The 57,671-nt window shown below is 55.4% G+C and carries 45 protein-coding genes (1 of these 45 running past the window's edge); 16 read left to right on the top strand and 29 right to left on the bottom strand.

Going from position 1 to position 57,671, the window contains the following annotated elements; translation table 11 throughout:
* The 8 genes from ptsP to J5Y17_RS16720 form a co-directional block, all read right to left on the bottom strand.
* A protein-coding gene (ptsP, locus tag J5Y17_RS16755) for a phosphoenolpyruvate--protein phosphotransferase (RefSeq protein WP_219786790.1) crosses the window boundary here: on the bottom strand, window positions 1-1,668 show its 5' portion. 585 nt of this gene lie to the left of the window's left edge; only the first 1,668 of its 2,253 coding nucleotides appear in the window; its start codon is at window positions 1,666-1,668; its stop codon lies off the left edge, out of view.
* A gap of 195 nt (window positions 1,669-1,863) precedes the next feature.
* Window positions 1,864-2,229, bottom strand: a complete 366-nt coding sequence (locus J5Y17_RS16750) for a DUF4260 domain-containing protein (protein WP_219786788.1) — start codon at window positions 2,227-2,229, stop codon at window positions 1,864-1,866.
* A 78-nt stretch (window positions 2,230-2,307) separates the two neighbouring features.
* Complete coding sequence (locus tag J5Y17_RS16745) at window positions 2,308-3,543, bottom strand: aspartate kinase (protein ID WP_219786785.1); 1,236 nt, start codon at window positions 3,541-3,543, stop codon at window positions 2,308-2,310.
* Between the two features lie 122 nt (window positions 3,544-3,665).
* The gene (locus J5Y17_RS16740; RefSeq protein ID WP_219786784.1) at window positions 3,666-4,313 is read right to left on the bottom strand and encodes an SDR family NAD(P)-dependent oxidoreductase; all 648 of its coding nucleotides are present in this window, start codon (window positions 4,311-4,313) and stop codon (window positions 3,666-3,668) included.
* Window positions 4,314-4,338: 25 nt separating this feature from the next.
* A complete protein-coding gene (locus J5Y17_RS16735; RefSeq protein ID WP_219786783.1) occupies window positions 4,339-4,812 on the bottom strand; it encodes a DUF1178 family protein in 474 nt (157 codons plus the stop codon).
* Window positions 4,813-4,885: 73 nt separating this feature from the next.
* Window positions 4,886-5,365 carry an NUDIX hydrolase gene (locus J5Y17_RS16730; RefSeq protein ID WP_370628989.1) on the bottom strand — a complete coding sequence of 160 codons (480 nt, stop codon included), beginning with the start codon at window positions 5,363-5,365 and terminating at the stop codon, window positions 4,886-4,888.
* 172 nt (window positions 5,366-5,537) lie between these two features.
* Window positions 5,538-6,836 (bottom strand): 3-deoxy-D-manno-octulosonic acid transferase, encoded by a 1,299-nt coding sequence (locus J5Y17_RS16725; RefSeq protein WP_219786753.1) that lies wholly within the window; start codon window positions 6,834-6,836, stop codon window positions 5,538-5,540.
* Between the two features lie 187 nt (window positions 6,837-7,023).
* Window positions 7,024-7,248 (bottom strand): hypothetical protein, encoded by a 225-nt coding sequence (locus J5Y17_RS16720; protein WP_219786752.1) that lies wholly within the window; start codon window positions 7,246-7,248, stop codon window positions 7,024-7,026.
* A gap of 594 nt (window positions 7,249-7,842) precedes the next feature.
* Between J5Y17_RS16720 and katG the strand changes: the two genes are divergently transcribed.
* Together katG and J5Y17_RS16710 are read left to right on the top strand one after the other, a co-directional pair.
* A complete protein-coding gene (katG, locus tag J5Y17_RS16715; protein WP_219786751.1) occupies window positions 7,843-10,017 on the top strand; it encodes a catalase/peroxidase HPI in 2,175 nt (724 codons plus the stop codon).
* Between the two features lie 337 nt (window positions 10,018-10,354).
* Complete coding sequence (locus J5Y17_RS16710) at window positions 10,355-11,728, top strand: integrase family protein (protein WP_219786750.1); 1,374 nt, start codon at window positions 10,355-10,357, stop codon at window positions 11,726-11,728.
* A gap of 102 nt (window positions 11,729-11,830) precedes the next feature.
* On the opposite strand, the gene J5Y17_RS16705 is transcribed toward J5Y17_RS16710, so the two are convergent.
* From J5Y17_RS16705 to J5Y17_RS16665, 9 genes are all read right to left on the bottom strand, one after another.
* The gene (locus J5Y17_RS16705; RefSeq protein WP_219786749.1) at window positions 11,831-14,206 is read right to left on the bottom strand and encodes a hypothetical protein; all 2,376 of its coding nucleotides are present in this window, start codon (window positions 14,204-14,206) and stop codon (window positions 11,831-11,833) included.
* The gene (locus tag J5Y17_RS16700) at window positions 14,203-15,633 is read right to left on the bottom strand and encodes a DUF2357 domain-containing protein (protein ID WP_255572170.1); all 1,431 of its coding nucleotides are present in this window, start codon (window positions 15,631-15,633) and stop codon (window positions 14,203-14,205) included. Before J5Y17_RS16700 ends, J5Y17_RS16705 begins: the two co-directional genes overlap by 4 nt.
* A 74-nt stretch (window positions 15,634-15,707) precedes the next feature.
* Complete coding sequence (locus J5Y17_RS16695) at window positions 15,708-17,735, bottom strand: McrB family protein (RefSeq protein ID WP_219786748.1); 2,028 nt, start codon at window positions 17,733-17,735, stop codon at window positions 15,708-15,710.
* A gap of 12 nt (window positions 17,736-17,747) precedes the next feature.
* On the bottom strand, window positions 17,748-19,253 hold the full coding sequence (locus J5Y17_RS16690) for a hypothetical protein (RefSeq protein ID WP_219786747.1): 1,506 nt from the start codon (window positions 19,251-19,253) through the stop codon (window positions 17,748-17,750).
* Window positions 19,225-21,933, bottom strand: coding sequence for an AAA domain-containing protein (locus J5Y17_RS16685; RefSeq protein WP_255572175.1), 2,709 nt, complete (start codon window positions 21,931-21,933; stop codon window positions 19,225-19,227). The genes J5Y17_RS16690 and J5Y17_RS16685 overlap by 29 nt, the downstream gene beginning before the upstream one ends.
* 769 nt (window positions 21,934-22,702) lie before the next feature.
* The gene (locus J5Y17_RS16680; RefSeq protein WP_219786737.1) at window positions 22,703-25,588 is read right to left on the bottom strand and encodes a type I restriction endonuclease subunit R; all 2,886 of its coding nucleotides are present in this window, start codon (window positions 25,586-25,588) and stop codon (window positions 22,703-22,705) included.
* Between the two features lie 18 nt (window positions 25,589-25,606).
* Window positions 25,607-26,797, bottom strand: a complete 1,191-nt coding sequence (locus J5Y17_RS16675) for a restriction endonuclease subunit S (protein ID WP_219786736.1) — start codon at window positions 26,795-26,797, stop codon at window positions 25,607-25,609.
* A complete protein-coding gene (locus J5Y17_RS16670) occupies window positions 26,794-27,732 on the bottom strand; it encodes an endonuclease NucS domain-containing protein (RefSeq protein ID WP_219786735.1) in 939 nt (312 codons plus the stop codon). The genes J5Y17_RS16675 and J5Y17_RS16670 overlap by 4 nt, the downstream gene beginning before the upstream one ends.
* Complete coding sequence (locus J5Y17_RS16665; protein WP_219786734.1) at window positions 27,729-29,279, bottom strand: type I restriction-modification system subunit M; 1,551 nt, start codon at window positions 29,277-29,279, stop codon at window positions 27,729-27,731. The genes J5Y17_RS16670 and J5Y17_RS16665 overlap by 4 nt, the downstream gene beginning before the upstream one ends.
* Window positions 29,280-29,961: 682 nt before the next feature.
* Between J5Y17_RS16665 and J5Y17_RS16660 the strand changes: the two genes are divergently transcribed.
* Both J5Y17_RS16660 and J5Y17_RS16655 read left to right on the top strand, forming a co-directional pair.
* The gene (locus J5Y17_RS16660; RefSeq protein WP_255572169.1) at window positions 29,962-30,273 is read left to right on the top strand and encodes a helix-turn-helix domain-containing protein; all 312 of its coding nucleotides are present in this window, start codon (window positions 29,962-29,964) and stop codon (window positions 30,271-30,273) included.
* Window positions 30,270-31,508: a type II toxin-antitoxin system HipA family toxin gene (locus J5Y17_RS16655; protein WP_219786731.1), complete on the top strand. Its 1,239-nt coding sequence runs from the start codon at window positions 30,270-30,272 to the stop codon at window positions 31,506-31,508. The genes J5Y17_RS16660 and J5Y17_RS16655 overlap by 4 nt, the downstream gene beginning before the upstream one ends.
* Before the next feature lie 31 nt (window positions 31,509-31,539).
* On the opposite strand, the gene J5Y17_RS16650 is transcribed toward J5Y17_RS16655, so the two are convergent.
* Entirely contained in the window at window positions 31,540-32,406 is an 867-nt protein-coding gene (locus tag J5Y17_RS16650) for a recombinase family protein (RefSeq protein ID WP_219786730.1), read from the bottom strand.
* Between the two features lie 292 nt (window positions 32,407-32,698).
* On the opposite strand from J5Y17_RS16650, the gene J5Y17_RS16645 reads away from it, so the two are divergent.
* Both J5Y17_RS16645 and J5Y17_RS16640 read left to right on the top strand, forming a co-directional pair.
* Entirely contained in the window at window positions 32,699-33,097 is a 399-nt protein-coding gene (locus J5Y17_RS16645; protein ID WP_219786728.1) for a helix-turn-helix transcriptional regulator, read from the top strand.
* Window positions 33,094-33,264, top strand: a complete 171-nt coding sequence (locus J5Y17_RS16640; protein WP_219786726.1) for a hypothetical protein — start codon at window positions 33,094-33,096, stop codon at window positions 33,262-33,264. Before J5Y17_RS16645 ends, J5Y17_RS16640 begins: the two co-directional genes overlap by 4 nt.
* A 42-nt stretch (window positions 33,265-33,306) precedes the next feature.
* Here J5Y17_RS16640 and J5Y17_RS19340 read toward each other — a convergent pair whose 3' ends face one another.
* Entirely contained in the window at window positions 33,307-33,507 is a 201-nt protein-coding gene (locus tag J5Y17_RS19340) for a helix-turn-helix transcriptional regulator (protein WP_370628991.1), read from the bottom strand.
* Window positions 33,508-33,898: 391 nt separating this feature from the next.
* Here J5Y17_RS19340 and J5Y17_RS16630 point away from each other — a divergent pair, with 391 nt between their 5' ends.
* Window positions 33,899-35,257 (top strand): DUF6538 domain-containing protein, encoded by a 1,359-nt coding sequence (locus J5Y17_RS16630; RefSeq protein ID WP_219786722.1) that lies wholly within the window; start codon window positions 33,899-33,901, stop codon window positions 35,255-35,257.
* Here the strand turns inward: J5Y17_RS16630 and J5Y17_RS16625 are convergent.
* Window positions 35,238-35,462, bottom strand: a complete 225-nt coding sequence (locus tag J5Y17_RS16625) for a hypothetical protein (RefSeq protein ID WP_219786720.1) — start codon at window positions 35,460-35,462, stop codon at window positions 35,238-35,240. The genes J5Y17_RS16630 and J5Y17_RS16625 overlap by 20 nt on opposite strands.
* 440 nt (window positions 35,463-35,902) lie before the next feature.
* A complete protein-coding gene (locus tag J5Y17_RS16620) occupies window positions 35,903-41,485 on the bottom strand; it encodes a RecQ family ATP-dependent DNA helicase (protein WP_219786719.1) in 5,583 nt (1,860 codons plus the stop codon).
* A 246-nt stretch (window positions 41,486-41,731) separates the two neighbouring features.
* Here J5Y17_RS16620 and J5Y17_RS16615 point away from each other — a divergent pair, with 246 nt between their 5' ends.
* Complete coding sequence (locus tag J5Y17_RS16615) at window positions 41,732-42,025, top strand: hypothetical protein (RefSeq protein ID WP_219786717.1); 294 nt, start codon at window positions 41,732-41,734, stop codon at window positions 42,023-42,025.
* Window positions 42,026-42,137: 112 nt separating this feature from the next.
* Here J5Y17_RS16615 and J5Y17_RS16610 read toward each other — a convergent pair whose 3' ends face one another.
* From J5Y17_RS16610 to J5Y17_RS16585, 6 genes are all read right to left on the bottom strand, one after another.
* Window positions 42,138-43,448: an MvaI/BcnI family restriction endonuclease gene (locus J5Y17_RS16610; protein ID WP_219786715.1), complete on the bottom strand. Its 1,311-nt coding sequence runs from the start codon at window positions 43,446-43,448 to the stop codon at window positions 42,138-42,140.
* A complete protein-coding gene (locus tag J5Y17_RS16605) occupies window positions 43,433-43,864 on the bottom strand; it encodes a very short patch repair endonuclease (RefSeq protein ID WP_255572167.1) in 432 nt (143 codons plus the stop codon). Before J5Y17_RS16605 ends, J5Y17_RS16610 begins: the two co-directional genes overlap by 16 nt.
* Before the next feature lie 31 nt (window positions 43,865-43,895).
* Complete coding sequence (gene dcm, locus J5Y17_RS16600) at window positions 43,896-44,942, bottom strand: DNA (cytosine-5-)-methyltransferase (RefSeq protein WP_219786713.1); 1,047 nt, start codon at window positions 44,940-44,942, stop codon at window positions 43,896-43,898.
* 496 nt (window positions 44,943-45,438) lie between these two features.
* Window positions 45,439-45,870 (bottom strand): hypothetical protein, encoded by a 432-nt coding sequence (locus tag J5Y17_RS16595; RefSeq protein WP_219786711.1) that lies wholly within the window; start codon window positions 45,868-45,870, stop codon window positions 45,439-45,441.
* 154 nt (window positions 45,871-46,024) lie between these two features.
* Window positions 46,025-48,058, bottom strand: coding sequence for a phage/plasmid primase, P4 family (locus tag J5Y17_RS16590; protein ID WP_219786709.1), 2,034 nt, complete (start codon window positions 48,056-48,058; stop codon window positions 46,025-46,027).
* A 63-nt stretch (window positions 48,059-48,121) separates the two neighbouring features.
* Window positions 48,122-48,409 carry a hypothetical protein gene (locus tag J5Y17_RS16585; protein ID WP_219786707.1) on the bottom strand — a complete coding sequence of 96 codons (288 nt, stop codon included), beginning with the start codon at window positions 48,407-48,409 and terminating at the stop codon, window positions 48,122-48,124.
* Window positions 48,410-49,273: 864 nt separating this feature from the next.
* Between J5Y17_RS16585 and J5Y17_RS16580 the strand changes: the two genes are divergently transcribed.
* Window positions 49,274-49,567 (top strand): aldehyde dehydrogenase family protein, encoded by a 294-nt coding sequence (locus J5Y17_RS16580; RefSeq protein ID WP_370628987.1) that lies wholly within the window; start codon window positions 49,274-49,276, stop codon window positions 49,565-49,567.
* A gap of 398 nt (window positions 49,568-49,965) precedes the next feature.
* On the opposite strand, the gene J5Y17_RS16575 is transcribed toward J5Y17_RS16580, so the two are convergent.
* Complete coding sequence (locus J5Y17_RS16575) at window positions 49,966-50,622, bottom strand: GntR family transcriptional regulator (protein WP_219786703.1); 657 nt, start codon at window positions 50,620-50,622, stop codon at window positions 49,966-49,968.
* A gap of 162 nt (window positions 50,623-50,784) precedes the next feature.
* On the opposite strand from J5Y17_RS16575, the gene J5Y17_RS16570 reads away from it, so the two are divergent.
* The 5 genes from J5Y17_RS16570 to J5Y17_RS16550 all read left to right on the top strand — a co-directional run bounded on the left by J5Y17_RS16570 (window position 50,785) and on the right by J5Y17_RS16550 (window position 55,550).
* Complete coding sequence (locus J5Y17_RS16570; RefSeq protein ID WP_219786702.1) at window positions 50,785-51,753, top strand: tripartite tricarboxylate transporter substrate binding protein; 969 nt, start codon at window positions 50,785-50,787, stop codon at window positions 51,751-51,753.
* Window positions 51,754-51,779: 26 nt separating this feature from the next.
* Window positions 51,780-52,226, top strand: coding sequence for a tripartite tricarboxylate transporter TctB family protein (locus J5Y17_RS16565; RefSeq protein ID WP_219786700.1), 447 nt, complete (start codon window positions 51,780-51,782; stop codon window positions 52,224-52,226).
* Between the two features lie 22 nt (window positions 52,227-52,248).
* On the top strand, window positions 52,249-53,754 hold the full coding sequence (locus J5Y17_RS16560; RefSeq protein ID WP_219786698.1) for a tripartite tricarboxylate transporter permease: 1,506 nt from the start codon (window positions 52,249-52,251) through the stop codon (window positions 53,752-53,754).
* 26 nt (window positions 53,755-53,780) lie between these two features.
* Window positions 53,781-54,149, top strand: coding sequence for a hypothetical protein (locus J5Y17_RS16555; protein ID WP_219786696.1), 369 nt, complete (start codon window positions 53,781-53,783; stop codon window positions 54,147-54,149).
* 81 nt (window positions 54,150-54,230) lie between these two features.
* The gene (locus J5Y17_RS16550; RefSeq protein WP_219786694.1) at window positions 54,231-55,550 is read left to right on the top strand and encodes a hypothetical protein; all 1,320 of its coding nucleotides are present in this window, start codon (window positions 54,231-54,233) and stop codon (window positions 55,548-55,550) included.
* A 505-nt stretch (window positions 55,551-56,055) separates the two neighbouring features.
* Here the strand turns inward: J5Y17_RS16550 and J5Y17_RS16545 are convergent.
* On the bottom strand, window positions 56,056-56,313 hold the full coding sequence (locus J5Y17_RS16545; RefSeq protein ID WP_219786692.1) for a hypothetical protein: 258 nt from the start codon (window positions 56,311-56,313) through the stop codon (window positions 56,056-56,058).
* Window positions 56,314-56,502: 189 nt separating this feature from the next.
* Between J5Y17_RS16545 and J5Y17_RS16540 the strand changes: the two genes are divergently transcribed.
* A complete protein-coding gene (locus J5Y17_RS16540) occupies window positions 56,503-57,168 on the top strand; it encodes a ParA family protein (protein WP_219786690.1) in 666 nt (221 codons plus the stop codon).
* Window positions 57,165-57,431, top strand: a complete 267-nt coding sequence (locus J5Y17_RS16535) for a hypothetical protein (protein ID WP_219786689.1) — start codon at window positions 57,165-57,167, stop codon at window positions 57,429-57,431. Before J5Y17_RS16540 ends, J5Y17_RS16535 begins: the two co-directional genes overlap by 4 nt.
* Window positions 57,432-57,671 lie beyond the last annotated feature (240 nt).

Genomic DNA, 57,671 nt, shown 5'->3' with positions numbered 1-57,671 from the left:
GGCGGCGCGGATGAGCGCCTGAAGCTGCATCCGCATGACGCCGCGCTTATCGAGCCCCACACGGATCGCACGCCAGCCCATTGCGGGGTTCGGCTCGTCTTGGGGTTTCATATAGGGCAGCACCTTGTCGGACCCGATGTCGAGGGTGCGGAACACCACACGTTTGCCACGCGCCGCATCCATGACGCGCGCGTAAAGCGTCGCCAACTCGCCCCGGCGGGGCACTTTGTTGCGGATGAGAAATTGCAATTCGGTGCGGAACAGGCCAACGCCTTCGGCGCCCGACGAGGCCAGAGACGGCAGATCCGCCATCAATCCCGCGTTCATATGCATGGCGATTTTCTTGCCGCAAAGCGTTTCGGCAGGCAGACCCACGAGACCCGCATAGCGTTGCTGGGCCTCGGCCTGCATCGCGATTTTGTCGCGAAAGGCGGCGGCGACCGAGTCCTCCGGGCGCAAATGCACCACGCCTTGATCGCCATCGACCAAAATGGCGTTGCCGTTCAGCGCCTCGGTGGTGATGCCCTCGGCGTGAATCACAAGAGGAATCGCCCAAGCGCGCGCCACCACGGCGGCATGCGAGCCGACGGAACCTTGTTCCAGCACGATGCCTTTGAGGTCCTTGCCGTAATCGAGCAATTCGCCGGGGCCGATGTTGCGGGCGACGAGAATCGGGTTCTCTGGCATTTCCGCGCCTGTTTCGTTGCCTTGCCCGGTGAGAATGCGCAGCAGCCGGTTCGACAGGTCATCAAGATCGTGGAGACGCTCGCGCATGTAAGGGTCCGGCACCTGCGCCAGTCGCGTGCGGGCCGCGCCCTGTTCTTTCTCTACGGCGGCCTCTGCGGAGAGGCCTCGGTCGATGTCCTCTTCCATCCGCCGCATCCAGCCACGGGAATTGGCGAACATGCGGTAGGCTTCAAGCACCTCGCGCTGGTCTTTCTCGCCGGGCTCGACGGCGGCCAGCATGCTGTCCACAGAAATCCGCAACTCATCCACGGCCTTGCGCAGCCGCTCCTTTTCCGCATCCGGGTCGTCGGCCACCGGGTTTGTGACCACGACGCGCGGCTCGTGCAGGTAGACATTGCCCTCGGCCACACCCTCTTGCCCGGTTGCGCCGCGGAACATCACCGGATGCTGGTGAAGCGCGGCCATGCCGCCTTCATCACCGATGAAAGCGCCGAGTTCGGTCATCTCGGCCAGCACCATGGCGACCACCTCGAGGGCATAGACCTCGTCCTCGGTAAAGGCGCGGGCCTCTTTCGACTGGACAACCAAAACCCCAAGAATTTCACCCAGACGTTGGATCGGCAGGCCGAGAAAGCTCGAAAATAATTCCTCGCCGGTCTCAGGCATGTAGCGAAAGCCCCGCTCCGAGGGCGCGTCGGCGGCGTTGACCATGAGGCGCGTGCGGGCGACACGGCCGACAAGACCCTCGCCAATGCGCATGCGCGTCTTGTGGACAGCTTCGGCTTTGAGGCCTTCGGTGGCGCAGAGCTCCAACGTGTCTGCATCGCGGAAGAGATAGATCGAACAGACCTCGGTCTGCATGCTGTCGGCGATCAGATGGGTGATGCGGTCGAGACGTGCCTGACCGGCACTGTCTTCGGCCAGCGTGTCCCTGAGCCGGCCCAAAAGCTTCCGGCTTTCGCTTTCCAGATTATGCACCATGTCCCCGTCGGTCTTGTTTTGCGCCTGTTCTTCTGGGCGTCAAATTCTTTAGAGCACAGATGTGGCTTTTGCCCAGAAAAATCAACCTCGGCACGGCACCTTGTCCAATATTTACGCGCTATTTGCGTGCAAAAAGTGCAGAAAAATCCGCAACTTGTGGATGCAGTTGCAGAAAGAGAGTGCTGCGGCTGCGCACTAGGCCGTGTTTTTGCCGATCCGTCCGAGATGTGTGATCACAAAGCCCTGCGCGGATTTGAGGCCATATCCAAGGGCCCGATCAAACCCAGCATGCGCGATCCACAACAGCCCCAGTGACGTAACGACAGGCGTGCCACTAAGCCATCCGAAGAGCGCTATGAGCGCGCCGGTGGCATAGAGATGCGTCAGGTTGTAGCCAATCGCGCCCATACGCGGGCCGAGAGCATAGCCCGCAAACGACAAGTCGGGGGCGAAGAACAAAAGCACCATGGCCCAAATGGGCAGGGACACGCCCATGGCCCAAAGGGCGGTCATGCAGGTCACGAAAATGAGGGCGCCCTCGAGGCGTTGCCAAAAAATCATAAGCGGACTTTCAAAATGCTTTAAAAAATAAACCCCCGCAGGTGGCGGGGGTCATATGTTTTGCAAAAGGCCTGGGTCTCAGGCGACGTTCAGCTCGAACGCATCATGGAGCGCCTGCACGGCCAGCTCGGTGTATTTGCGGTCGATCAGAACGGAAATCTTGATCTCGGAGGTCGCGATGACCTTGATGTTGATGCCTTCGTCGGAGAGCACTTTGAACATCTTTGCGGCCACACCGGATTGCGAGCGCATGCCGATGCCGACGAGTGAAATCTTCGCCACTTCGGTGTCGGAGATCAGTTCGCCAAAGTTGAAGGCTCCACGGTCCTTCGCCGCGTCCAGCGCCGCTTTGGCGCGGTTCACCTGATCGACGGGGCAGGAGAAGGTCATGTCGGTGCGACCTTCTTCGGAGATGTTCTGAATGATCATATCGACATTCACACCCGCTTCGGCCAGCGGACCGAAAATGGCGGCGGCGATGCCGGGGCGGTCAGCGACCGACACGAGGGTCATTTTGGCTTCTTCGCGGGAGGCGGCAATGCCCGAGACAGGTTTGTTTTCCACGATATCCTCCTCGGCACAGATCAGCGTGCCGGCATTGGGGTCATATTCCTCGAAAGACGACAGGACGCGCAGGCGCACGCCGTAACGCATCGCCAGCTCGACCGAACGGGTCTGAAGCACTTTCGCACCAAGAGACGCGAGTTCCAACATCTCTTCAAAGGCGACTTTCTCAAGTTTGCGCGCCTTGCTCTCGATCCGCGGGTCGGTGGTGTAGACCCCGTCCACGTCGGTGTAGATGTCGCAACGCTCGGCCTCAAAAGCGGCGGCGAAGGCCACGGCGGTGGTGTCGGAACCACCCCGGCCCAGCGTGGTGATGCGGCCTTCGGGCGAAATACCCTGGAAGCCCGCCACGACGGCGACTTTCATGCCTTCGCCGAATTTGGCGAGGATGTTCTCCGGCGGGATCTCTTCGATCCGTGCGGCGCCATGCGCGGAGTTGGTCTTGAGCGGCACTTGCCAGCCCTGCCAGCTGCGCGCAGGCACGTCCATTTCCTGAAGCGTCAGCGCCATGAGGCCCGCGGTCACGTTCTCGCCAGAGGAGACAACGGCGTCATATTCGCGCGCGTCATACATCGGAGAGGTCTCGTTCACGTAACCCACGAGCTTGTTGGTCTCGCCGGACATGGCAGAGACCACGACGATCACGTCGTAGCCATTGGCAACCTCGCGGCCGACGCGTTTCGCGGCGCGTTTGATCTTGTCGAGCGTGGCGACGGATGTGCCGCCGAATTTCATCACGAGAATGGGCATCTCTGGCCTTATCCCCCGTCGTCAGAGTGGTCACGGTTCTCTAAGTGGCTTAAGGCCCAAGCGCAAGAGTGGCGCGCGGTGCCAGCGCATATTTTACTGAGTATTTTTGCTTCAAAGAGGCCTCAATAGGCGTGTGGATGCCCGTCCCAGGTCAGGAAACAACCGGTGGAGGTCAGCGACAGCTCGGCAAAACGATCCGCCAATCCTGTGGCGGCCATGGTCGGCGTGATCTCGGCCGAGGCGCCGCCCATATCGGTCTGGACCCAGCCGGGGTGGTAGATGCCGACCGAAATGCCGTCCGATTTGAGATCGGAGGCAAGGTTGCGGCCCAGGTTCAGAGCCGCGGCTTTCGACGCGCGGTAGATGTAAGAGCCACCGGGCGCGCGGGTGTGGGACGCCATCTGGGACGAAATGATCGCGATCTTGCCGCGCGCGGCGCGCAAGGCGGGGAGAAAGGCCTGCACCGTCAGGAAGACGCCCGTGACATTGACGGCGAATTCTTCGGCCCACATGTCTGCGGGGTAGTCGGTCTCGAGCGCTTGCCCTTTGTCGAGATAAAGCCCGGCGTTACAGACCAACAGGTCCAGCGGGCGATCTTTCAACGTGCTGGCCAGACCCGAAACGCTCTGCGGGTCTTTGACATCAAGCGGCAAAAGGCCGTCTGCGCCGCGCGTCGAGGTGCCGGTGACCTCATAGCCGCGCGTGCCGAGTTCGGATTTCAGAGCCGCGCCAATGCCGCGCGAGGCGCCGGTGATGAGAGCCGTGTCCATGTCGATTGCCTTTGTAGGGGAGGTGTCAGTTCAGTTTGCGCTTGGGCGTGAAGGGCAGCGGAAGGACCGGCACACCCTCTTCCAAAAGGGCCTTGGCGTCGTCCAGTTTCGCCTCGCCGTAGATCGCACGCGCGGGGGCCTCGCCTTCGTGGATTTTGCGCGCCTCCTTGGCGAATTCGACGCCGACGTAATCGGAATTGGCCTCAACCTCTGCTCTGAGTTTGGCGACCGCCTTTTCGACCTCTTCTGCGGAGGGACGTGGCGGCTCCATTGGGGCGTTCTGCGACGGTGGGGTGGATGTGGTCGCCTCGGGGGCGGGGCTCTCGGCCTTGCGCGCCGTGCTGACACGTGGGGCCATCATGGCTTTGAACACCTGAGATTTGCCGCAGGTCGGGCAGCTCAACTGACCGTTTTCGCGCAGTGTCTCAAAGGCTTCGGCGGAACGAAACCAGCTTTCGAACTGATGCTCTTCGGAGCATTTGAGCATGTAGCGGATCATGACCTGCGCATTCCCCAAGACCAGACCCTTAGAATAGGGACTGTGCAGGGGCTTTGCAATGCGGCCCTCCCCCTCAGAGACGATAGAGGCGCGGGTTGAAATGGCGGATGATCTGGGCCAGCTCGGGCTCATCCACAAGGTTTGCCGCTTTTTTGGCGGAGACCCATTTGCGTTTGCGTTCATTGGCCTCGGGGTATCTGTCAAAGACCCAGCGCGCCTTGAGTGGAAACACCGCGACAACGCAGGGCATCGGCAAATTGCCGTCGCGCGGGTATTTGAGATAGGAATAAAGCCCGATGCAGATTGGGGTAGGGCGGCCTTTGATCCCGGCCTCTTCCCAAGCCTCGGTGGCGGCGGCTTGTACGGGCGTTTGCCCGTCCATCGGCCAGCCTTTCGGGATGATCCAGCGTTTCCGGCGCCGCGATTTGACCAGAAGGATTTGTAGTTTGTCTTTGCGCCAACGCCAGATCAACGCACCGAACTGCGTGCGCACGCCGTCTTTGCCGCCTCGCCCGAGTTTCACCGGATGTTGTCTGGGTCGGATCAATGACACCTGCTCTTCCCTCAATGTCTGAGTGCGGCGGGTCCTCCTCAGTGGCGCGAAAAAATCGCGCCAGCACCCGGTTTGTCGCATCAGAGTGACACAGGAGTATCAAAGCCCTGTGACGGCTGGGAAGAAAAATCGTTTCAGGAGCCGTTTATGGGCGGAAACGGCGAGCGTGAGGCTATTTCAATGCCTGTAATTTGGGCAGATCGGCCAAGGCGGTCCAAAATGCCTCTTGTCGAAGCTGGGTCTCACGCAGCGGGATCAGCGCCACATGGGCCTGTGCGGCCATCTCTTTCGCGCGCTCTGGCTCCGACATGAGCGCGCTCACGGCCTCCGCCAAAGCGGCGGCATCGGCCAATGCAAGCGCGCCGTTGCCTCGGTCAAGCGCGTCATAGGCCGCAGCATGGTTGGAGACATGCGGACCGTGCAGGATGGCGGTGTCGAATTGCACTGGCTCATAGGGCGTGTGCCCGCCGTGATCCGTCAGAGAGCCGCCAACGAAAGTGATGCCCGCGAGGCGATACCAAAGCGCCATTTCGCCCAGCGTATCGGCGAGGTAGATCGGCGCGCTTTCGGGGGCGTCACCTTTTGAGCGACGCGCAAAACTCAAACCCGCGCGGGTCAACTCTGTCGCGATGGTCTCGGCGCGTGAAGGATGGCGCGGGGCGAGGATCAACCTGGCGTCGGGGTGGCTTTTTTGCAGGCTTTGAAAGGCCTCAACGATCGGGCGCTCCTCGCCCGCATGGGTCGAGGCGGCGAGCAGGGTCTTGTCGCGGGAAAAGATGTTTTGCAGATCTGTCAGCTCCGCTTCCGGTGCGGTGGCCAGCTCGACCGTGCTTTTAAGGTTCATCCGCGGCAACAGCGCGTTTGCAGGCAAGCCCAGTTGCAAAAGCCGCTGTTCAGAGGCGGTGTCCTGTGCTGCGAGTTTGGTAATCGCGGCGATGGTCTGACGGATTGTGCCGCCGAGCAGCGCGCCCATTTGACCCCAACGCCGCGCCGTGCGTTCCGACATGCGCGCGCCTGCGACGATCACGGGGATGTCGTGGCGAGCGAGCATGACAAATCGGTTGGGCCAAATCTCATTTTCCAGAGAGACCAGCGCGCTGGGGCGGGTGGCTGCCAAGAAACGCTTGAGCACAGGCTGCAAATCCATCGGTGCGAGCCGGGTTTGGACGCGGGGCAGGGCCCAGCCTGCAACCATTTTGCGTGCACTAACCGTGTTGACGGTGACGAGGATGTCTAGGCAGGGCGCGCGGTCCAGCGCCTCTTCGATCAGGCCGCGTGCGGCGGTCAGCTCGCCATTCGAGGCGCCGTGAATCCATAGAAGCGGCGTGCTTGAGCGGGATGTCGCCTTTAGGTCTGCGCCGAAGCGTTCCACGAGATCAGATAGGCGTTCCCTACCGCGCAACAGTTGCCGCAACAACACGAGCGCAAACAGCGGGCTCAGCAGGGTCAGAAGGAAACGATAGAGAAACAAGACAGCCGCCCAGATCAATCAAAAGTGCCCATTCGCTTACGCTCTGTAGCCCTGTCTTGGCAAGAGGGGCGGTGCGTTGTGTGACAGGCAAGATGATGATCGAGGTGGGCGCTCAAATTAGCCGTCTCGGACTGAGAGCACGCTGTAGTCTCTTTCGGGGGCTTTCGATCTTTGGAGGGCTTTTAGCTCAGCTGTCGTCCGATTTTTCACTATTTCGGGCGATGAAAGCCTGCATCATGTTCATCCCAATCCGATCAACAAGCTCAGAGTTCAGGTCTTCACCGTTGTGCTGATATTCGCTGCAGGCGGTGAGAAGCCGGTCGATCACCTCGGCCTCATGTGTCGTGAGATGCGGATGGCTGTGTTCATGTGACATCCCCGGCGGATAGGGTGAATTGCTGACCCGTGCCATGCGAATTTCTGCTGACAAAGCCAGACAGGGCTGCCTTGGGGGCAGGGCGATCAAAAGTCGCCGACGCTGATGAAGTGGTTGAGCGGACATGGTTTTAGACTCGAAGTGATCCGCCGACGGCGGAGAGGGGCAGGGCGAGGGGTGATCAGATGTGGCGGAGCTCAGGGCGTGAACAATTCCAAGATGTGAGCGCGCAAGCGATGGTCGTTGCGGCCAAGAGTGCGGTGGTTGATGGAGTTTCAATCTGCCACTTTCGCATATTTACGCCATCTAGGGCGGATTTGAAAGCAATCAAACACAGTATGCCTTTCGATGTGATGTGTCCGGCTCTGAGGCTGCCTGCGCTGAGATCGCCTGTCCGGGATGCTTTTCGGATGCGTCGGGCGCTATGTTTTACGGGAAGGATCCTTTACCAGTTTGGTAGATAATTGTATTAGAATAAATTATCGTAGCATATATTTAATACAATTATTATTTATCCTTTAGGCTTGTTACCTCTAGTTTTAACGGGACCGGCGACGACGGTTTGAAGACCTGTTCATTTGATGAGTCGTCCGATCCCCGCTCAGTTACACGTTGCATCTGGAGGAACACATGGACGGCAATGATACGAAAATGTCGGGCAAATGCCCGGTCATGCATGGCAGCAACACCGAGTCCGGCAAAAGCGTCATGGATTGGTGGCCGAATGCGCTCAATCTCGACATTCTGCACCAGCACGACACCAAGACGAACCCGATGGGCGAGGCCTTCGATTATGCCGAAGAGGTCAAGTCGCTGGATTTTGACGCGCTGAAGGCGGACATGCATGCGCTGATGACCGAAAGTCAGGAGTGGTGGCCGGCCGACTGGGGGCATTATGGCGGTCTCATGATCCGCATGTCCTGGCACGCCGCCGGATCCTATCGTTTGGCCGATGGACGCGGCGGTGGTGGCACCGGCAACCAGCGTTTTGCACCTCTGAACTCTTGGCCCGACAACGTCAGCCTCGATAAGGCGCGGCGCCTTCTGTGGCCGATCAAAAAGAAATACGGCAACAAAGTGAGCTGGGCCGATCTGATCGTTCTGGCCGGGACCATCGCCTATGAGAACATGGGCCTGAAGACCTTTGGCTTCGGCTTTGGCCGCGAAGACATCTGGCACCCGGAGAAAGACACCTATTGGGGTGCCGAGAAGGAATGGCTGGCGCCGTCGGACGGGCGCTATGAGGACGTCGACAAGCCGGACACAATGGAAAACCCGCTGGCCGCCGTGCAGATGGGCCTCATCTACGTGAACCCTGAGGGTGTGAACGGCAAACCGGACCCGATGAAAACCGCAGCCCAAGTGCGTGAAACCTTTGCCCGTATGGCGATGAACGATGAGGAAACCGCCGCGCTGACGGCTGGCGGCCATACGGTCGGCAAGACCCACGGCAATGGCGACGCCTCGGTTCTGGGCGCGGACCCTGAAGGCGCGGGCCCAGAAATGCAGGGCCTCGGCTGGTCGAACCCGAACCAGCACGGCAAGGCGGCAAATGCGGTGACCTCTGGTCTTGAGGGGGCATGGACGTCTGAGCCGACGAAGTTCGACATGGGCTTTTTCGAGATGCTCTTTGGTCACGAATGGGAGTTGCGCAAATCCCCCGCAGGCGCGTGGCAATGGGAGCCGGTGGACATCAAGGAAGAGGACAAGCCTTTGGACGCGTCCGATCCGTCGAAGCGTCACAACCCGATGATGACCGACGCCGATATGGCGATGAAAGTCGATCCGATCTACAACGCGATCTGCCAGAAGTTCATGGCCGATCCTGCCTATTTCGCCGACACGTTTGCCCGCGCCTGGTTCAAACTGACCCACCGCGACATGGGGCCGAAAGTTCGCTACATCGGCCCGGATGTGCCTTCTGAGGACCTGATCTGGCAGGACCCGGTGCCCGCCGGTTCGACCTCCTACGATGTCGATGCGGTAAAGGCTGAGATCGCGGCCTCCGGCCTGTCGATTTCCGAGATGGTTGCGACTGCTTGGGACAGCGCGCGGACCTTCCGTGGCTCCGATATGCGCGGTGGCGCCAATGGCGCGCGCATCCGTCTGGCGCCGCAAAAGGACTGGGAAGGCAATGAACCGGAACGTCTGGCGAAAGTGCTCGCCGTGTTGGAACCCATTGCCTCCGAGACCGGCGCCTCCGTGGCCGATGTGATCGTGCTGGCCGGTGGCGTCGGTGTCGAGCAGGCGGCGAAAGCGGCAGGATTTGACATCACCGTTCCCTTCGCGCCGGGGCGAGGTGACGCCACCGACGAGATAACCGATGCGGCCTCTTTCGACGTGCTGGAACCGATCGCCGATGGCTATCGCAACTGGCTCAAGAAAGACTATGTGGTCGCCCCCGAAGAGCTGATGCTCGACCGCACCCAACTCATGGGCCTCACCGCGCATGAAATGACGGTTCTTGTAGGCGGCATGCGGGCTATGGGCACCAACTATGGGGGCACCGTGCATGGTGTCCTAACGGACCGCCCAGGCGCTCTCACGCCGGATTTCTTCGTGACCCTGACAGACATGGCCTACACGTGGACTCCTGCGAAAGGCGGCATCTACGAGATCACGGATCGCAAGACGGGTGCGGTGAAATACACCGCCACGCGGATGGATCTTGTGTTTGGCTCCAACTCGATCCTGCGCTCTTACGCGGAAGTCTATGCGCAGGACGACAATGCGGAGAAATTCGTGAATGATTTTGTCAAAGCCTGGGTCAAAGTCATGAACGCCGACCGGTTCGATCTGGCCTAATCTTTGGTAGACATGAAAAGAAAACGCCCTCGCATTGCGGGGGCGCTTTTTTTAGAGCCACAAAACATCCCAAGCGATAAGACCGAGATACTATTCGGAATTGTGAGGGTGTTTAAAACGGAGCCCCCGGGGGCGGAATCGAAACACCGACACGAGGATTTTCAATCTCTGTATCGGCCTGTTGTTTTGCTCTTTCATGTCTGGGCGACTTCATGTAAAAGTCATTTATAAACAGATATTTGATATAATTTTCTCGTCGCATGGTGTTGCACTGCGTCGCAGTGGATTTCAATGAATATCACTCAAAATGTAGCCTATATGTAGCCTAGAAAAGCGAATGACCAAGACTGCCCTTACCGATGCCTACCTTCGAAAACTGAAACCCACTGGAAAGTCCCAGACAATCAGCGATGCCGCGATGACCGGCCTCCGCGCGAGAATTTCAGCAAAGGGCAAAATCTCTTTCGCTCTCCAAGCACGAGACGCCAGCAACGAACTGAAAACCGTTACCCTCGGTCAATATCCAGAGATGTCTCTCAAGCAGGCGCGAGATGAGGCGGCGCGGAGGCGTCTTGAGTTGAAGGCGGGCGTGGACGTTACTGCAGAGAAGCGACGTAAGCGCGCTGCAGTGCAAGGTGCGAAGGATGCGCCGACACTTCGAGAGTTGCTTCGCGAATATGAAGCCGCCTTTGGTGAAAAGAAGGTTTGGGCTCCAGCTGGGCCGAAGACTGAGCGGACACAAGCGGGACGAGTTGTGGAACGCGTCTTCGAACCGCTGCTTGATAAGCCTGTTTTGACAATCAAAGTGGAAGCGTTCGCGAAGTGTGTGAACAATTACAAGCCGGTTCGCCTGACCGAAGAGAAGAAATCCGCAAATGGACAAGCGTCGAAAGCCCGTGCTTATCTTGCGCCTTTGCTCGATTGGGCGGCTGGACGGAAGTCATATGCAAAGCTTGGGGCTGGTCGAGTTCCCAAGCTGGAGGTTGCGAGCCTTGATGCCGTGCATGACCCCGCCACGACTGATCCGTCGATCACCGGAATGCGGAAGCGCGTTCTGACCCAAGTCGAGTTGGAAAAAATTCTACCTCTGCTGAAATATCCCGCGCCACAAATCGGAGGAATGAAGATCGACGCTGCCCAAGATTTTCGCCCGATCGCTTTGCGCTTCATGCTCTACACTGCTGCGCGTCGCGAGGAGGTCGTTGCCATGCGTTGGCGTGATCTAGATCGGAAAAACTGTGTTTGGCGAAAGCCCAGCGTGAAATCGACGAAAGGAGGTGCGCGAGGCCAAGATCTTCCACTGTCGGGCGCAGCCATTGATATCTTGCGTTCGCTGCCAGGTTGGGATCAGGGGAAACCCGAAGAGCTGGTCTTTCCAAACAGTGTGGGCGGTAAACTCGGGAACTGGACGCGTATTCAGACAGCGATTTACGAAGAGACTGGAACGAGCGACTGGAATAGGCATGACCTGAGACGGACTGCAGCAACTTTGATGAAAGAACTCCACGTCCCGCTGTCAGAGGTCGAACGCATTCTTGCTCACAAAGAACCTCTGCAGGCTGAGAACCTCGGCGGCGCGGCTTCTCACTATCTTCATGTCACGAAGATCATGACAAATTCGAGAGATCCTCAAGAAGAAGCGCTTTCACGTCTGGCCGACGCTTTCGAGCTGATCGAAGCAGGCGCTGAGACCGCTTCAGATGTTCCTTGACGAGCACTTGGCTCCTTCGGCTTGCTTTTTCATGTCTTTACCTGTCACTGGGTCTACTTCCATCTGGCGATGCTAATTCACCTGTGATCCGCTCAGGAGGCTTTATGTTGAATGGAAAAGATCCAGCAGCAAATCAGGGTTGGTGCCGCTTCCTTCAAGCTCTTCGAGAACTTGGGAAAGTTGAGAAGCGCGTTTCTCGTAGGTTCGCTTGATCTTCTCGTTGCGTCGTGCGCGGCGTTCCAGATCCTTTAGAACGGCTTTCACATCTTCTGCCAGGACTGCGGCTTTCTGATCTCGTCCGAGCACCAGTGCCCAAGGCTCTTTCATTCTGTATCTTAGCAGACCAACGAGCAGGAAAGGGGTGTAGGAGAACTTTGTGTAAGCGGAGCCGATTGCCTCTTTCAGTTCGTGTCTAAGGCGCAGAAAAGCAATCTCTACCCGCTCAGGGGTCAGAAATAGGGGCGCGCTGTCGGAACGAGACAGAAGCACTGCAAGAGCCGCAACCTCAACCCTCCAGTTCCATTCCTGCCATGGCCGAGAATAGATTGCATCCATGAGTTTGCGCTCGCGATCCGGGTCACTAATGATCCGCCCCGCGCCGTAATACACCAGAACCCAGCTCATATGATTCATTACAAACGGGTGCTTGAACATCCTCAGATCTCGGGCGGAAATACACTCCAGCAGATAGTCTGCAACTTCATCAGGAGCTCGCTTGAATTGCCAAGTCAGGAACTTGAGAGCTTCATTGTCGTCGTCCCTGCGGCCTGAAAGCCGTTCGCGTGTTTCGGCGATCGCCCGTTCGGTGAGCCGATTGAGCTGCATTTCTGCCTCGTCGCTCACTTCGGTTGGGAGCGCGCCCTCACTCGAAATGCAATAGGTTTGGTTCGGCCGAGAGGCCAGCTTTACAGCCAAAGATGCCCAGTCCACTCTATGCCGATCAACGTTCTGCTCCAGAAGCTCATAGAGAGATGGTCCTCGATTACTTTCATCCCATGCAAGTGAAGAGCATGGGAGCACCAGTTTGTTCGGGATGGACGGTTTTTGAACCTCCAGGGAGGCGATAAGCGCATCCCAGTCCATCTTAATTTCCTCTGCTAGATCCCAGTCGACGACGAACTGGTGGCTGATAGTGTCAGCGTGCATCACGATACGTGCACGTCCAGCCGCAGGCTTCTGTTCGACATAGAGAGAAACGGGCGTGTCGTCCTTCAAGGAAGCGCCAATGCTGACGGTCGCCTTACGCGGCCAAGTTTGCGCCTCTTTGCGAAGGTAGATGGAAATTTCGGACTGTCCTCCAGGCAGGCCGAGACGTGCGGGCTTGGGACTGCGGTAGAGCTGACCTGCCACAAGTGTCTCGCTGTCTTCAATAAGATCGTAACTGGCCGCCTCGCCGTCAGCATATACGATGGTTGAAATTTTGGGCAAGAAGTCGAAAAAGACCGGGTCGCCCTCTGAGACGCGTTTGGCCGCCTCTAACGCGCCAAGCGCGACAGCTTCCTGTGGTAATGCCGTGATTTTTCGGCCTATCGCGTGTTCGCAAGCCGAGAGAACAGTCCGACGCACATCTCCCGTCGTGAGGCTTTCGAACAGAATTTCGTCACAGTCAGATAGCCAGTCGAATTCCTTGTGCGGTAATTTCGGTATTTCCAAGTCCAGCGGTGCCTGCGCTCGAAGAACATCCCAATCACCGTTGCTCTTTCTAAGAACCTCCGCTTCGCAGGTCTCGCCAAGCGCAAGATTTGCAGCAGATCGCGCCTGGGCCATATGCGCGTTGCGGGCTGACAGTGCCTCGCCACCAAGAAGGCGCTCCCGCGCGCTAGACACGAGCTGCCTGTAGCTCAGAGTGAACGGCACATGAATAGCTGTGCGGCGTCGTTCGGGTGCAAGCACCTCTTTCGCGTTTCCGGCCTGTTTGAGAATCCGTAGCTTTTGCAGTCGGAGCCCATCGAACCCGTGAGACACTACGCCAATAACAGACCTTTCTCGGACCTGGGTGTTTCGCATATGGTGTAGGACTGCGAGAACCGAGCGCCAGACTAGCATCGGATTGGAGATTCGTTCGGCGCTCAGAGCGGCGAGCAGGCGCTCTTGATATATCTCTACATCCTCGGCGATCTCGTCAATCGCTACAGCGTTAAAGCGTGCGCCACTTACAAGCCCAGTGAAGGCACTTCCGAGGGCGATGGCATCGTCTGTTCGCCCATGTAAGAGATCAAGAATAGGAACGCGAAGCCCTTCCGCCCCGACCTTCCCCCATCCGTTACCTCTTCCATGAGGGGCAAGCGCGGCCTGACGACCGCCAATCCAATTCACCCCTGCTTCAGCGCCAACGCGCACGACGCCACCAAATCGATCCCCGTGACTCAGAAAGCTGGAGTCGAAGACCTCCTCATCTCCTGGAAGGATCATCCAGTTGCGCGCGGACATGTCGCGCACGCCGTTAACGTCATAGCCGCAAAGACGGATTCTTCTCATTGCGCCTCCCGATAGATCTCGCTGCGGGCAAATGACCGTATTGCTTCCATTCCTCGGGCCAGACTTTCGCCCGAGGCGCCGAGGGCAATCCCGTCGACACGCATTCCTCCGCTGTTTCTACTTTCGCTTCCGGCTCGCGCATGGGCGGGTGCGATGATCACTCCGTGGCGAAGCACCTCGCCAATTCGCACCTGCTGAATCTGGTTTACTAGACCGAAGCATTCGTCGACAGCTTCGGTTAGATTGATCTCCTCCATTGCATGAGGTGTCCAGACGGCTACGCGGCGAGAGACATCTTCTCGCTGTGGGTCGGTAATACGTAGAGCCACATGGGCGCGAGCTGCGGTTAAAAGTGAGCCCGGAGTTTCTGGACGCGATTGGACCTCCACAATTCTGCCCGTCTGTTTGAGCCAAAAGACGGCGAGTGGTCTGTCTTGATGAAACCAACGTCCGGTTACAGCCTCTTCGTTCCAGACGACAGGGGACTGTGCGATGAGTTCAGACTCATCAAGCTCGTCAAGCGCGAGAACGATGGCTAGGACTGCAAAATCGGTCCAAGCCTGAGCTTGCCAGGCCCAAAGCTCATCGAGGGTCTTTTCGCGCCTCAGAAGTCGTTCCCAAGCCTTGAAAGTTTGCCTGTAGCCTCTGTCCTGCATCAAAACATAGTTGGGTGTGACGGGAGGAGCAGCAATACCGACATCAATTTCAGCGAGCATCCGAGAGAAAGCTCGTAGGAGTTTGCGATAGGTATGGACGGATTTGTAGCGGGCACTCTCACGGGCTCTGGGGTGCTCGCGGAGCCATTCCCGTGCCACAGCCTCTGCGAGCTTTGTGTATGCGTGAAGGACGCGGTTCTCAAGAGTGTCAAAGTTCTCACGACGGACTGTGGAAAGAATACGCTGCGATGCTCCAGCCCGCTCCACAACGGTCCGTCCAGGCTGACGGGAGAGCCAAACCATAGAGGCTCGATCCATTTCCTGCACCCGGTCAATCGGGGTAAGTTCTCGATTGCGGCGCAGCACTCGACGGATGCGCGCTTCAAGGCTCTTCAACACAGGTGTGAGATCACGCGCCTGTTTGACGATTTCGGCCATACGAGGGTCTTCCTCGTTTTCAGCTCTCCGCCACGCCTCGCGTAACCGCGACCAGACGTTTTCAGGGTCATCAAGCGCTTCCTCAAGCTCCTGAATACGTGCGAGCACCTCGTTCATCCGCGTCAGCGAGGCATGAGCGAAGCGCTCCTCATCATCGCGAGGTTCGTTTCCGAGCTTTGGCCGCACAGGAAACCCCATTCGAATAGGAGCAGCTGCATCAGCGCGTTTCGGGTAGGGATGTAGGTAGAGAGAGCGGTCCTGACGAAGGAATTCGCCCTTCATCAGGAGGACCCGTTCTTCGCGGTCTAGAGGCGCGGGCGCGTATTCACTCAACAGGCAGTCTTTGCGTGAAAAACCTTGCGTGTCAGGAATGTAAGAGCCGGACCATGGTCGCCCGAGTTTCGACATCAGCGTGTGACCCCGGTCCAGACGAACTGGCCAGTCGAGTCCTCCGCTTCCATGCGAGCATGAGCGATTGCTTCGGCCAGCGCATGATCGCCGAGCTCTTGTTCTACAAAACTCCGCAGCTTCGAGAACTGCGGGTCGGTGTTATCGACCTCGACACCGCGAAGTTTCGGCAAAAGGCGCATCTCAACCTGATCAGCCAATGCGTCACGAATGCCGTTGGAGCCTTCCAGTTCTGGATAATTTGCAGCGTAGGCCATGATGGCACGGCCGAGACGGTGACCGAAGGGACGTTTGAACTCTTTCATAATATCGACCATGGTCTCCAGCCCTGATTGCAGTGTGCGATCGCTTTCGACTTGGGACACAGGGCGAAGCCAACGCTGCCAATCGGTCTGCGACAGCGCCGCAGGTTCGGGCGCAGTGCCTTCCGCCTTACCGCTCTTGATCTTTTGAGGGGCGGAGAAGCGCAGGATATTAGCGCGGTCCACTACCTTGTCAGATAGCGATTGGGTGCTCTCGTCTTCATTCATTGTTCCGGCGAACAACAGGTTATAGCCTGGGAAAATACGGGGAGGGTTGAGGAGTTTAGGGATCTCCAGCTCAATCTCGGCGTCCTTACGCAGGGTTTCGTCCGAGACGTTGGATGGGCTAGGGCGGCTTTCGAGGCGACTAAGGAAATCGGAGAAATAATACTCGACTCGAGCGAGGTTCATTTCATCGAGAAGGACCATCATCATGCGATCCTCAAGCGCCTCGTCATTGTTGAGCGGATCAAGCGCCCAGAGAGCTCGTGCCATATCCGTCGGACGAAATTTGCCCTCGATGTAGTTGTAGAAGCCCATGAGGTCCTGCGGGCTGTCCCAACGCGGCTGAACGGGAACCTGTAGAAAGCCGATCCCCATCGCTTTGGCATATTGCCGCGGCAATTGGCTCTTTCCCGTGCCGGAAATCCCGGCCAGCACGGCCATTTGTGTGCTTTCATTCACTTTCATCGCCGTATGGAAAGCGCGAATGATGCGGCGCGGATATTCGAGCCCGCTAGCTTTGAGCTGTCGCTGAACGTTTAGAATGGCCTCAGCCTCTGGCAATTGAGAAGGGCGTTCGGGTAGCTTACGGAGTTCTGTGATGACTTTCGGTGCTTCTTTGAGTTCTTTGAGCGGATCAACTGCCTCAGCACCGCCCGTGCCCGACACGGCACCTTCGGCCCTTTGAATCTCTCCTTCGAGATAGGTTAGGCGTGCTTGCATTGTCTCACGTTTTTCCGAAAGGCTGTTGATTTCTCCTTGCATACTTGCAGCTTCAAGTTCAGATGCGGCGAGAGTGGACTGAACGCGTGACAGTTCTACTTGGCCCGCGACCAAGGCCTCGCGCTCAGTTACAATGCGGGCTTTGCTTTCTTCTAGCTCGGCCTCTTTGGCTGCGATACGACCGTCCAGTCGTGCAGATTCTGCTTCGAGCCCTGCAGTTTTCGCGTCGAGATCTGCAACGCGTTTCTCGGCATCTTCGAGGCGTCTCACCTCATTCCGCATCTCTTCGGTGCGATGTGCCAGTTCCTCATGTTCGGACTTGAGAGCTTCGATGCGTGAGACCAGTCCTTCTGCCTTGTCCAGCCGCTCCTTAACTGCCAGATACTCTTCGCGCCTTTGTGCAAGCTCTGCGTCGAGGTTCTGACGCTCGATCATCGCTTCCTCCATCTCTGAGCGCACCGCTTGCACCTCGGAACGACGCTCCTCGAGTGTTGCCCATTCCGAGAGAAGTTCATCCTTCTGACGCACTAGTGCATCGACCTCGGCCTGGATATTGCCGACATTGGCAAGCGCCTCACGCCGCTTTTCCAACTCACCCTCGAGATCCGCCTTAAGTTCCTCTTTCTGCGAGATTTGCTGCATGAGTGCTTCAAGCGTGGCAAGAGGGCCTTGAGCTGTCACCACTTTGTCGTGATTGAGTGCGAGCACGAAGAGAACGATGGTAAACAGAGCAAGAGCGGCGGCAACGATCAGCACGATCAAAGTTAGATTGGTCAACATGGTCTATGATCCTCACTCTGCCGCAGCTTCGACGGGCGTCTCTTGGGTTGGTTGGATGGCCGAAGGTTGCTGTGCGGAGGCTAAAGCGTCGGGCTCGGCTTGAACTTGGCTCTGGAGCGATTCCAGTATGCTGCGCAGCGCAGAAATCTCTCTCTCCAATGTCACCTGTTTTGATCGCAAGTCTTCAAGTTCAGTTTGGCGTGCCGCAGACTCGCTTTGTGCTTGTTCTGCAGTCGCACGGGCGTCTGTTTCACGCGCCTCGAGGTCCTCAATGGATTGTGTCAGAGTGCCACGCCGCCCGTTGAGCGCCTGTAGCGTCTCTCGCAACTTCTGCAAGTCTGCTTCGGCATCGGCCTGCTCAGAGCGGAGCGTCGCGTTCTGCTGTTCTAGGTCGGTTAGGACGGGCGTGAGCCGTTCCTGTTCTTGTGTCAGAGTCGTTACGCGTTCGGAAAGCGCAGCCTCCTGACGGAGTAAGGCATCCAAACGCTGCTTCGTCTCATTGAAGCCCTCGACCTCCACGGCAAGCGCCGCGCGACGGCTGTTGAGATCTGCGACTTCGCGTTCAAGGCCTGATTTCCGGGCTTCCAAATCTGTAATCTGGCGCGTCATTTCAGCGGTGCGAGCTTCGGCATCAGCCCGCGCACGCACTGCAAGTTCACGCTCGGCTCGCACGCGCTCCGCCTCGCTTCGCACGTCGGATAAGGCGTCCTCCGCGCTCTTCAGCTCTGCGCTGGCGACGGTCAGTGCACTCTGCGTCTGTCCGAGTTTCTCTTCCGCAGCGATTTGACGCGCTACCAAGTTTTCCGTGTCGTTGAGGAGGTTGTCACGATCAAGTTTCAAGGCCACCAGTTCGTCCTGGAGCCTATTCTTTTCCGTGCGGTCTGCCTCCAAGCCACGCACTTGTGTCAGTAGGGCTTCAAGCTTGTCGCTCTCGTTTGAGATATCAGATCGCAGGGTAGCTAGCCTCTGCTCGGCGGTTTGAGCGGCAGACTCGGCATCCGAGAGGGCTACACGGGCGTCGCTGAGCTTACTGTTCAGATCATCGAGTTCTTGCGTCTTTTTGATTACGCTACCTAAGAGCTCGTCGAGCGCTTCACGGCGGTCCGCAACGAGAGCTTCCAGCTGAGCGGCCTCTTTCAATGTCTCATTCGCTTCGGCCAAATCCGTTTTCATGCCGTCGATGCGCGAAAGTAGATTGTCCCGATCGGACACCAAGTCGTCAACGTCCTGCTGGATATCCGCCTTTTGCGATATCAGCGACGTGATTTCCGAATTGATATTTTGGCGTTCTTGCCATGCGGCCTCACGGCGGGTTTCCTGATCGTCGACTTCTGTCGTTATCTCGGAGAGGCGCTTTTCATAGCTCGCACGATCGCGAATAATGTTCCCGAATTCACGGTCAAGCTTGCTCACACTGAAGCCCAGAATCCCGACACTGACGAGTGCGGTCGTGGCAAGGATGCCAGCGATCAGGGAGTGTTTGTTTGACTTAGGAAAGGTCTTGTTCGACGAGGTCAAGGCAGGCATCCATATCTTGAGAAAGTTCGTCCACCCAGAACCGGCGCACCCGCCAGCCGAGTGATTTTAATTGTTCATCGCGCCAGAGATCTGAGGTCTTCCGTCGCCCGTCAGCGGTCTGATGCCAGCGGCGTCCGTCCACCTCGAGATCGAGTTTGACCCCGTTCTTACCGAAAAGCGCAAAATCAAGGTAGCGACCGGCAATCTCGTGTTGAGGGAAAGGCTCCATGCCACGGTCTTTCAGCGCATAAAACACGCGGCTCTCCCATTCGCTGTCAAAGCGACCTTCGCCGCTGCGCTTTCGGGGCTCGGTGGCGGTTGCAGCGAGGCGGGCCAATGCACGCACCTTACCGCTACGGGCAAAGTCGAGATCCCCGAAAACGTGGGCAACAGCTCGAGCACGGGAGATCGCCACATTCAAGCGGCGTGGGTCTTTCTGGACAAAAGATAGGCTCGTCACTGCGCTGCTGGCTCCTAGCACAGGCGAAAAGAGGATCAGGTCCCGTTCTTGTCCCTGAAAGCCATCCACCGTTCCTATCCGGAACTCGGCTTTTTCCAAGAGGCGCTGCGGGATGTTGCCCTCGACAGCAGCGCTGATTGCCTCGATCTGCGCACGGAATGGCGTGATTACTCCTATGGAACCATCATATCCTTGATCCACCAGCAGCGTTTTGACTTCGCGCGCGATGGCTTGCGCCTCAGCCTTGTTGATGTTGCCTTTCGACGGAATGGCGGGAGCGGGCACATGGGTCCAGGCGATTCCGGGTTTCGCATTATTTGGCACTTTGACGCCGACGGGTGGTTGGGCGACGATTAGCTCCCCGCCGTAGAATTCACCGCTGATGTAATCCACAATCTGGCCTGCGGACCGATATTGATGGCGCAGTGTGACACGCGGCACATCAGGCACACGGAGGGCGAAATCGAAGAGGGACCGGCGGCTCTGAGAAAACCTTGCCATACCTTTGGACGGTAGACCCTGCGCTTGCATCAGATTGCGATCCTGTGCGCGTCCCAATTGTGGGATGAACGACAATTGGCGGTCATCGCCCACTACGACAGCCCGCTTGGCTCGTGCGAACAGCGGCATTGCTGAGGCGATGTCGCATTGGCTGGCCTCGTCGAAGATCACCAGATCGAACATACCATCGTCGAGTGGAATTCTCTTGGGGGCGCCGAGCACCGACACGAGCCAAAGCGGACGATGCTCAAGTATCTTGTGCGCGATTTCGGAAGGAAGTGGCCCTTTCCCCTGAAAATCGCTTTCGTCCTTTGCATCAGTCAGAGCAAGACGACGATCTTCACTTAACTTGACACGGCGCTTCATCTCTTCAGGTAGATATTTTACGACGAGTGCTTGGATTTCTGCTGCCAGCGCGATGGTGTCTGTCTCGAGAACAAGCGCGCGGCTCTTCGCTCTGAGTTGTTCAAGATAGACTTTCAGCTCAGAAAGCGACATTTCGGATAGCGTCGTGGGCGACACTTCCTCGCTAGGAGACGCATCACTGCGTTTGCCGAAGAGCGCGGTGACCATTTCCAGAACGCGCTCCCAGAAGTTCGATTGCTTTGCCCTTTTTGTAACAGAAGCCTCTTCCGAGTTCGCGGCTCTGTGTTGTTCTCTAGCTTCGATCCTATCAAGGATATCTGCTATCTCGCACTCTAGGCGTGCTTTTTCTAACGACGCATCAAGCGCCCCTGCGCGTTCAGCGGCCAGAGCACGAATTTTGTCACGGATCAGCCCATCTGGGAGTAGCTGTGATACAGCAGATTCAGCGACAATCAATTCGCCAAGGATATCCGCGAAAGATCTGTCTATTTCCCGCGCTGGGTCAAGGGTTCTCACCACAAAAGGCACGTCAGGCGCCATGCTTCCGAGACGTTCCTCCACCGCGTCGAGTGCCTGATGGTTCTTGGATGCGACCATTACGCTGCCACCGTTCAGTATTACTGAGGCAGCCATGGAGACAATTGCCTGGCTTTTGCCCGTGCCGGGTGGCCCCGTTACAACTGATAAAGGTGCCTCGACGGCATTACGAACGGCCTGAAGCTGCTCACCGTTTAGCGGCCCGAGGTTTATCGCTGCAGTAGTGTTGAGCTCTAGATCCGGTTTCAGGCCAAGCACAGGCGCGAGTGCTGACCGCGCAAGCCTCTCCTCCGGCCAGGTTGCAAGCCTATCTAGATCCTTGCTCGCTCCCGCGGTAAAGCTCGACTCTCCCGGCAGGAAAAGCGCGGCCACATCGTATACGCCGTGAGCGTTCATATCTACTTGTGTGACTAGCGCTTCGCCAGTCACTTTACCACGGATCTGAGTGCTGACCGCTTCGCGGAGTTTCAACAAGAAATCTTCGGCGCGATGTCCGACCGTGTCGCCGTCTGAAAAGAGTTCCCCGAGCTCGGTTCTGGACCAAGAGGTGGCGCGGGCTGCTCCGTGGATCCAGTCAGAGTTAACGAGCACGTCATCGGCTTCGATATGGATTTCAAGATGGGTTTCGGTTCTGCGCCACGATGCGGACAGCAGACCGACAGGCCAGACGACAGGCACGCCGCCACGCCGCCCCACAGCAAGCGGCCAACCGAGCGCAAGTGCATTCTCATTTGCCTCTCGACGCAAAAGCGCCTGGCGGAACTCGCCGTTCAATTGATCCAGATCGATCAACAGCCGGACAACGCCGTCCTCCATCGGCACAACGGGCCCTTTGCCCGAGACAAGATGCCAGTCCACGCCATGTTGGTCTGCGATAGCTGTCGTAGCGCCGCGCGGATCAGATCGAAGCGCTGACTGCCAATACCGCAAAAGGGCACTGGGCTTGATGCTGTGATCTCCACGCTCGGGTTGTTCATCCTCACTTATCTTCGAAAGGAAGAATTCCGCTCGTGCGGCGTGAAGCAAGTTTTCATCTGCGCTATCCGTGCTCGCTCTGTTGCGACTGGAAGAGTTCTTCTCATTCGAGAAGTATGTTTTCGTGGATCGCCACTTCCCATCATGGCCACGCACTGCTCGCCCCGAGCGCACGAGCTCATCTAATTCCGCCAAGCATTGCATGCGTTTCGAGTGGCTGAATGCTGCCCCCATCAAGACAAGAAGCTCTTCCGTTGTGCGACCACGGGGAAATGCTTCCAATGTTCTTACTAGTGCGGACATTCTAACTCGAAATTTTCAAAAATGTTTAGTTCCGCAGAGAATGGTTCGGAATCTGATTTTTGGTCTGTCTAGAAGAGAGGCTTTCAAATTGCTGACTTCAATACAAGCTGAATGTGAATAATGTCGTCATGATATCAAAGAGTGTGGCCGCGGAAAGGAAATGCGACGATTGTTGAAGGAGACTCCTTCAGTTCGCGATCCGCTATCGTCACCGTAAATGAATTTCGTTTGGAAGCCTCCTCGGCTTGTTCTGGCATCGCCCCGCCTTCGCAAACTGAAATACGAGAAGATCGCGTTGACCAATTCTTTATAACCCCTCCACATCCCCCATATTCTCATCGAATGTCTCGATGAAACCCTTCAGCCGTTCCACAATTCGAGAGATCACGGACTTCCGCTGTAGAATGCCGACAGGCTTCTTCAGGACAGGCAGAACGTCGTCGGCAAGCGGTTCTTTCTGGGTGAACTGGTAAGATTGCATCAGTTTCGCAAACCCGTCAGGATCGAGACCTTCTTCTGCGCAAAGGTCTTTGAAGGCCTGCTCGCGTTTCTCGTCCCAGAATTCGTTGAACGCGTCTCGCGTCTCATCACCTCCGCGGCGCGTCGTCAGATACGAAGCAATGAACTCTTCGATCAGCTCCCGCTTGCTGCGAAGGCGCGCCTCCGATCCGAGAAGATCGAGCACCGCTTTCTTCTTCGCATCCGCTGTGGCTCGCCCGGCCTCATCGTCCTCTTCGTCGCCAATGGAGGCGAGTAGGGCGAGGATATAAGCCACGTTGATCTTGTCGCGCCGGATCAGTTCGAGTTCGAAATCCACCTCGTCTATGATCGAGGCTTTCGGTTGACCGTCGCGGTCTGATTTTAGCTGGTCATAGATGTCGAGATACTTGCTCTTGTATTTCTCGAACCTCTGCTCCTCCATCGAGAGATCATCATCGCTGAACTCGGCGAACGTCGTCAGCACATTGCGGATGCGCATGAGCTCTCTGAACGCCTGGACGAACGCCAGAGTGTATTCTTCGCTTTCCAGTCGGTCTACTGCTCCGGGCGTCTCCGCGACGTCCAGAAGCGCTCTCACGGCCTCGTTGAAGTGGTCCACATAGACTTGATAGGGCTCGATCAGGATCTTATCATTCGCGTCCTTGTTCGAGAACAGCGCGATCGCCTCGTCGACCTTCGTCTTCAGGTTCCGGAAGCAGACAATATTCCCCTGCGACTTCTTCTGTCCGAGGATGCGATTGGTCCGTGAGAATGCCTGGATCAGCCCGTGGTATTTGAGGTTCTTGTCGACGTAGAGCGTGTTGCAGGTCTTCGCGTCGAACCCCGTCAGGAACATGTTAACGACGAGCAGGATATCGATGCCTTTCTCCGGCACGAAGTCCTTCTTGTCACGCCATTTCATCCGCTTCGCCACGGCCTTGTAGTAGGCGTAGAAGGCCTTTCCGTCTTTCACCGACTGGTTGGTGCCAAACATCGTGTTGTAGTCGTCTACGAAGCCTCCCAGCTTGTCTCTGCTATGCATCGTTTGCGCATTCACAGGTCCGCCCGTCACATCCGGCTCACCGATCAGGCCATCCGCGTCCTGATCCTCCTCATTGGCCTGAAACGTGAAAATCGTCGCCACTCTGAGATCGTGCGCACCCTCGGCCTTGCGTTTCGCGAACGCCTCATACGTCTTCGTCAACGCATCGACAGAGCTGCAGCACATGATCGCCGAAAAGTCCCGATCATGCGTCTTCGACTTGTGGTTCTCGATCACCCAATCGACGACGCCTTCGACACGTTGATCACTCTCGAAGAACTCCTTGAGATCGATCCCGCCGACTTCCTCGTCGGTCAAAAGCGACCCGTCTTTTTTCTTCAGACGACCCCAATACTCGACGGAGAACCGGAGCACGTTCTCATCGCGGATTGCATCCGTGATGACGTATTTATGCAGGCACTCGCCGAACAGATCGGTCGTCGTCTTCTTACCCACCGCGTTCTCTGCCAGGATCGGCGTGCCGGTGAACCCTAACATCTGCGCCTTTGAGAACGCGTTCACGATATTCTTGTGCGTCTCGCCAAACTGGCTGCGGTGGCATTCGTCGAACACGAACACCACGCGCTCGTCCTTGATCAACGCCATCGCCGCGTCGTGACGTTCGCGGGTGATCGCGGTGTTCAGCTTCTGGATCGTCGTCACGACCAACTTCACCTTCGGTTCGGCGAGCTGCTTCACAAGATTGTTCGTGTTGTCCGTGCCGTCCACCGACCCTTCGGAGAAGGCGTTGAACTCTTTCGTGGTCTGGTAATCGAGATCGGCGCGGTCCACGACAAAGACCACCTTTGCCACCTTCGGGTTCTCGACAATGATCTGGCTCGCCTTGAACGAGGTCAGCGTCTTCCCCGATCCGGTCGTGTGCCAGATATAGCCGTTCTTTCGACCCTTCTGCACGCGGTCCACAATCGCCTCCACCGCGTAATACTGATACGGGCGCAAGATCATCGGGATCTTGTCGCCCTCATGCAGCACGATGTATTTCGCGATCATCTTGGAGACGAAACACTTCTCCAGAAACGCGTCCGCGAATTTCTCGAGCGGCTGGATCGTGTCGTTGTTCTCTTTTGCCCAGTAGAACGTCTGCTTGAAACTCTGATTGCGGTTGTTCGCGTAGTATTTCGTGTTCTCGCCGTTCGAGATCACGAAAATCTGGACGTATTGAAACAGCGCCGATCCCGCCCAGAAGCTGTGCCGCTGATAGCGGTTGATCTGGTTGAATGCTTCCTTGAGGCCGAGGCCTCGGCGCTTCAACTCAATCTGAATAAGTGGCAACCCGTTCACGAGCAGCGTCACGTCGTAGCGGGTCTTGTAGCTCCCTTCGACCGTCACCTGGCTCGTGACCTGATAGCGGTTCTTGCACCACTCCTCTTTGTTGAAAAACTCGATATGCGTGACCGTCCCGTCATCACGGTGAAGCACCATGCGGTCGCGCAGTGCCTTGGCCTTGTCGAACACAGAGCCTTTTTCGAGACGGTTCAGGATGCGCTTGAACTCTTCATCGGAGAAGGTCAGCCCGTTATGCGCCTCCAACTGCGCCTTGAGATTGGAGTGGAGCGTCGCGACATCCGGCACCGACACCTCGACCCAGCCAAGCCCCGTGAGCCGCTGGATCAGTTCTTTCTCAAGCTGCGCTTCGGACTGAATGGACATGGACTTCCTTTAGAACTCTTAAACGAACATCTTTTGCAGGAGGCCTTTCTTGAAGGTCTCCATCTGGGAATTTTCGGCGCTCACCGCGTCGATTTTGGCGTCGAGAGCGGAAAGGGCTTCGGCAATTTTGGTTTGTTCGTCGGGGTGTGGGATCGGAATCCTCTTATACAACTTTCTTATTACACTCGGGTGAGCTTTGAGCTGGTAATCAAAGACAAGACGTTGATGAAGAAATGAAAGTGCTGAGTATAGGTATCCATAGTTTGGCTCCGAGTTTAATATCCGAAGAAAACCTGAGACGTTTGTTATTGAAAATTTCCCACACTTTCGATGGAAAAAACGACCGCCACCGTCAATGGACCAAGTGATGAGCTCTTCATCAAACATCCACTTTCCATAGCGTCCGAATTCTCCATCATCGACGCCAGAAGATGAATATACGGGATAGTTTCCTGGATGTGCGCGCAGGTCCGCCTTTGAGATAACTTGACCGCGACCAAGCTCGACATTTCCTTGGGCTTCAAGATCGTCTAAGCTGAAATATTCCCAATCCGGAAAAGCAGAGCCGTCGGGGCGGGTGAAGCGCAGCGCGCCGGAGAACAGCCGCTGCATCACCCCGCGCTTATACGCCACAAGCCCGTCCCGCTTCTCTGTCAACAGCGCGATCTTCTTCGACGCCGCATCGAGAAAGGCGGCGATTTTTTGTTGTTCTGGAATAGTTTTCGGAACGTGAGTGCGAATTGCGTTCAGATCCGGACGATTAATCTTTGGAAGGCCCGTTCTCATCGAAACGGCTATGGCATCGGAGACAAATTTCTCGCCAAGCATAAGATGAAACAAGAAGCCGGTGTCTGATCTGTCTGCCTTCGCCCAAATCGGATACATGTCAGCACTGCAGATTCCGCGGTAGCCAGGTTTGGCGACCTTGCTGAGGTTCGGGCGGATTTTTGAATAAACCAAAGCTTTTTCGTCGAACTCATATTTTCCGGAGATTACGCCATCTTCGCAAGCCGACCGCACATTTTTCAGTTTGCCTGTCCGACTTTCAATGTTGTCTGGCGCAATGTGTGGCATGGACGCATAGGGTTCGACTTTCGGATCAACCTGTCCATTTGCTATGTCGATTAATTCGCCAAATTTTGTTGCTTCCCAATTTCCCTCAAACTCCGGAAATCGTAGCTTCGGCTCCAAAGCCTTTCCTCCGCTCATGCGCCTGTCACCTTCTCAAGATCGAACCGGATCTGGTAGCGATAGAAGTCAATGTTGGGGGCGACGCGGAGCGCGTGTTCGATCCGTTTGTCATTGTCGAGCGCGATAATCGCGCCGCGCACGGTCTGGGTGTTTTCCGCGAGCTCCGAGAGGACGTAACCCATGTAACGTTGGATTTGTCCAACAACGCTATCGCTCGCACGGCCTTTCTTGAGCTCGACGATAAGCAGTTCGCTCCCGTCTTTGCTAATCGCCAGAATGTCGATGGGACCGGTGTCAGAGGGAAACTGCTGTCCGACGATTTCACCGTCCACAGTATAAATGTCATGCGTCCGCCCGAGCGGTGTATTCGGCCAGTTGGCGACGAGGAAGTCTTCGAGGTGCTTCTCGAGCGCGAAGACCGACGGGTCCTCAATCGTCTCATCCGCAACCATCAAAACCGGAGCTTTCCGGTTCCCGATGATTGCCTCGATTTCGTCTTGGTGCTTCTCGACCGAGCTGACCGTGCCGATTGAACCAATCGAGTATTGGAGTGGGTCACTCAGGTCATTGCGATGCACCACCGTGTCGAACCAATGGACCGGACGTTTATGAGGGAGTGGTGCGCCTGAGTCGTAGTAGTAATCACCTGTAATCTCACCAAAGTGGTAATTCCCGTCCTGATCCGGCGTCATCACCACGTCGCCCTTTTTCATCCCCTTGCAGATCGTATGCAACATGCCACAGGCGAGACCGGCCGCGACTTTGGATTTGCCTGGGTTTTCTGCGAGAAAGACGGGGATCATAGCTTTGTTGAAGACGCGCCATTCGTCCGGGAGTTTGTCGCTCAGATCGATCTCAGGCAGAAAGCCCGCACCGATGTAATTACCAGCAATGCCTTCAGCAGCATGAACCGATTTGCGTCCCAACATGATGCGTTTGTATTGCTTGCTCATACCGGAGCCTCCAGGCCGAGTTCCGCGCAGAACCCGCGAATAACCTCGTCGATGTCGCCCATCTCTGTCTCGATCCGTTTGAGGTTGGCCGTGACCACAGACAGGTCAACTTCCGGCTCTGGCTCGAACGTGTCGACGTAGCGCGGAATGTTGAGATTGTGATCGTTCTCAGCGATCTCCGCGCGCGTGGCTTTGTGCGAGAACCGCTCTTCCTCGGTCCGCGTGCGGTAGGTGGTGACGATGCGGTCCACGTCCTCGTCCCGCAGGTTGTTCTGGTTCTTTCCCTTCTCGAAACAGCTTGATGCATCGATGAACAACACGTCATCGGCCTCACGGCATTTCTTGAACACGAGGATACAGGTCGGAATGGACGTGCCGTAGAAGATGTTGGCCGGAAGGCCGATGATCGCATCGAGCCAGTTCTTGCTCTCGACAATGAACTGCCGGATCGCGCCCTCCGCCCCGCCACGGAACAGAACGCCATGCGGCAGCACCACAGCCATTGTGCCGTCCTCGTCGAGGTGATGCAGCATGTGCTGCACGAAAGCGAAGTCGGCCTTGGAGCTCGGTGCGAGTTTCCCGAATTCTGAAAAACGGTCATCCGACTCGAACAGCTTGTTCGCGGACCATTTCGCCGAGAAGGGCGGGTTGGCGACGATGGCCTCGAACTTTTGCCCGTCGTGTTGCGGATGTTCGAGCGTGTCGTCCTGTTTGATGTCGAAGTTGCGGTAGTGGACCCCGTGCAGAATCATGTTCATCCGCGCGAGGTTGTAAGTCGTGCGGTTCATCTCCTGTCCAAAGAAGTCGCCAACGTGCGAGACCTCGCGAGAGACGCGCAGCAACAAAGAGCCGGAGCCACAGGTGGGATCATAGACAGAGCGCAGGCGGTCTCTGCCGGTGGTCACGATGCGCGCGAGAATGGTCGAGACCTGCTGCGGCGTGTAAAACTCGCCAGCCTTTTTACCCGCGCCAGAGGCGAACTGCCCGATCAGATATTCATAGGCATCGCCGAGCACGTCGGAGTTGGAATTCGAAATCTCGAAGTCGATGCTATCGAGGTGACCGAGCACCTTGCCAATGAGTGTATTGCGCGCCTCGACCGTGCGCCCGAGTTTGGTGGAGGTGAGGTCGAGGTCTTCGAACAGGTTGTCGAAATCGTCCTCGGACTCGGTGCCCATCGTCGATTTCTGGATGTTGTTCAGAATCTGGGTGAGGTCTTCGAGGATGAACTGACCAGGCTGCGCGCCTTTGGTGGCGATGGCGGAGAAAAGCTCGGACGGTTTGAGGAAGTAGCCGAGCGCCTCGAGACAGGCGTCTTCGACGGCAGCGAGAATTTCAGCGTCTTTGGTGTCGTCCAATGCGGCGAACTTCAGCCCGTCGTGCTTGAGCGCGTCGTCGGCATAGAGGTTCAGACGCTCGGAGAGGTATTTGTAGAAGATGAAGCCGAGGATGTAGTCGCGAAACTCATCCGCATCCATCCGCCCACGCAACTCATTCGCAATGCTCCAGAGTTTGCGCTCCAGAGATTTCTTCTGCTCTTCCGTCATGTCTTCCAAATGCCTGTTTTGAGCGCCGTAATGCGCCTTTGGTGATTTGTATGAAATACGATGTCGCGGCCAAAGTATCGGTCAGTGGCGCCTCGATGCAACAGATCATCTGCAGATTGTGGGAAGAGGTGGAGGGTTGTGCCGGAGAATGGATCGAAGAATGATCGCCAGCCGCTCCTTTTTGCTCCACCCTTTCGATCTTGGAGCGGTCGTTTCGCTCTCGCTCATCCGTCACCACTTGCCCTTAGGAGTTCATCTTCGAAGGATCGAAATGCGCAATGTAGAAACCAAATGGAGCCTGTGAGGTCATCCAGCGTTGACAGCAACCGGTTCGCGAGCAACCGAATTTCGTTTCGCTCGTTATACCCCCGTCGTGCGAAAAACTCGCAAAACAGCCCTTTCTGTCAACGTCATGTAAACGTCGGTCTCCAAACGTCCATGAAATAAGGGGTTTGGCGCGTTCTCAGATGTTGCATCTGCGTGACGAAGCAAGTGTCTGACCTTTACATTTAGGCCTCGAATGTTTCCGTTCGTGCCTGAAACGTTTACGTCGCGCGCCGCTATGTAAAGGTCTGTCAACGTTCCGCAACGTCGGTTTATACTTTAAGGGTTAATATTTTGTCCTTATGTGTGATTTTCGTAGTATAAGGGGCATTATGTTATCTCTTCGTGGAGATTGGCTTTGATTCCAATTCTAGAGACCGCAACGGAAATTCAAGAGCGAGTGCGAGATGCGGCGCGTGGGCGTCGTATGGCACTTGATCTGACGCAGGCGGAGTTGTCCGAACGCTCTGGTGTGGCGCTTGGGACATTGAAGCGTTTCGAACGGACAGGCGAGATCTCCTTCGCGAGCCTTCTTGCTTTGGCCGAGGCGCTCGATGCGCTGGAAGAGTTTTCGCGCCTGTTTCCGTCCCCAGAGATCGCGTCTCTGGATGAATTAGAAAAACGTTCGAAGCCGAGACAGCGTGCGAGTTCGAAAGGACGCAGATCATGACCGGACGTTTGAATGTCACGCTGGATTTTAGCGGCGTAGGAGAAGGGATTGCTGTCGGTCAGCTCGGATGGGATCGGACGCAGCGCGAAGTCGTGGCAGAATGGGACGCTGACTTTCCGCAGGCGGGTCTGAATGTCAGCCCATTGCTCGTGAAGTCCTATTCCGGCCTCTTGCGTCCGAAAGCACGAGCATTCGGAGAATTGCCAGGTCTATTCGGTGATAGTCTGCCAGATGGTTGGGGGCGTCTCCTGATCGACCGGACATTAACGTCTCGCGGAAAGTCTCGCTCGGAGATCACTGATCTGGATCGTCTTGCGATGGTCGGCTCGCATGGCATGGGTGCACTGTGTTATCGACCGGAGGATGACTATCCCATCGAGGATGACCTGGACCTCGATTGGTTCGATGGATTGGTGCCGGAGATTGGTAACGATGTCGCCGCCGAAGATCTGGAGCGACTTCGTGGAATTGCTGGCGGCTCACAGGGTGCGAGGCCGAAGTTCGTCGCGATCCTTGATGAGGCGAATGAGCGGCTGCATGATCACCGGATGCCGCTCGAAGATGGATGGCGACATGTTCTCGCGAAGAGACGCGCGCAGGGCGACGTAGAGGGCGCTGTGGAGGCCGAAGCGGCTTACTCCGACCTCGCCCGCGCTGCGGGTGTCGAGATGACTCCTGTGGCCGTTCTGCGCGCCTCTGAAGGTGAGCCATATTTCATTACAGATCGGTTTGACCGACAGGAGAATGAGCGGCTGCACATGCAGACCGTCGCAGCTTTGTTGGATGTCGATTTCAGAACGGCGCAGTTAGATTACATCGAGCTCCTTAAGGTCGTGCGAATGATGACGCGTGACTACCGAGAGGTCGAACAGATGTTTCGCCGGATGGTATTCAATGCGCGCGTCATGAACCGCGACGATCACCTCAAGAACCATGCCTTCTTGATGGATGCGTCCGGAGAATGGCGATTGGCGCCTGCCTATGATGTCAGCTTCAGTCTCGGCCCCGGTGGTGAACATACACTTCTCATCGCAGGTGAAGGGCGCAGACCGGGTAGAGAGCATTTCCTTGAGGCCGCGAAGAAAGCGGGTATCAAGGAAAAGCGCGCTGCAGAGATCGTCGAGGAGATTGATGGCGTTGTGCGTGACTGGTCAGGCTACGCGGATGTTCGCGACGTGCCCTCTGTGCTGCGAAAGCAGATCGCCGAGGAGATCAAGATCGCACTGACATGGTGATGCACGCCAGACGTGCGATTGCCTGTTCCGCTCAGAACATGCCGAAATTCGGGTTCTTCTCCAGCTCGGCTTGTTCTGGATTTGCTTCTTCAAGTTTTGGATGTGATTCATCAGGTGGCGATGTCGGTTCTGCCGGGAGAGGCTGCTTCACGGCTTCTTCAGCATCCAGTTCGGCTTCAAGAGCATCGCGCTCGCGAATATGCTCCTCAGCTTTCTTTCTGGTCTTCTTGATGGCATCTCTTGTCCAAGGGCGGTTCCAGCCGGTCAGGATGCCTTCTCTGTTCAGCAGGTCCGCCAGCGCTCGGTTGCTCAGATCCCTGTAAGCTTCATCTCGCTCAAGGACAGCCGCGACAGATTCAACGACATCCTGGGCACGGATCTTTCGTGATTTCAGCGCTGCGACACGCGATCTGTCCAATCCTTTCGGCGAGCCGAGCGATTTCTTCTGGTTGTCTTTCAAATCTTGAAGTGCGTGCTGGGTTCCTGCTGCAATATTCTTGGCAGCTTCAGCTCCTCTGAGGATCGCAGATGTCAGGCCTGGTTTTCCAAGGTAGCGATTGTTCCTGATAGAAAAGACGCCGACCGGAAGATTTTCGAGAAATTCCTGCGCGGCATCGATGTTGCGAAACAGGCGTGTCGGCTCATAGACAACCATGATGGCGTTCTCTCTGAGGGCTTGCCTGTGAGCTTCAGACAGGCCGGAGCGTTTCTCGTAGTTATGTGTATCTACAGCAGAAGCGATGTCCTGATGAATGCTGAGAAGTTGCATGCCTTTCTTCCTGCACCAGTTACGGATTGCCTCGGTTTGCCTCTCCAATCCTGCTCCTTGTTTCCCCTGTTTCTCTGTGGAGACGCGAATGTAGCCGATAGCCTTTGTTTCTTTAGGTATAATCGTCATATCTGATGTGTTTTTAGGGTGGGTCATTTGTATACGATTTTATCAGAATTTGTGGGTCTGAACAAATAGAAATGACCCCGTAATGTATCATTTGTATTGAGGGGGCTTTGTTAGCGCTTAGGGTGGAGGGTTGAATTGTCGGAGGCGCTCGAGCGCATAACGCATCCCCTTTGACCTGAGCGAATTTTTCTAGGACTTCGGTCGTTTCGGATGTTCGTGATTTAGATCCCACCCGCTTCGTCAGGTGCGCACTGGTATCAAGGTGACACAGTGACCATGACCAGGAGCAGAGATGGCTGAACCTCACGCAAACACACCCGCAGCAAAATTTTTGACGGACAGGATCAACACACTTCGTCGGCGTAAGACGCAAAAGCAAATCGCACATGAGGCGGGTTTTCCGAACCCGAACATGCTGAGCTATCTGAAGGCAGGGACCAATAAGATCCCGATTGATCGCGTCCCTGCGCTTGCAAAAGCGCTCGAAGTCGATCCGGCATACTTGATGCGGCTCGCACTTGAACAATCGGTCGGCGCGACCGCGGCGAAAGCGATCATCGATGTCTGCGGCACGCCGGTTACAGAGCGAGAGAAGCAGTGGATCGATGAGATCAGAGATGCATCGGAAGATTCCGACCCGCGTCTCACAACGCGATCCAGAGCGGCACTGAGGAGAATTTTTGGGAAATGACGACATCACTTATTACTTTGCCAACGTCTCCGACCGGCGAATGGGATCAGCTTTCAGAGAACGAGCAGACATGGGTCGAGTTCATCCGTGTGATTTCCGCTGGTCGTGATCCACGTCCGACACCTGACCGCGTTCGTAAGCTGAGAGAGCTGCTTGACGAGGGATGAGGCGTCGATCGCGAAACTTGAGCCATTCCTGCGCGCACTGACTCAATCATTATAGGGTGACGGAAAGGCGGTCATGCTGATGTCGTGAAGGTGCTGCTCGTATTTCTCGAGATCGGCTGTTCTCCAGCGCGTGCAGTTCGGTCCGATCTTCAGAGGTTTGGGAAAGTGCGCGACGGTCTTGCACCAGCGCCAGATTGACGCTTTGCTTGTGCTGTAGCGCTCCGCGACTTCGTCGACGTTCAAGAATTGGTGGGAATGTGGTTCTGCCGTAAACAAGCTGATTATCCTTCTCGGGAATTTTATCGTGCTTAGTTATACAGCGGAGGCAGCTGATCGTCGCATGGGAACGCCGAAAAATTTTCTGAAGCCGCGTTTTCGGAGGGGCGAGTAAATATCGACCGCCTGCGCTATGGGCGCGAAAATGTAGCCTAGGTGTAGCCTGGAAGAGTTACAGCAGAATGCGCTCGAAAGTGCGTTCTGTAAAATATTCAATATCTTGAAGAGTTTAAATGGTGCCCGGGGGCGGAATCTGTTTATTTTTCAAAACCCATTTAACTCTTTGTTTTTGTATGTTTTATGATTTCTACGAGCAAGGCATTGTGTAGCAAAGTGAGTAGCAAACGGAGGAGCGCCATTGGCTGTATCCAAGAAAAAGATTCCGTCGAACATGATCCTCCGAAATGGCATCTGGCACCTTCGAATGAGGGTTCCCGCACGCTATAAGGCTATCGAGACGAAAAACGAAATCCATCGTACCCTTGGGACTGGTGACTTGGATGGAGCCATCGCGCGCATGGGCGCCGTGAAGCAGAAAATTCTTGCCGAACTGGATGCAAAGCTCGCCGGCAGAAACCCAGGGTCTGCAAATCACTTCGAAGCAATGGCTGAATTGGCCACGTCACGGAACTTTTCGTATTGGACAGCCGACGAAATTCAGGCCGCTGGAGCAGACGCAATCATGGATCGCGTGCTCCACTTAATCAGCAATAAGGACACTCATGTTTCTGCGGCGGCAACGGCCCTTTTGGGCGGGGTCGAAAGGCCGAGCCTGACAATCTCAGAAGTCGCGGAGAAGATGCACGAGTGGTATCCGGAAAAGATCAAAAACAAGGCGGCAAAAGCGAAGAAGACCTGGAAAGCACAATGGACAAGGCCAGCATCCAAGGTTGTCAGCCTCTTGGGATACGATCCCGTTTTTCACGAAATCTCGCGTTCAGAAGCTGTTGCTCTCCGCGACGCTTTGAAGGATCGGGTTATTGATGAAGATATGTTGGGGAAGTCTGCGCAAAAAGAGCTGCGACTACTGAATACTCTGTGGGAGAGATTCCATGACCATTTGGGCGTAGATGAGAGAGAAATGCCCCCATCTCCTTTCTATAATTTGGGCAAAGGGTTTGGGGCGCTCGACGATGAAGATGGCAGGAAACTCGAAGTTCCAGTTGAGATTATCATGGATAAGATTGTTGCTCCTGGGGCACTCCACTTCATGAATGATGAATTGCGGGACATAACATACGTCTTGGTCGAAACAGGGGCCCGACAGTCTGAAATCACGGATATTCCGCCCCATTCCATATTCCTCGACGATCCAATCCCCCACATCTGGATCGGTAAGGAGACAGGCGAGTGGGCCCGAGAAGTAAAGAATAAGCCAAGCAAGCGAAAAATCCCGTTGGTTGGAGTCGCGTTAGAAGCCTTTCGACGGCATCCCGAGGGTTTCCCGAGATATCGCTACAAGGGTACTTATTCAGCTGCGGCGAATAAGGTGCTACATGAGAACAACATACTACCGGAAAACGTCACCATTGGTGGTCTCCGACATGCGTTCGAAACCCGGATGGGAAATATCGATCTTCCGAACGATAAGTGCGCAGAGATGATGGGCCATTCGGTTAAAAAAGCTCGGGGCCGCGAGCAGTATGGAGATGATATGCCTTTGGAGAAAAAACTCGCCATTCATGAAAAGATAATGTTTACGCCGCGAGAGGCATAGTTCTCGCGGCAAGACGTTGACGAACACGCTCTTTCACATTGTCTTGGGCGCGCAATCCTTCGAGTTCTGCTTCGAGCGTTTCATATAGGCCGGTATACGTTTCGCCGTCGCTCCGTTCTGTTATCATCGTCCCGATGTAGTCGAGCGCGCGCTCGAGTTCGTCAATTTTTTTGTCACGTGAAAGAGTACGATAAACTCCCGTCATTCCTGACCTCCGGCTTTAGGAGGTCAGGAAGTGGGTTCGTCATAAAAAACGCTGAAACAGGTTTGATTGCGAAATTTCTGCCGCAGTTTTCTATAGGGAGGGGAGTTGAGTCCCCAGTAGAACCATACTTTTCTTAGGTGTGTGAGGCCGGAGGACAGTCGGGAACCATATGGTAGAGTAGGCTACCATACCATATGGAAGAGTTCCGGATGGTAGACGTGATGGTTGTTAATGTTGCCTTGCGTCAGCGTTGCGACCCCGAGAAACTTCCGATTTTTTTGCTGCCAGAATCTTGGCTGTTTGGAGCGAATTTGGGGCAGTTTCCTTCGGCTTTGATGCACCAACGGAGGGAAGAGCTTCGATGACGTCGCAATCTACTTCGTCATTTGTGGCCCGAACTGATGCAGCTGTCCTCGCTTTTCTGTCAAGGTTAAGTTTATTCACTCCTCAATGAGGTCGAAATCGCCTTCATCCCTCAAAGGCTCACGCCCTTTCTTTCTCGAACGCCCCTTTGATCCAGAGGCGGAGCTCCCCTTCTTCGCCAAAGCCATCTCGGTTAAGGAAGGATTTGGGTGATCAGGAAAGCCCACTCCATAGTGTCGGATCATCGCCCTGTATCTCAGCCCCACTGCGGACATCTTGCAGATCTGATTGCCGTCGGATCGATCCTTCAGAACAAGTCCACCTGACTTGGGCACGATTTCGACCCCATGTTCGCTGAAGGCGGTGATCAACTCGTCCCAGGATCGACATGTCGCATAGGCGTCCTTCGCGAACTCGCCAAGCGCTTCCAAATCCCACACCGCTTGGGTAACCGTTGTGTCTGACGACATCGCACCTTTATCTGCCGGAGACATTGTCTCAGGAGCGACCTTTGTTTCAGGCCGCACCGAGTTGTTCTCCGAAACCAACTGGCCGCCTTCAGGCGAGAACACCAATTCAGGCAGGACGGTCTCCCAAGCATCGCGACGCGCGTAGTGGGCATATTTATCGTTACCATCCGACTTGCGCCAATGGACAATGGCGCCAACTGCACCGGAGGTTAAGGCAAATCCGTGAGGATATTGCCAAGACTTCGACATCCGGCCGATGACATGCCCGAACCGATCAATCAGTTCCCAGTGAGGATCACGGAATTCCAGCGTTAAGGGATCTCCGACTTTGCACGCGCGGATCGCGGCATGGGCCTCATTGCGTTCAGTCTGGCGACCCGCAAAAGACAAATCGGAATATTTCAAATCAGGTAACTGGTAGACACTTGGGCGTGGCGTCCCAAGCTCAGGATCCGGCCTGACCAGACGCCGCAGGACCGAAGAAGAGCCTACCTTGAGCAGAGCGTGTTCCCCAGATGTGATAACAACGAGGCTCTGTTGAGCCCGTGTCATCGCCACATAGAACAGGCGTCGCGGTGCATCGCGGTCTTCATTCTTCGACGGTTTATCCCATCCGCCGTTGAGAATAACCACATGGTCGAACTCAAGCCCCTTAGCCCGGTGTGCAGTCAGCAAAAGCAATCCGCGCTGTTCACCACGCGTATCGCGCGACCACTCGGCAAACCACTCAATGATATCCGGCACGGGCATGGTCTTTGCTTTCAACTCGCGCGCCAGCTCCGCTACACCTTCCGCAAGAAGCTCGACCCATTTGTTGACCTCCTGCTCATTCAGAACTGTGAGGATGTCATGTATCCCCAACAACTCTCCTTGGCGCTTCCTGAGACCTGCCATCAACGTCTGGGTCTCCCGAAGCCGCCATATATTTGGCAGGTCCTCGTTGGCCATCTCAACATCAAGGCCTTGTTGTTCGGCATAGGACCGGACCGCCCCCAGTTTTCTCCAATCACGAGAGATGATGGCAGTGCGCGACCAGGACCAGTTCGGGTCGAGCCGTGACAGGCGCATCAACTCGTCGACTGCCGCGACGGCCTGAGGGACATCTCCACCGGGGACGTCCAAAAGCTGCACCCTGCCTTGAGCGACACTATCCTCTTGCTCAAGAATTCCTCCTTGCGGGTTGCGCTTCCGGTCAGTGTTGATCCTGATTTCATGATCAACTTTCATCCGCTCCTGTGCAACGGAGATTACCGAATTCGCAGCTGTGATGATATGACCTGTCGAGCGATAGTTTTCGACCAAGAAAGCTGGCCGCGCCTTGTAGTCCTCTTCGAATTTGCGGATAAACTCGATTGAGGCCCCGTTGAAGGCATAGATATTCTGATCGTCATCGCCGACAGCGAACAGGCTCAGCTTCAGGTCGGCATCCTCCAGAGACCGCCCCGCCACAGCAGAGATAAGCTGATACTCCTCCGGTCCGATATCCTGATATTCATCAACCAAAATCCAACGATAGCCTTGCAACAAAGTGTCCCGCTGCGCCTCGGCCTCAGATTTCGTCAGTCCATCTCCCTCGAGTTGACGCACGGCCTCCATAACGATGTCATCAAAGTCTTCGGTGTCGGCACGCTGCCCGACAAAACTTGCGCCCACCAGCTTCATCGCAAGAGCATGGCAGGTGGAAATCGTAACACCATTGGCGTCATCCCCCACAAGTGCCCGCAGCCGCACGCGAATTTCGGCGGCAGCATGCCTATTGTAGGCGAGAACAAGAATCCCACGTGAATCCTCGCGTTTCATCCTGAGCAGATAGGCAATCCGATGGACCAACACCCGCGTTTTGCCTGACCCCGGCCCGGCCAGAACGAGGACGTTCGTTCGGTCCCGATCATCTGTCACGATCTCCTGCTGGATTTTATTGCCAAGCTTCTCGACAATCGTATCCCAAGATTTGCTGGTGGTCTGACGCCGGACCTCCCGGCCCATGCCCGGCATCCACCGCTTCATGAACTGCTCCTTATTGAGCAGGAAGTAATCCTCTGACAAACGCGCCGCGTCGATCATCGTCCGAAGGCCAGTTTCCGCATAAGTCGCCATGACATGGGTCTGCAACGTCTGTTCACCGTAGTGATCTTCCAACGGTGCGAAATGGGTCTGAGTAAACTGGCCGCCGGCGGGATCGAGATAGACGGTCATCGCCGACCGGAAGACCGTAAGTCCCTTCCCAAGGGTTAGAACGCCCTGTTCGTGCAGCCACATCAAAGCGCGTTCCAGCAGCTTTGTCATGTCTCGTACGCCACTGGTCTTCAGGAAGGCATCCTGCGTTAACTGAGCCAGCAAGTCGCCAACCGTTGTCTCGACCTGAAGGTCCTTGCCCCTTGCGCCTTTGTCCAGACGCCCTGTCAGATAGGTCAGCAGTAATTCTGCTGCCAACCATCGTAGTTTCGCCGTCTCCTGCACCGTTTTCCAGGACCGCACCAAAGTGACCATCAGCGTATTGCGACTGGCTTTGCGCAAAGAGATATTCCCGCGCCCCCCCTCCAGGCTTCGACCATCTTGGGCAATACCGCGCACCAGCTTGTCGATCGCGTCGGGCCGGACATCCGGATGCCCCTTGTCGCGCAGTCGCTGGCACGTCTCGGAGAGGTTCAGCGGGACCGGTGCATTGTCGTCCAAATCCGGAGCCAATTCCTGCATCAGCGTGATCAGGTCGGCTTCCAGTGTAGAGGCCTGAGCCAGACGCTGGGCCGAGGAATGGGCAACCCCTACATGGACGAATACCGTCATCGCCACATCATTGCGTGCGATCCCGAGGTTTTCCAATGTCGCCATGGCCTTCGGCAAGGCCCCAGGCGAGATACCCGACACGCCGCAAAGCTCATCGGTCGACACGCCTTCATCTGCTGGCGTCGTCATTAGATGTTCCACGATGGATAGGAGCTGCTTGCGATGTGCTTGGGTCAGATCCGCATCGGCGAGACGTGTCTTTGCCTCCTCAACCGACCGGACCCGCAAGGAAGATGGAAAGACCTGAACCCGGTTCTCCTCTCGGGACACAAGATGCGCTTCTTCCAACCAGGAAACCGCCGTCTTGACACGGGTATCGTCAGTGGCGCTGTCGCGTTCGAACTCCTGATCTTTCTCGGACCGCACGATTTCGCCGGAGGTTGCAACGACCTTTCCGGTCTTTTTCGTGCGCTCGTCGATCCGTCTCAACGCCTTCAGGATCGCCCCGATTTCGTGCCGCGCCAACCGTGAACTGGCGGTGAGACGGAATTGGCGCTCGACATCATCCGCGGCGAACAGAAGGACACAATGGGCATCCTCCCTGTCACGCCCCGCCCGCCCGGCCTCCTGCAGGTAGTTTTCCAGAGATCCCGGAATATCGGCATGGACAACCAGCCGGATGTCAGGCTTGTCGATTCCCATGCCAAAGGCATTGGTCGCCGCGATGACGCGCAATTCACCCACACGGAAGCGTTCCTGCACGCCCTGTTTGTCGTCAGCGGACATCCCGGCATGGAAATAAGCGGCATCGAGCCCCTGTGACTTCAGGAACTCCGCGACGCGCTCGGTCTCTTTCCGAGAGGAGCAATAAACCACAGCGCCGGAGCGCCCTTCATTGGGCAGGAGTTCCTCAATGACGGTCAGCACATCTGACAACTTGCTATTCTTCGTCGTCGGACGCACATCGAATGCCAAGTTCGACCGTGAAGCGCCGCCATCGAGAGGAAGTAGTTCGACACCCGCTTTCGTCTGAAAATGCTCGATGATATCCGCCACAACCTCCGGCTTTGCTGTCGCGGTCAGACAAATCACTGGCGCGGGCGGCTGATCGCCAGAGAATTCCTTGATGAAACGTCCGAGGTAGCGATAGTCCGGCCGGAAATCGTGCCCCCATTTCGAGACGCAGTGTGCTTCGTCGATTGCCCAAAGCCCGACTTCGCGCTGCACCAATACACGGCGGATCGATGTACTGCGCAACTGTTCGGGAGAAATGATGAGGATTCCGGCATCCCCCATCCGAACCTTATCAAGGGCATCTTGGCGCTCGGGCATGGACATCATACCGTTGATGGTGACCGAGCAGGAAATGCCGGCCCGCTCCATGCCCTGAACTTGGTCCGACATCAGTGCGACCAGAGGCGAAATCACAACGGTCAGCGCCCCGATCTTGTCGAACCGAGACAGTGCGGGCACCTGGTAGCACAGCGACTTCCCCGTGCCTGTCGGCAGAATACCAAGCAGACTATTGCCCGACATGGCCTCGTCGACGATGCGTTCTTGCAAGGGGCGACCATCCGGATCGACCGGCTTAGGGCGGAAGCTTGGGAAACCGAACCATTTTTCCAACGCGCGGACAGGATCATTCTGTTCGGCACACCAAGCGCAAGCAGGGTCATTGCAAGACGTGTCTCGCAAATGCTTCACGATCAGCGATGCTTCGCGAAACTGCGCCCGCACCCAAGGCGGCATGACGGAATCTCCGCCTGCAACCGTGATCCAAGACAGCGCATAGGCCATGGGCCATCCATTCTGCGGGCTGCTCAATCGGCTCAATGTCTGCTCGACGCGCTTCCCGCAGGCGCGTCCTTCCAGCAACCGCCGTATCGCGGCACAGGCCTCCTCGTAGCTTGGGCAGGCCTTGCCACGCACATAGCGAAAGACCGCATCGAAACCAGCAGCCCGCTCCATGCGTGTCGTCAGGTAGTGGTAGGACGAAAGGGCATCTGGCTCTTCAGCCTCCAGTTTTACAAAAGCATCGAGCTGGTTTGCCAAAACCTCAAACACAAGCCGTGCATCCAACTCGGGGTCATTTACATGTCCCGTCGCCAGGCGGCCATCGTGGTAGTGCTTCACCAAGTGATGATAGGGATTCCGCGGGAATGCGAGCGGATTGAGCCACAAGGTGTCGATCGGCGCCTGCATAATCCCCGACAACCGGGGGCGTGCCGCAATGAGATGCTCCAGATCATGCTGCAAGATATTATGCCCAATTGGATGTGCAACATCGCCAATTTGTGCCTCGAGCTGATCAAGAAGCGCAGGACTGATACCTTTGGTCGACTTTAGAGCCGGACGTTCATCGTGGTGCACTGCCGCGAGCGCAAAAACTTTCGCCTCACTCGGGTCCACTTCGAGATCAATCGATAAACATCTGGATAAAATCTGATTGTGACGCATTTCCATAGGCAGATAATTACCGACAAGACTGAACAGAACAAAGCTCTTTGAATTTCAAAAGCGTAAATGTGCGCTCTTACCTCAAATTTCTGTTTCTAAAGATACGAAACAGGTTTGATTGCGAAATTTCTGCCTCAGTTTGCTATAAGGAGAGGAGCTGAGATAGGATGTCTTTTTGATTTTCCTTTTTGGGGGATCAGGTTAGCCAGAAAAGGCCTTACAAGTTAAAGGGAAAAACTCGTATGCTTAAGTATGGTTATTCTTGAATGCGTCATTTTGATTTTTTCTGCTGCGGTTGCTGGTGCGGGCGTCGCGTATGTCATTCACAATTTCAACTTGCCTAAACGTGAGCCTCAGCGAAATGACCGACATACCCAAGGGCTCGATCTCGACGCGTTTGTAACAGCCATGTCCAAGCCTTCGAAACAAGAGGAGGCCTTTTTTGCTGCTCGCCGCCGTTGCAGAGAAGGTGTCGGTCTCAGTAAGTGTGGTAAACTCGTGTACGCAAAAGATGAGACGACTGACAATTTTGAAGGCGGACAATAAACTTCCATCAACTGTGCCTCGGAGGCTGGGAACTGGGTTTGTCTCAAGAAGCGAAGACACAGTTTCGACAGCTGAGGAAAAGCGGTGGTGAGTTTAACTGATCTGATAACGATTAAGCAAACTGTTGGGTTTCGAATGATTGATAGAGATCCGGAAGATTTGAGTGGTTCACACGAAACTGATTTCTCTTCTTCTGCTTGCCATTCTCGACCTTTACGGCGGGATCGAGATAGACACTGCCTTGGCTGATGAGGCGCATAAATTTGAAGAAGTCGGTCCCTTGGCCAAGCTGGACTCTGTCAGCGTATTGATATTGCCTTGGGTTTCCGGATGATATGGAAGGAAGGTAAGCTGCCTGAGCATGCTTCCGGTTCCAGTGATTGAGCAAGTTTTTGAACTCCCACCCCGCAGCTATGCGATCATCACGCGCCACCAGCAAGATGTTTCCCCCCATATCGTCGATCTTGCCTGTTTCTGGGTCGTATCCCTCAACGACCATCCGAACCGAGGTGCGCGCGTGCGCTTTGGCCCCGCATCTGTAAACGCCGCCAAAGTTTCTGCGATGGGGCCGGCCTTGGGTGTCATCGTAACCAAAGTCATTCATAAACAGAGGGAAATCATCGGCATACACTCCTGAAGTTGGTTCAGGAGTCATCAATGTGACTGGAGATGTTGCCCGAAAATTCACGAAGTCTCGGACAGCATATTGCTTGATTTCCCATCCCAGAAAGTCAGGTTCGGCAATCCCATTGGGGATAATTCCCAATTCGGCTTCGAGCGTATATCCACCACCATTCTGTGCAGAATATGCCCTGATTGTTCCGTCAGAATGCAAGCGCTGCCCGGGAATCCAGCCCTTCCCATGAACATTCCGGAGTGTTTCCAAAAGAACCTCGCACGGGTCGCGACTGGCTTTGGTCGCCAGTCGGGTGATGTTAGAGAATACACCTTCCGACGGAAACTCACCCTGAGCTTCCAGCTCGGCGACTACGTCAGAATCATGGGCGCCTACATAGCCCAATACGCGCCCCTCGGAGGATACACCGAAAAACATCACCCTTCCTTCATCGCGGGACGCCATGAGGCCCTTCGGTGCATTCACAGCTTTCTGCAGAAAGCCCGACATCCTGACTTCGGGATATTTGGGGTAAAGAATGAGTTGGGCGTTGGGTGCTCGCCATGTTCCTTGGCTGTCTATCCAATAGAACTCTACAGAAGCTTTGTCGCGCCGCCGGACAGCTCCAGCTTTTTCAGAAAAATCGGTCTCGATATCACCATGCGGGATGATGTTAAGCGCATCAAAGCCGCCGCCCAGGTAAACTTGGTTCTTCGAATTGTCATTTGGGGCAAGACGCTTCGCATAAAATCGCTGCGCCCCTGCCTCCTGCATCGCTGTAATAAGAGTTCTCAGGGAGGTGAACATTGGTAGAGGCCTCTGATTTCAAATATTTTTTCATCAGAGGACAGCCATTGAGTGAGGGAGTCAATAACCGTTTCTAAGTTGATTTTCTTCGGGCCACGTAGAGCGCACTCCCATACAATTGCGACCCGCCAGCCCAATTCGAGTTGCTCACTGGTTATTTTGATGTCTCGCTCTCTGTTTGAGGATATTTTTTCATCCCAGAACTCACGCCGTGTCCGAGGCAGTCGGAAACGGTCGCAATCATGACCATGAAAGAAGCATCCCCTCACATCAATCAGTGCACTATATCGGCGCAGGATAATGTCTGGTGTCCCCGGAAGCACCTTATCATGAAGGCGAAAGCGAAAGCCGCGAGCGTGAAGCCCGCGGCGGATCAGAAGCTCTGGCTTCGTGTTCTTGCTACGAATTGCCGCCATGTTGCGGCTGCGGGTAGCTTGATCGTGAACATCAGACAGAGACGGCCTCCTTTGGGCGGTTGTCCATGACGTGCGCGATGTGAGGTGCCATAATTCGTGCTACCTCTTTGAACACCGGAACTGCAACGCTGTTACCAAACTGGCGATAGGCCTGGGTATCTGACACCGGAATTCTGAAGTCATCAGAATACCCCATGAGGCGAGCGCATTCACGCGGTGTCAGGCGGCGAGGGTTACTACCTTCCCCCTGATCAATCAGGATTTCAGACCCGTCCTTGTGGTAACGCGCAGACAGAGTTCGAGAGACATTCTCGGGTCCGACCAGACCAAAACCAAAGCCGTTACCTGCGGCTTTGTGTTTGGCTGCATAGTTTTGAAGGTATTCCCACAGTTTATCCGTCAGCGTATATTTCGGGTTAACCTTGGCATCCGGGCCCTCAGTAAAAGGCGCTTCGGGTGCCTCAGTTCCATTCTGAGGATGAAGTATCGAACTGAGCTTGATGCTGCCCTTAGGTTTTAATTGAAGGTCTGCAAAAGTGAAGCCGGTGTCCTCTTTGAAGCCTACAATGACGATCCTCTGACGGTGCTGAGGCACAAAGTGCTGAGCGTCGATAACTTGCGCCGTCACGGAGTATCCAAGCTCCCGCAAAGCCCCCATGATCACTTCAAATGTCTTTCCCTTGTCATGGCTTGTCAGGTTTTTGACATTTTCGAGCATGAAGGCTTCAGGACGATGATGTTCGAGGATCCTGACAACATCAAAAAACAGTGTCCCTTGAGCTTCATCACGAAAACCATGTTCTCGACCGAGTGAATTCTTTTTGGACACGCCAGCTAAGGAAAATGGCTGGCAGGGAAAACCTGCGCACAGAACATTGTGCGGAGGGATGTCTTTAGCGTCGACTTCACGGATGTCACCTGCGATAGGGCGGTTATCGCGGTAGTTCGCCTCATATGTCTGTCTTGAGAATTTATCCCATTCACTCGTAAAGACGCAATGCCCGCCGATGCTCTCCATGGCTTGGCGCAAGCCACCAATTCCCGCAAAAAGATCAATAAATGTGAAGCCTTGGCTCATCCAGGTCGCACCTCTCTTTTTTATGCACTGTATATGGGTATGACAGCTTGGTCCAGGCCAGTGATAACAACTTTCAAATCAGTCTGCCACAAATAAGTTCATCCTTTGTTCCCTTCTCGGCTCGACTGAAGGCAACGGGTTCGACTTTCTGCTAAGAGCATCAAAACTCTGAATTCCCGTACAATTTTCAGGAGTTTGAATGCCTTTGGAGACTGAGCAGCGTGTTGCTGTCTGTAACGTGAAAGCAAAAAACGTCGAAAGTTTCGGTGCTCTGGGCCTCTGTCTGTGAGCATTTCGACGGAGTGGAACCCCAAGCCCTTGTTTGCGGTGCCCTCTCCGATGGATTTATTAGATAACTCGGCGTTACATATGGCATCGACGCTATTCCAATCGAAGCCTTTGCCCGCGCTCTCGTAGAGCAGAAGACCTTTCTCGACCGTCGAGGCGACGTGATCCAGCTGATCTGCGAGAACGGCTTCAAGCATCTCGGAACGCGTCATTTCAACATGCGTCGAATAGTCGAAAGCCACCCCCGCTTGGATTTCATCCTCTGTATCTCAGCCTCCGCTACCTCGGCGCGCTGTTCAGCTATTTCAGCACGTTTGCGCAGTTGTTGGAGACAGCTCGCAATGTTTTCTTGGCCGCCAACGGCTTCGGCCAATTCTTGAATGCTCTGATGCACCCAATCTTTCTTGAAACCGGCTTCATTCTTGCGTTTCACGAAATCGCGCTGACGTTGCTTAGGAGTCTTGGCCTGCGCCTTTTCTTCATCAGCTTTGATCTTCTGTGGCAAAAGATCTCGCGCCCTCAGCAATAGAGCACCATTTGAGAGCCTCATGTGTGCCTCGGTAATCTCGATCTCTGACAGCTTTCCGTCTCGGATTGCGGTTTCGATTTCCGGATCAATGTGGATGATTTGTGCGGTCATAAGCTTTTCTCCCGTTAGCATAACGCGTTTGACTAACGGGAGATGGGTCCAAATGACCGACTACAAAGCGGTTTGTTTCAGTCGCACGGTCCCGTTCGGAAGCCCCGGGAAACATGTCGCAGCCCATGATCCTGCCGCAAATCGGTGTCACCAATCAGGCTGTCCGAACGAACTTTCCGAGCGGAGTATCGACGGATGTCCCGACGCTTGGGATCTGACCCATGGTCGAGCCGGCGACGATAGCCCTGATTTCTTTTGGCAGATCATCAACGCAACTTGCCTCAAGTCCAACCCGATCCCCGATCCGGTAATTGAACATTTCTGAGCCCGGGAAAACGCCGCGCTGGTAGCATGTTCCAGCGACGTTCAGAGAGATGCCGGTGCGGTAGATCACGCCGCCTTTGCGCTCGTGCCCGAACCCGCGCTCAGTCATAGCTGCGGAGAAGGCGAGGGACGAGATGACACGCCCGAGAGAGTTTTTCTCCATGAAATTTTTATATGCCGCATAGACATCTCCGGCGCGGACGCGCTTGCCTTCGCTTTTCAGCGTACAACAGGCGAGGAAATCGGCCAGAACGTCAGTCTCGGTTTTGTAGTGCTCTCGCGCTTCGACAATCGCTTTTGGTTCCGCTCCAAGGCCTTTTTGTTCGTAATACTGAACAGCACCTTCGACCGCCCAAGCCAAAATCTGCGGCAGCTCATTTTCGAGTTTCTCGTCAAGAAGTGGGTCTTTGGGTTTGGAGAAACCCTCGATATATCCAGCGTCGCCCGGATCTGCGAAGTGAGCAAGAAAAGGAATCTCAACGATACGCCGCCAGATTGCGTTGTCTTGGCTCAGTACGCGTGGACGGTGGTTCGTTTCGAGCACGATTTTTCCTTCAGGTTGGAATGCGACTGAACTTTTGAACTTCATCGACGCTTCAAGTCTGCCGCCGCCGGAAATCTTCTTCATCGGGGCTTCGTCGAGAACGTCGTCCGCAGAGCTTTCCTCAGCATGAATGAGACGCGCACCACGGAGGTTGGCAATCTCTTCGTTTGTGCCACCCAACTGTTTCGTATTGCCATGCTGCTTCATCATGAACTTTACATCGAGTTCAGAATACTGCTCTGGAACGAGCTTGCGCATGACTTCGCAGAAACGGCCTTTCATGTTCGAACTGGTGCCGTAAAAAAACCAAAACTTCTGTTCCGTGGTTTCTCCGGTGAGCGTGTATCCGACGAAGCGTTGCATATAGTCGATGAGGTCCTGGTCACCGAGGAACGCTTCATTGAGGGCCTTCATCCAAACCGGTGCTTTCGACGGATCAAATTCAATCTTTCTGCGTCTATTGGCGATTTTCACCGGGCTCATTCGCGTGATCAGGTTCTCCGGATTGTTCGCTTCGAGCTTGCCTGTGCGCAGATTGATGGTGCCTTCTGGTGTCGTCAGCAAGTGCTTGTACGTATCGAGCTCGGATGGCTTGATCGTGATATACTTTTTCGCAACTTCGACGCTTGCACTCATGGCACGCGCAGATTTCGCTGATTTAATGCGACTTGTGAGCTCCTGATGGGACATAACCCACGCTTCCGGCATATCCTTGCGCACCTGGTCCGCATCCTTCTTGGAGGTCGTAAAAGTAAGACCTTCGACCAGCCCGGAATCCGCGACGATTTTTGCAACCCGCGGCTCTTTCGCCATACGCTCCGCGATTTCCTGCGCCGCTCGAAGAAGGGCCGCAGTGTCTTCCTCCTCGATCAGCCAACGTGTGCCATTCCACTCAAGCCCACCAAGCGCCTTCGAATAGCCGAGACGGTCGTGCCAGACAGCAAGAAGTCGCTTCGCCATATCGACATCGGAATCGTCGAGGCAGAGCGAGAAAAAGATATCACGGCCGCTCAGAGTGCGCAGGATCGGATCAGCGACATACGCAGAGTTGATTGGCTCAATTCCAGCGCTCTTCATGTGGTCGGAAATAGTGCGCTTCGCCTCTTCTGACACATCTTCTGAATTGAGCGCGTCCTCGAAATATGTGAATTCCGCACCAACAGGCAGGAGATGTTTGACGGTCGAGAAATCGTCACTTCCGCGCGCATTGCGCAAGGCGCAAACTGCCGCGCGTTCGGCGGTTTCCCGGATCTGTGTTGCGGTCAATTCCCAGCTGTCAATCTCTCTCAGAATATCGGCAATGTAATCTCGTGTTTTCATTATGTTAGCCCTGTATCCTCACTGCTCTCCGGCGGTTTTGAGAAAGTTTGTTTTCACAATCCTCTATTCGATTGCGATAACGCCCTCGTCGTCGCAGCTTGTGAGAGTACCGGTTTCGAAGATTTCGTAGGCATTCGAGATGCGATGGGCTTCATGAAGCGGAGCAACGCAGGTCTTGCCGCCGATACGGACGAGAGCGACGGGCTCTCCGACAAGGCTCTTGCCGTTTTTCACGCGCGCCTCTCGCGTCTTCTCCGCGTGACTCTTGCCGCGATTGATGGTGCTCGTAAGCTCGACATCGAGAGCTTGTTGAACGGTCCCGATATAAATGGGCTTTCTCAAAATGTTCATCGACTGATCCTGTTTTGTGTCTCTGGAAAACAGGTATGTCCGGAAGATTCTGCGCAGAAATTTTTTAAAGATTTTTTCGAATAGCAGGACGATAAATCTGAGCAGGATTATCGTCTTGGGTCTCTATTTCGTCTTAATGCATTGAAATAAATTGGTTCTTTCATCATTCCGTTAGAAAAGCAGGACGAAGGACGATAATTTCAATTAGTATAGAGAGGAAAATGCAATTTCTTAAATATTGCACTGACCCTTTTAGGGCTCCTTTAATTTTTGCCCAATCGTCCTGATCCTTCATTGGGTGTCGCTTTGAGCCGGTAAAATAAGGGGTTTGAGAGCAGGATGATTATCCTCTTCGCCCTGATGGTGATTTTCCCGGGCGAAAGGGAGATTGGAGCGCGCCGCGCTCAAAACCCTTCACGTCTGAAAAGGAAAATTTACATCATGGAGCAGGAGTAATCACGAACCGTTGTCTTGTCCTAAATGGATTCGAGAACCGGCGCCGTCTCACGCTAAGCCGCACAGCGTTTGATGTTTACTTCCATCGTCATACTCATCGCTACCTTCTCCTCTGTAGCATGAGCAGAATTTCACTGGGCCGATACAGGCTCAGGAAGATCGGGCGGGAAGCCGTCGTTCGCCGCGGTGGCGAGACGGTCGGGCGGACGTGCAACAAGCGGACACGGGGTTTGATCCAGAACCGTGTTCCGTTATGAGCCCGCAAGACGGTCTTCAATACAGCCGATCTTCGTTTGAGTTGCGAGGCTTGAACTCAGCCAAGAAGCTTCTTTGCGCCAGCTGAAAACAGTCTTTCCGGTGAAGGCTCGTGGCGGTTAGCAAGTCATTTTGAATGAGCCGATATTTACGGTGCTCAGATCATGTTTATGTTTCGATCGCTCGATCTTGCGCTACTTGTCGCGGGCGGCACACATTGAGTGCGAGGGCTTCTGCATCGTTCCGATCGAATTTGCCGATGTTGCAGACGATATGACCATCGCGCGCGAAGAGATATTCAGACCGTTCATGGCGGTTCTTGAATTTGAATATAAGAATGACGTGATCACACGGGCGAATGGCGCGCCTTATGGCCTCTCCGCCGGGGTGTTCACGCAGGACATCATCCGAGCACGCCGGATCATAGCAAATTTTGAAGGCGGGTAGCTGTTTTGTTAACTCCTGAAAGACGCCCCTATCGAAGCGCCTTTAGGGGTTACAGAATAGTCCGGGGTTGGACTGGATAACACCAAGGCCGCCATTTGACACTATAGCCAGTCGAAGGCGGTAATTGTGCCTATGAGCGATCTGAAGACGCCATTCTGACGCACATGCCAAGCAACTGCTCGGCGCGCTTCTAAATCATGTCGCTTCCGGTTGGCGGGAAACAGCGTCGGGCCAAGCGACTGCAGCGTCATTGCTGGAGCTAGACATGACAGGTCCGACCTGCAATTCAGATTCCGCAGGTAAATATGAAGGTTCCGCTAAAGTCGGGTGATTGCTTGCTAGTTCCAGTCTGAAAACGGCTTCCTTCGAAGAAATGGAGCAACTCGACATCCGAGTCTTCAGCTATCAAACGAAATCCTGAGGTGAATTCGGTAGGAGTTATCGATGTGTGCTTTGGCTGCGGCTTCTGCTCCTTCAGGATTTCTTGCGCGGATGGCGTCCACGATCGCCTTGTGCTCCTGATACAGCGCATCCGGCCGATCTTCCGGGATGTACTTTTCACCGCGCATGAAAGCGAGATCATCTTTCAACGCATCGTAAATTTTCAACAGGTAGCGGTTCTTTGCTGCGTAGAAAATCGCTTGATGTAGATCCCAGTTTTTCTGATTGAAAGATCTGAGGTTTGTTTTTTTTGAGTGAGCATTTTCAAGGATCGCCTCCAAGTGCTCGATCTCCAGATCTGACGCATGCTGTGCTGCGAAACGCGCTGCAACTCCTTCGATCTCCTTGCGTAGCGAGTAGAGTTCGGAAATCTCAAGCCGATCCAGTTCGGCAACGACCGCCCCCCGTTGCGGCTCAATGATGACACGCCCCTCGGACTGCAATCGGCGAATAGCCTCGCGCACGGGAGTCCGGCTTAGGCCGAGGGTCTTGGCAACGACAGCCTCCTTGATTCGTTCGCCTGGGCTATAATCGCCGTCCCGGATGTCTTGCAGCAGGTGTCGATACACCTGTTCAGCCAGAGGTAGGTCTGTGTTGTCGTTGATATCATTCACTGTTTGGCCTCCGGTTTGCGGTTTCAAGGGGCTGATAAGGATGGATAAATAGTGCCGTCTCAAAAATGATTCAAGAACAAGCAACTTATTCTTGATGTTTTTTAATGTTTATGTTTGCATGCAATTAGAAACATTATTGAAGCGCAATAGAGGAGATCTGTGATGCGTGCATTCCTGAAATCGTTTGTCCTAGGGGCCGCGGTGACCCTGTCCGGCTCTGCCGCCTTTGCCGCCGATGACGATTTTCCGCGGAAACCTGTCAGCATGATTGTCGCGTATTCGCCGGGGGGTGGCACCGACACTGCAGCGCGCATCCTGGCCAACTACATGGACAAACATCTCGGTCAGAGAATGATCATCCGCAACAAGCCAGGTGCCGGCGGACAGGTCGGCTTCTCGGAGCTGGCCCGTGCGGATAATGACGGGTACACGATTGGTTTCATCAATGTGCCTTCAATCTTTCTCGTGAAGATGATGCGCGACAACGTTCCGTTCGAGATGTCCGATTTCGAGCCGATCGGGAATATTCAGCTGGACCCTGTCGTGCTTACCGTGCCGGCGGACAGCCCCTATAACACGTTTGAAGAGTTCGTCACCGCCGCGAAGGCCGAGCCGGGCGCGCTCACGGTCGGGGGCGATGGTCCGCAATCAAATAACCAGTTGCAACTCGTCGTAGCCGAGGATGCGCTGGAGATGGACGTCAACTTCGTTCCCTTCAGTGGTTCGGGACCTGCGATTACTGCGACTTTGGGTAACCAAGTTGATGCGTCGATCCCTTCGGCAAGTTCGGCGGCGAGCCAAGTCACGGAAGGTAGGCTCAAGGCTCTCGCGGTCTTTGCTTCTCAGCGTTACCCCTATCTGCCGGACGTGCCGACTGTGGCCGAAGCCACCGGGGTGGACGTCAAGAACATCGGCGCGGCGATGCGCGGTGTCGCCGTACCCAAAGGCATAGATCCTGAGCGCAAGGCCGTGCTTGAAGCCGCCTTCCGCGATGTCGTGAACGACCCCGAGTTCATTGCGCATATCGAGCGCCTCGGCCTGCCTCTCGCTTATATGACAGCGGACGAATTCGGCAGCTACCTGTCCGAGGCAGAAGCCGAGATATCCGGCTACATTGAACTCCTGAAATAACTCGAAAAAAGGTGAGGGCCCTAGCGATGTCTGACACTCGCAAACGTGATCTTCTGTTTTGTGCAATGGCAATCGCTGCGGCCCTGATCGTGCTGATCGCCAGTTTTTCCTACCAGAGCGCTTCTGCCTATTTTCCACGATTACTGACGATCTTCGTGGCGCTTCTGGCTCTCGCTCTTGGCGTTGAGCGCTACCGCAGTGAGCCAAACGTCGAAAGGGCGGACGGCACCGGGAATGATGAACTTTGGGCATTTCTCAAGATCGTTGCCAGCATCTTGGCCTATGTTGGCGCAATGCTCCTGATCGGCTTTACCGCGGCCACGGTCCTGTTTCTGACCGCAATGATGACGATGCTCGGCGCACGGAACCTTGTGATACTTGTACCCGTTGCGCTCGGTCTAACTGGCTTGCTGGTGTTTCTATTCTTCTGGTTTCTCGGCGTGTCACCGCCTGAAGCTCTGGTCTCTTTCTGAAAACGCGTCTGAGGAACACGAAATGCTTGAGAATATCCTTCTTGGTCTGGGTGCCCTATTGACGCCCATGTCACTCTTCGCGGTCACGATGGGCGTGATTGGGGGTGTGATCATCGGTTCGCTGCCTGGTCTAACAAGTACCATGGGCGTAGCTCTGTTGATCCCGCTCACGTTTTCGATGCCTCCTGAAGCTGGGCTCGCAATGCTGGGCGGCATCTATCTGGCATCGACCTACAGCGGGGCGATCAGCGCGATCATCCTCAATATCCCGGGAACGCCGGCGGCGGTCGCGACACTGCTTGACGGGCATCCGATGTCCCAGAGGGGTGAGACGACACGCGCCTTGGCCTTGGCCACGTTCGGATCGAGCGTCGGTGGATTGCTGAGCGTAATTGCCCTGTTGCTCTTGGCCCCGCCGCTCGCGGAGTTCGCGCTGCGCTTCGGATCGCCCGAGTACTTCCTGCTCGCCGTGTTTGGCATCACCGTCATTGCATCGCTTTCGGCGGGTGCCATGACCAAAGGTTTGATCGCGGGAGCGTTGGGCCTGTTGCTCAGCACGATTGGCGCGCATCCTCTGACTGGCGAGTTGCGCTTCACCTTCGGCCAAGCATCGCTCTATGACGGCATCCCGATGGTTGTCTCCCTGATCGGCCTCTACTCCATCCCGGAGGTCGTCTCGATGATCTCGAACCGGACGGCAGTCAGCCCACAGGCCGACTTGACGTCAAAACGTGGCCCGTTCTCCTATCTCGGCGAAGTCACAGCGCAACGGCTCAACGTGATCCGTTCGTCTCTTATCGGGATCGTGGTCGGTATCATTCCAGGGGTCGGATGCAGCGTCGGCGGTTTCCTGTCCTATGACGCCGCGAAGCGCGCTTCGAAGAACACGGAGCAGTTCGGCAAAGGATCGCCCGAAGGTATCGTGGCAAGTGAAACGGCCAATAACGCAGTGACCGGCGGCACGTTGATCCCGCTTCTCACGCTAGGCATTCCCGGCAACCCGGTTACGGCCGTATTGCTCGGGGGGCTGATGATCCACGGCTTGCGGCCGGGTGCGGATCTCTTCACGCTGAACGCCGATATCACATATGGCTTCATACTGAGCCTGTTGGTGGCCAACATTCTCTTCGTTCCGGTCGGTTTGATCTTCGCACGCTACTGCGCCCGCGTGATTATGGTTCCCCGCGAAATCCTCGCCCCCTGCATCCTCGCCTTCGCTGTAATCGGCGCTTACTCGATCCGCGGATCCGTCGATGATGTTCTCATCATGCTGGCGGTCGGGGCAATCGGGTTCGGGTTCAACTACTTCGCGGTGCCGCGCGCTCCGCTGGTGCTGGGGCTTGTGCTTGGAACGCTGGCTGAGGGCGAACTCGCGCGCTCGTTGGCACTGGTCCAGGGCGATATAGGCGCCTTCGCGATGCAACTCGTCACACGGCCGATCTGTATTGTGCTTCTGATCCTGTGCGCCTTCGCACTGTATCAAGGCGTGGTTCAGCACCGCCGCAATTCACACATGCTTGACAGCTAACGGATTTAGCAAAAGGGAGAACCCAAATGATCCGCGCATCTCTGACTACAAGTGCCTTCCTGGTATCGTTGACCGGGGCAATCTGGGCGCAAGAGGTGTCCGTGCCAGATAAACTGGCGCTGGATGAGGAAGGAACCGTGGAAATTGCTGGCTCCGGCTTCCCGTCAAACGAACCGGTCTTCCTCCTGTTCACCACCTCCGATGGTGTTACGTCGGATATCGGCTATGCCCTTGATCCCGAGCCGTCCGCAGATGCGGCGGGAAACTGGAAGACCACATGGTCGTATGGGCGCTTCGTCAATCAGGGACTCGTTGAAACCGGTAGTTTCGATCTGGTCGTGACCAACGGTGAATTCAACACCCTTTCCGGGATCAAGATCGACTTCGCGGACTAAACTCCAATCTGGTCCAGAAATCAAACGCGGGCGTGGAACTAGCACGCCCGCCGCACTAAAAAACACAGGTTATCGATGACGATGAGTACTCCGATCCGGCGAGTTGGCGATGCCAGCGAACATCATTTTTTCGGCTACTACAACAAGTCTAACTTCGACCGAAATGACCAACGTCTGTTGGCGCAACGTGTCGATCTGTTTACCGGCGACATCACCGGCAAGCAAATCGCGAAGGTCGGCTATTTTGATCTCGAGGATCGCGATCGGTTCCATGAAATTGGCCAGACGACGACATGGAATTGGCAAATGGGGAGCCAGTTGCAATGGATCGGAAAGACCAATCAAGTCATCTTTAATACGAGGCGGAGCAAGCCAGCAGGTGATTTGCCCTATCCCGACTTCTGTTCGACAATCGTGGATTTGGACACTGGCTCGACACGAACACTTCCGCTACCCGTTTACGTCCTCGCTCCGGCGGGAGACTATGCACTATGCGTCGATTACAGCCGTTTCATGGTGACGCACAAGACCATCGGCTATCCCGCGACACACACCGAACCGGCACTCGATCCTGCGCCAGCCAGTGACGGCATCTACCGTATGGATATTGAGACGGGCCACTACGACCTGATCCTCAGCCTTGCGCAACTCAGGGCCCATCAACCCGTGCCCTCCATGGAAAAGGCGATCCATTGGATCACGCATCTTGAAGCAAACCCGTCAGGGACACGCTTTCTGTTCATCCATCGCTGGACGGAGCGCGTCGAGGACGAGACGTGTTTTCTACACCGTCTCTTTACGATCAATGGGGACGGGACCGATCTGAGGCTTCTGGAATGCACTGACCATCCCCTGCCGCAGCTCAGTGAAGACTTCGACCCGGGCGCGGTGGGGACGTTCGACTATGAGAAATCCGAGTACCAGATTTCACACCCGATCTGGAAATCCGACCGCGAGATCATTGTCTGGGGACCGCATGACGGCTCGATTCATTATCACCTCTACGACGATGTCTCGGGCATTGCGGAAGTCGTAGGCCGCGATGTTCTGACTGAGAACGGTCACATGAGCTATTCGAGAAACGGGCGCTGGATACTTTCCGACACATATCCCGACAAGACGACCAACGAACGGATTCTTTTTCTGTACGATGTCGAAACTGGCCTGAGTCACGATCTCGGATCATTCTACACGCCGCCGGATCTCGGCAAGCACAACCGCTGCGACCTTCATCCACGTTGGAGCCATTCGGAAAAATCCGTTTGCATTGACTCGGTACACGAGGGATCTAGGCAGATGTATCTTCTGGATGTTTCTGCGGTGTTGGATGATTGCGACGTTCCGGGTGATATCTGTGTTACTACAACTGAAGCTCGGCACCTCAATAAAGCTGCAAGTTGACAAAGATTTCAGACAATCTGGACATCTGGACATCTGGACATCAAGAATGACTGCACGCGGGACCGACACAAAAGTGTCGCTGCTGGCAGTCTGAAATTTTAGATGCACAATGTCCTGAAAGATCCAGCCCATTTTCGACACGGCTTGCAGCAGAACCTCCTGACAGTAATCGAAAAGGTTCAATTAAGGTATGGTCCGACATTCTTGCTGGAACACGGTCGCACCCACCGCAGGCGTTCAACTTGTTTGCAATCAACAGCAATGGCTCGAAGCGTGAACGAAATTAGCCTCGCGCTTAGACGCAACGAATTCATCCGTTGTCCCGCGATGTATGAGTTCGACGAAGCAGGAGTTCGCGCTTGCAGCGAATGACCGGAAAGCGAGCTGCGACCGCGGCATCTTGAACAGTTTGCAAACGTCAGCAAGGGGCCGTACTTTCGAGTTCGATTTTGTTGCGCATGCGAACTGTCGCAACCGCACTCACGGCAAAATGTGCTCCAAGCGGTCATTGCACTCCGGCTACATCGCGGATTTCACTTGGGTCATTTGCTGTAAGGCGCTGGCCTTTAAGTAGCATTTCTTTGAGCCGGACTGTGTTTTCAAATGCAATGAGCCCGCGCGGGCCAAATTTATCCAAGAATATTTTTCCGGTTTCCGCAAACGCATCCAATTCCCTTTTGCCGGGTGCGCTTTGGCTCACGGCGAGAAGCAATTTTGAGGAAACTATGGAAACCCTTGCACGATCAGAAAACCTGTCATTCATGACGTCCCCCAAAAGCCACAGACCTTCGCCTGCTACTCTACTCTACCATTCTATAGGAAGCCGTAGGGTAGAAACTTCGGTTCATTCCGCGGGATCCGAGCCAGCTTTGCCTGCTGCGCCAGAAGGGGTAACGCACGAGATCTCCAACGCCGATATCGCCAAGATCGCCGTAAAATAAAGGAGGAGAACATGCCAATCATTTCATTCTGTTCTCCGAAGGGTGGCGCGGGCAAGACAACGAGTGCCATCGTCCTTGCGACAACCCTGTCGCAGGGCGCCACTGTCGAGGTCATTGACGCAGATCCGGCTGCTCGTGCATGTGCCTGGGCGCAACGGGGAAATGTGCCAGAAAACATGACGATCCGGACGTCACGCGGAGAGCGTCATATTCAAGATGAGATCGCAGAGGCTGCGGCACGAGTTGATGTCGTGATCGTTGACCTTGAGGGCGCAGCTACAAACCTCAACTCGATGGTGTTGGCTGAAAGCGACCTCGTCGTTGTCCCTGCTGGCGACGAGCAACAAGACGTTGACGCTGCGGTGGACGCACTTGCGCAAATAGCATTGCTCGAACGATCACTACGACGGGAAATCAGATCCGCAGTTCTGTTCGGTCGAACGAAGGCTGCGGTCAAAGCCCGGAATGCGCGGGATCTCAACGGGCTGATGCGTGCAAATGTGGAAACCTTTTCCGTAGAACTGCACGACCGGACGGCATTCTCGTCGCTGCACAGCTTGGGGGGCTCTCTATATGACATGAGCCCCAAAGAGGTCGGAGGCCTCCCGCGTGCCATCGCAAATGCGGAGGCATTTGCCGCAGAAATTATTGAGCGTCTCGGAGGAGCAGGCAAATGACGCAGAAAGTCGACTTTCAAAAACTCAAAGATGTGCCACTCGCGCGAGATCGTGAGACACGCTTTTCTGGACACAATCATCACGGCCTATGGCCCAGCCGAGACCTTGGCAAGCAGGACGGTCAACTTTCGATCAAAGGGCCGCAAGACATTCTCGACCAGTTCAAACGGCTCTGCAAAACGGAACGCAGACCGTACTACGAGATGCTCGAACTCTTGATGCAGACTTATGATGACGATCCAGAACCCAAGGGCAGTCTTTAAGGGGTGAGCGACTGTATATTATCCATTTGAAGGATGGAGCGGAGCGGTTTGGTCGCCAAGCGCGATCAAACTGCTCGTCAACAACCACCAGTTTCATGTTCGCGTGAACACATGGACGATCTCCTCGCGGATCTCAAGAACGGTCTCGTTTGGTACGTCACTGTGCAGCGCAGCGCGCAGTTTGTTTTTGGCTTTCGATGCGTCGATCTGCCCAGTGAAGATATCAATGCCGCGAAATTC

It is taken from the genome of Celeribacter sp. PS-C1 (assembly GCF_019429625.1).
Taxonomy (GTDB): Bacteria; Pseudomonadota; Alphaproteobacteria; order Rhodobacterales; family Rhodobacteraceae; genus Celeribacter.
The sequence above is the reverse complement of the archived record's forward strand: the minus strand, read 5'-3'. Positions and strand labels throughout refer to the sequence as shown.

Bases quoted from the DNA above. Each gene is read 5' to 3' on its own strand.
- J5Y17_RS16750 (WP_219786788.1), bottom strand. From the start codon at position 2,229: ATGATTTTTTGGCAACGCCTCGAGGGCGCCCTCATTTTCGTGACCTGC.
- J5Y17_RS16745 (WP_219786785.1), bottom strand. From the start codon at position 3,543: ATGCCCATTCTCGTGATGAAATTCGGCGGCACATCCGTCGCCACGCTC.
- J5Y17_RS16740 (WP_219786784.1), bottom strand. From the start codon at position 4,313: ATGGACACGGCTCTCATCACCGGCGCCTCGCGCGGCATTGGCGCGGCT.
- J5Y17_RS16735 (WP_219786783.1), bottom strand. From the start codon at position 4,812: ATGATCCGCTACATGCTCAAATGCTCCGAAGAGCATCAGTTCGAAAGC.
- J5Y17_RS16720 (WP_219786752.1), bottom strand. From the start codon at position 7,248: ATGGCACGGGTCAGCAATTCACCCTATCCGCCGGGGATGTCACATGAA.
- katG (WP_219786751.1), top strand. From the start codon at position 7,843: ATGGACGGCAATGATACGAAAATGTCGGGCAAATGCCCGGTCATGCAT.
- J5Y17_RS16710 (WP_219786750.1), top strand. From the start codon at position 10,355: ATGACCAAGACTGCCCTTACCGATGCCTACCTTCGAAAACTGAAACCC.
- J5Y17_RS16705 (WP_219786749.1), bottom strand. From the start codon at position 14,206: ATGAGAAGAATCCGTCTTTGCGGCTATGACGTTAACGGCGTGCGCGAC.
- J5Y17_RS16695 (WP_219786748.1), bottom strand. From the start codon at position 17,735: ATGTTGACCAATCTAACTTTGATCGTGCTGATCGTTGCCGCCGCTCTT.
- J5Y17_RS16685 (WP_255572175.1), bottom strand. From the start codon at position 21,933: ATGGAGGACGGCGTTGTCCGGCTGTTGATCGATCTGGATCAATTGAAC.
- J5Y17_RS16680 (WP_219786737.1), bottom strand. From the start codon at position 25,588: ATGTCCATTCAGTCCGAAGCGCAGCTTGAGAAAGAACTGATCCAGCGG.
- J5Y17_RS16675 (WP_219786736.1), bottom strand. From the start codon at position 26,797: ATGAGCGGAGGAAAGGCTTTGGAGCCGAAGCTACGATTTCCGGAGTTT.
- J5Y17_RS16670 (WP_219786735.1), bottom strand. From the start codon at position 27,732: ATGAGCAAGCAATACAAACGCATCATGTTGGGACGCAAATCGGTTCAT.
- J5Y17_RS16665 (WP_219786734.1), bottom strand. From the start codon at position 29,279: ATGACGGAAGAGCAGAAGAAATCTCTGGAGCGCAAACTCTGGAGCATT.
- J5Y17_RS16655 (WP_219786731.1), top strand. From the start codon at position 30,270: ATGACCGGACGTTTGAATGTCACGCTGGATTTTAGCGGCGTAGGAGAA.
- J5Y17_RS16650 (WP_219786730.1), bottom strand. From the start codon at position 32,406: ATGACGATTATACCTAAAGAAACAAAGGCTATCGGCTACATTCGCGTC.
- J5Y17_RS16645 (WP_219786728.1), top strand. From the start codon at position 32,699: ATGGCTGAACCTCACGCAAACACACCCGCAGCAAAATTTTTGACGGAC.
- J5Y17_RS16640 (WP_219786726.1), top strand. From the start codon at position 33,094: ATGACGACATCACTTATTACTTTGCCAACGTCTCCGACCGGCGAATGG.
- J5Y17_RS16625 (WP_219786720.1), bottom strand. From the start codon at position 35,462: ATGACGGGAGTTTATCGTACTCTTTCACGTGACAAAAAAATTGACGAA.
- J5Y17_RS16620 (WP_219786719.1), bottom strand. From the start codon at position 41,485: ATGGAAATGCGTCACAATCAGATTTTATCCAGATGTTTATCGATTGAT.
- J5Y17_RS16615 (WP_219786717.1), top strand. From the start codon at position 41,732: ATGGTTATTCTTGAATGCGTCATTTTGATTTTTTCTGCTGCGGTTGCT.
- J5Y17_RS16610 (WP_219786715.1), bottom strand. From the start codon at position 43,448: ATGTTCACCTCCCTGAGAACTCTTATTACAGCGATGCAGGAGGCAGGG.
- J5Y17_RS16605 (WP_255572167.1), bottom strand. From the start codon at position 43,864: ATGGCGGCAATTCGTAGCAAGAACACGAAGCCAGAGCTTCTGATCCGC.
- dcm (WP_219786713.1), bottom strand. From the start codon at position 44,942: ATGAGCCAAGGCTTCACATTTATTGATCTTTTTGCGGGAATTGGTGGC.
- J5Y17_RS16595 (WP_219786711.1), bottom strand. From the start codon at position 45,870: ATGACCGCACAAATCATCCACATTGATCCGGAAATCGAAACCGCAATC.
- J5Y17_RS16590 (WP_219786709.1), bottom strand. From the start codon at position 48,058: ATGAAAACACGAGATTACATTGCCGATATTCTGAGAGAGATTGACAGC.
- J5Y17_RS16585 (WP_219786707.1), bottom strand. From the start codon at position 48,409: ATGAACATTTTGAGAAAGCCCATTTATATCGGGACCGTTCAACAAGCT.
- J5Y17_RS16570 (WP_219786702.1), top strand. From the start codon at position 50,785: ATGCGTGCATTCCTGAAATCGTTTGTCCTAGGGGCCGCGGTGACCCTG.
- J5Y17_RS16565 (WP_219786700.1), top strand. From the start codon at position 51,780: ATGTCTGACACTCGCAAACGTGATCTTCTGTTTTGTGCAATGGCAATC.
- J5Y17_RS16560 (WP_219786698.1), top strand. From the start codon at position 52,249: ATGCTTGAGAATATCCTTCTTGGTCTGGGTGCCCTATTGACGCCCATG.
- J5Y17_RS16555 (WP_219786696.1), top strand. From the start codon at position 53,781: ATGATCCGCGCATCTCTGACTACAAGTGCCTTCCTGGTATCGTTGACC.
- J5Y17_RS16550 (WP_219786694.1), top strand. From the start codon at position 54,231: ATGAGTACTCCGATCCGGCGAGTTGGCGATGCCAGCGAACATCATTTT.
- J5Y17_RS16545 (WP_219786692.1), bottom strand. From the start codon at position 56,313: ATGAATGACAGGTTTTCTGATCGTGCAAGGGTTTCCATAGTTTCCTCA.
- J5Y17_RS16540 (WP_219786690.1), top strand. From the start codon at position 56,503: ATGCCAATCATTTCATTCTGTTCTCCGAAGGGTGGCGCGGGCAAGACA.
- J5Y17_RS16535 (WP_219786689.1), top strand. From the start codon at position 57,165: ATGACGCAGAAAGTCGACTTTCAAAAACTCAAAGATGTGCCACTCGCG.